This is a genomic window from Vibrio sp. 947, from assembly GCF_033339115.1.
In the GTDB taxonomy this organism is placed as follows: Bacteria; Pseudomonadota; Gammaproteobacteria; order Enterobacterales; family Vibrionaceae; genus Vibrio; species Vibrio alginolyticus.
This window is the reverse complement of record NZ_JAWOTX010000016.1, coordinates 1-52,304: the sequence shown is the minus strand read 5'-3', so window position 1 is coordinate 52,304 and position 52,304 is coordinate 1. Positions and strand designations below refer to the sequence as shown.

The following is a 52,304-nucleotide window of genomic DNA, read 5'->3' as shown; positions in this document are numbered from 1 at the left end:
TGTATAATTAGGTCATTAATAAAGATAAGAGAGGCAGGGGTATTTCCTGCCTAATTATAGAGAACTTCGAATATGACAACTTCAGTAATTTCCCTTGAACATGCTGTTATCAGCAATAATGAATTACGCATTATTGGCGCATCCACCTCATTCGCAGGTGAAAAACGTATCGATATTCCGTCCGTAAAATCGGTTCAGGATAAACTGAAATCTGTCATTCAGCTTGCTCGCACACATGGCGCTAAGTTCAAAGGTCAAAAAGCGATGAAATCTGAGTTAAGCAATCTTGACTCAACTGTTTCCGATTTAACTGTTAAGTATCATGCCTTATTTGATAGTGCTGTCGAATTTTGGAAAGGTAAAGTGGACTTATCCTCAAAAACAATCCCAAATTACAACATTGATGCACTTAATGACGGGTACGAAATCCGAAACAAGATGATGGAGATGTTTCACCATGATCAACCTCTAAGCAAAATTCTTGAGGTCAATAGACGATTAAGCGATATTGAAAACTCAATTATGAGAGCTAAAAACCCTAGTGATATTACCTTCACCCTGTAGATTTAATTATTTACTTTTAGTGTTGCTTGTGTATAATAACTGTGTGGACAATTACTGTGGATAAGATATGCCTGAACATTTGAAAAAAATTGCGGTAGTAACCATTAAATCTGGTGAAATTGCGGGTGCTAATTTGGTTCAGGTATCGCTTGTTCGAAACAATGCAACGCATCAGCTATTAACATTATTTAAGCAGATGATTGAAGATAGCATTGATACGTATCAAATCACTGTAGGCTCTGATTATAGCGCCAGCGGAACTCCTAGCAACGAAACTCTGAATGACGATGTAACTTCCCTGGTTAATGCCATTTGCGGAAAAAAAGATTGCTGGCTTAGCAGTCGTGACAAATACATTGTTAGCCCGATGAAATACTACAAAGCCTAATAGCTTGAGGAAATAATAATGACTCTTACTGAAATCAAAGCAGCAATTCAAGCTGGAAAAAAAGTCTTTTGGAAGAATGAGGGTTACATTGTTCAGAAAGACTTAAATGGTAATTTCCATATTATCTGCCTTTCTAACAACAACTCTATCGCATTGACTTGGGATGACGGTATTACTCTTAACGGCAACGAAGAAGATTTCTTTTTTAACGAAAAACCTAACTATGTTTTTGATGACATGGAGGCTACATTCACTAAGGCTGAAAACGTCTTCAAAATCACGTCACTAGGCTTCAAAGTACACGTTAAAGGCTTTATGCCTAACAAGATTAATGTATTTAACGGCATCATTGATGACAATGGGTACATGACGGATCTGAAGGTTAACCTTACTGGCTCAGATAATGGTCTTAGCACACCAATGTTGGAAGTTCAGGAGTTAAATAAAACTTTGCTTGATTCGATCAATGCAACCTTCAGTCTTGTTGACAAAATCAACAAAAATAAAATGCAGCTTAGACCTGAAAACTTAAAGCATCTTGGTGATTTTGATATCACTGTGACTGAAAAATAAATCTGATTGAAAAGCCGTTTATCGGCTTTTCTTTTTTGAGGATATATGTTTTTTAAGAAGAAGCAGCCCTGCTTTAAATGCGAAACACCTACAAAACTGACTTTTGAGAAAAAACCAACATGTGGAACATGCAAGATTGAAATCTTGACGAGTCGTGAAGATGTTGTTTTATGTCCAACAGATGGTCAAAAAATGGAAAAGGTTGTTTTGGAAGAGTCTGAAATTATCATTGACCGATGCCCTGTATGTAAAGGGGTATGGCTTGACCCTGACGAGCTTGAAATGCTCAAAGACTCATCAACCAATTCTAATTTATCCACAGGCATTTGTTTGGGTATTGCTATCGGTTAAACTAGAACCATAAATAATATTAGGTTTTATACAGTTAAATAGGGCGCTTATGCTTGAAGCAAAATACAAGGCAGTGATTCTTAAAGGCAAGAATGCCTCAAATCAGATTCATGATGTACTAGCCATAAATTTCAAAGAGAAAACTGTTCAACTTTCTGGTTGTCCCGCACAGACATCGTTAAAATCAGTTTCTTTATTACCTTATACCCAAATCAAGGATTCAGATGGGAAAGAGTTGTACTTAGGTGACTTGGTTCGATGCCACCATGACGAGATGATTCGCGAAGTAGATTGGAATTATGAAGACTGTGGTTTCATCTTAAGAGAGTATGGTGAAACTCGTGACAGTAAAGATGAGACCAAAAAGAGATTCATGGATCCTCTATATTTTTCTGACACAAAAGTCACGTTTTACGCCAATAAGCATGATGGCACTACGGATGAAAGAGATTTTGTTCAATACATTTAACAACAAAAAGCCATTACTCAGTAATGGCTTTTTTCTTTATCAATTTTCTAAGATCTGAACCTATTATGTCGCTCATCTTTTTCTGCTTGTTCACACGCGGTACTACAATATCCAGTATAAAACACAGTTGGGTAATAAGTTTTATTACAATAGAAGCAGCGCTCTTCCTCAACTCGCTTAGACTTAGAACTGCTACTTCCACTACTGCTACTACTGGAAGTAGACCCCCCAGAAGAGAACGCAAATAAACAAATCAAGCCTACAACAAACACACCTGTCATGATTGATTCAACGATCTTAAAGGCTGTCATCGCCCATATAATAACACCAATAGTTAGAACTATTAGCAGCCCAATGAGAAGATAATGAAACGCCCACTCATAAAGGTGATCAGTATTTCCTTTTTCATTCCACACAAAGAATATGTGATATGCGCAAAGAGTGATCCACACAGCTATAGAAAAGTATCTGCCTTTCCCATCAAATGCAACAATTGCTATCTCAATAGCGATAGATAACAACAAAGTAAAAAATATCAACTTCTTGTTTAGATGTTGTAGTCCCAACATTCCATTTCCTTATATTCCATACAAAAAAACACCCTTACTGGATATGCAATAAGGGTATTATCACAATAATCAGTGATTATTCAATGACCTTAAAGCTCTTTTGTAGAAAGCACAGAATCATCCATAGCAAAAACCTGCAATTTTCCAGGTGTAATTTCTGCATATGTCATTTCATTTCTAAAACTATCAAAGTCTTTAAGATAAGCTATACCCTTTAGGATTTCTTTAGGCTTTAATCCAGGCACCTTTTCAGACTTACCATCAACAGTGTTAATAACCGCGCTTTTATCACTGGTAATGCCTGGTGACTTCTTAATACTGGTGATTGATTCAATGTTAATTACTGAATCTTCATTAACTATAATGAATTTCATGGTCTAACCTTATTTATTGAATAATTGTTTTTTGATTTGCTTCTAGCAATTCTAACAGAAACTTTTTCATTTCAAAGCTTGAAAGGTTCATACCCTCTAGCAATTCTGCTGATACATCTTCACCTTCGTTCAGAGCATTCATAATCTGACAAATCTTCGAAAAGTCTTTGTTTGTTCGTAGAATCCCGATGAGTCTACGAGCATGGATATTTGCAATATCTTGAATTGAGTCTTGCCCCCACACCCAATCTTCCAAATTTAGTAGAGGAATCGAAACCAGACTGATCCATCGATCTACAGATTGTCGCCCAAACGTCTTGAACGGATGCGTCTGGAACATTGTAGAAATAGGCTTAGTTGAACGAGACAAACACTCTTCAATAGTTGGCAGATCCAAATCTTCGTAATCTCTGATCTGACTCCAGTGATCACCAAACAGAATCTCAACAACCATGTTGTGACAATGAGACATCGCTAAGTGTGAGATCATAATCATGCTTTCATACTCAGACTCATAGTTTTCCTCATCAAGCATATTTGAAAACAGAGCGCGAAGATGTTCTTCGTTCACCTCATCCTCAAGACATACTTCTCGCCCAAACGATGCATGTACAACATTCCCTTTACTGCGAACAGGGAATAAGTCCCAACTCATGATATCTGTAGTAGGTAGACCTGTAGATTTTGTCACAATCACCGTAAAGCCATTCCCTTCAATTTTTGCGACATCATTGTTTTGGTCAATGACCTTAACTGGACGCCCATCTTGAAGCTCTAATTCGGCTTCCCAATCAATTTTTGTATTAACCACATTCAAAGGGATGTTTTTCATTTATTGCACCGTTTATCTATATTTTAAATTTGTAACTTAACCTCACAAGTGAGGAAGGTCGATTAATGTTTTGTCGCTTCTGTGTCTGGAACCCAAGCGTCAGCGCCTGCTTCCACACACTCTTTGATCGTTGCAGAATGCTCGCTAACCGTCTTTACACTTAAATACTGCAAATCCGCTGGTGGTTCGCAATCCCAAGATTCTACAAAGCTCTTAGCTTCAGACTCATTTTTGAATGTTACTGCCGAGACTTGACCTACAGGATCCAAATTAGACCAGAACCCCAACCCAATGAATGAGCCAAGGTAAACACCTTGATCTTTTGAAAACAAGATAATCCCATCAAACAATGCTTTATCCATTATGACACCTCAATGTATCAACTAAACTGGTTGTTTATTAGTTAGTGCAATCCAAGCAATCCAAGCACCCTGTGCCATTTCTTCCTTGTACCAACCCGAATCCCAAACAAACTCCCATTCGAAAGTAAGATCATGATTTGGATGAATTGACGCAAACCAGGATTCGAATTCCTCATGATGCTTGAGGTATAGCTGCTCTGAAGCTGATGGCATAGTCAAATTCCTTTAAACTACTTTTAGATTTCCAATGCGACCTTCTGAGTCGTTAAACAAAAACAGGTTTACTTGAGAAGAATCCGCAGGAGACCAGTTATCTACATTCAACCCACTTAAAATAGTCGTCATGTATTCATTGTTGGTCGCTTTAGCTTCATTAATGGCATTGGTCTTTAACCATTCATTAATGTTTCTTGAATTGCGCTTTTCAGACTTGTAGTTAGTTCTAGGGAATGGAGTGGTAATTCGTCCAGAAACAGTTCTAAAAACATCACCTTCTAAAAGCGGAATACTTTCATTATTTACAGGCATTTCTAGCTCCTTTTTTCATAATTATATGTGTTTAATTATTAAAGTCAATAAAAAAGGGAAGGCAGAGCCTTCCCTAAATAATTCATCAGTTCTAACTGGTTATGCTGTCTGAGCATCGCTTACCGTATTAATAACGATACCTTTTCCTTTATGCGCATTTTCAACCATTTCTTTTAGGTCTTCAATCTTACGCTTGAATTCAGGATCAACCACACCGCTAGCTTTATGCTCTTCAATTCGAGCCTTAACGCGCTGCTTGTATTGAGGAAAGTCAATTTGCTCCCATTGCTCATGATCGACACCATGAAACTTCCAGAAATTATCTACAGCATCGGCTTGGATAACTCGCGGACAACGCTTTTCAGAAATCTTAACTGGAACACCATGAGCAAGAGCCTCAATATCTGGAACCATTACAACAACTTCAGTGATTCGAGCGCAGTCCAGCTTAGGACTCTCTTTCACGCCTTGTCGAGCTTCTTCAAATGACATGAAGTAAGCAACAAACTCACCATTTTCAGCTTGGTAAATTGTGTGTTCTTGAGTTTGTGGCAAGTTTTTACTTGTACGGGTAAAGCAGTGACCAACAAGCAACGCTTCAGGGTATGGAATATCAACGGCAAAGTTCCAAAACATTGCCTTTCGCATTACCTGACCACGATTTCGCAATGTATCAGCAATACCTTTCTCAAGACGGTGTGAGTAATAAGCTACATGTTGAGAAGTGCGAGAACGTAGAACGTGCATTTTCATGGTGGACACCTTTATTCTTTATTTATTCAATTTGTACTTTGATGTTTTTAATTATACATATATAAGTTAGTTGGTAAAGTGTTTTTTGAATAAATTATTAAATTTCAAACCGCGTCCTGGATTGCTAACAAACCGATAAACAGGTAGGATTGTCGAAATTTCAATAAGAAAAAAGAAAGCAGATGAAAGATACAATCGAGAAGATAAACCAAGCGATTGAGAGGTGTGAGCATCAAGAACTAGCTTACCAAGTAGGCAAGATCGCCAGAAAGAAGGGGATGAGTCACCTTGCTGACAAAACAGGGCTTTCTAGAGAAACCCTGTATCGAACATTAAGCAGGAAGGGAAATCCGTGTCTTAAAACCTTGCTAGTCGTTATGAATGAGTTAGGCTTAAAGCTAAGCTGTGATCAATCAAGCTGACCTGAAACGAACAAGGATAAAGAGAATAAGGTCAATATATCATGACAATCATCGTGCGACATCAATTCAAGGCATTCCTTTTTTGTAAATGATTTAACATCCGAAATCGCCTCCCCATATTCCCTACATTCAACACCATCTTTGAGTGATTTTGCAACGAATAGGCTAGTAATTAGACCGTTATCTGGAAACTCTTTAATGATTTGGATATCTTCGGCAATCAAGCCGATTTCTTCTTCCAGCTCTTTATTCACGCACTCAATAGGGGATAGACCTTCAACACCAAAACCTTTCACAATTTCCCATCCCCAGCGCCTTGTATGATGCCTAAAATTCCTCACAAGCATGAGTTTGCCATCCTCATTGATTGGCACCACCATAACACCGTAGGGAGCGTTCCACGACTCGCGAATGTACGTTCCTTTTTGACCATTGGGGAATATGACGAAATCATCATACAAGGTCATGAATCTATTGGAAAATACAGGATTTTCTTTTTCTATTTCGATTTCACCCTTGCGGTGATCTCCAAGATATATGTCACTTTTCATAATATTCTTTGTTGTTATTTATTTAGTAAATTATAAATTATATGCAACAAAAAAGAAACAAGCCCGTCATTGACGGGCTTGTGTGATACATGGGATAGATTAATTTTGGTTTTTTGCTGCGAAGTAATCAGCCTTCTCTTTAGCAAATTTCAAATTTTCTTCAAGTCGCGCTTTCCAAATTTCACTATTGCTGTCTTCGTACTCTTGAAGAGAAGCCACTTTTTTCATTGATTGTAGCGGAGTTACGTGCCAGATTTTGGCTTCTACAGTGCCACATCGGTCACTATCGGTGAAAATATTAGCGTATACCACACAAGGGAACTGATACAGCTCATTATCAATTTCAATATTATCTTCAGTCAAAAGGTATGGCTTTAATCCGAATTTAGCAATTGGCTTTAGCGCTAATTGGTGTTCTTCGAATAGCGGATTCACATCAAAAATAGGTGCGATATACACTTCTTCTTCGATCCGATTTGCTAAGTACAACTCGGTATCTTCAGGATATTCAGGGTCAAATTCAACACCTTGATCGAGCAATTCCTGCTCAGTCATTTGTCGCGTTAAAGCTTTAATCCCCAAATGCTCAACATCTTCAAAATCCGTAATGCCAATCTTATTCAAAAGAGTCACCAGATCAGATTTTGACTCTAGAAGAATATGCTCGCCTTCAGGGTTTCCCCAAATTGTTGTAAAACTCATCGTAGTAAATCCTTAAAGTTGAGCCTGGATCATTGCAGGGTAAGCGACATGCATTGATTTTGATTGCACTTCGAAGCTATGCTCCCAAGTAGCGCCAATTTTGAAAAAGCGAGTGACATGACATTCCTCTGGATTATTGTCAGAGATACTTAATACCGTCACATCTACGTATCGATTTACAACACAAATTGTTGGAACCGTACCTCGATGGCACATTTCAAATTTGTCTACAAAACCTTTAATGCTGTCTTGATTTTCCCCGAGCTGTTTAAGCTTGTGAGATAGCTGGCTTACAGCCAACTCACTCATCGCAATCTCTAAAGACTCCAGGTTTTCAAAACGACTCGAATCGATAGTGGATACGTCGATATTTGTTGAGGCTACAAGGTTACGGTTACAGTTCAAAAGACGAAGCTTTTTAAGAGCATCGTTATTAGTTGATACTGTATTATCACCTTTCAACAGACTATTCTCGATATTGTCATTTTGAATCACTACAAAAGTATTATCTTGCTCATCATTAACAATCATATTCAATTTCATAATGCGTATATCCATTAAAATTTAATGATGGAATCCAAAGGCTAGCATTGCATCTGAATTCCCTTTATTTGTTAGGCTGCGAGCTGACTAAGGTCAGAAACTGTATCTAGTTCCGAACGATAGAAATAAGCGGCACATCCGAATTTATCCATGTAGCTATCATCTTTGCCAAAACATGCTTTCCAACCGTTAATCTCAGGCACCACCATAGATTTGATATTGTGGTCATGACCAGATCCCCAAACGGCATCAAAAAGCGCAATCGCACCGCGTTGGATACGGCATGGCTTTGTCAAATCACGGAAGATAAACTGGTAAGCATCCATATAGCCAAACCAAATTGGTAAACCACCATATCCAGCATTTCTTAGCAGTTCAATCATCCCTTTGGTATTGATAAGTTGTTCGCTTCCTTGGTTAAGCGAATACTCCGAAATGTTAAGAAGGTATTCTTTTTCTTCCTCAGTCAGGTCGCGATCAGCCTGATTAACAAAATCTTCGATTTTGATGTTAGCAAGTGCCATTAAGTACGCTAGTGGCTTGTCGCTCATCGCTGTATCAAGATCGCTTGAAACATTACTCTTATACTTCAAAGAAAACGTTTCATCTTCAGCACTAACGGAATCCAAATCAAAGAACGGATTGAACTGCAACTCGAATCGCGAACCGTAATGCGCAAACAAGTCTTTTGGAGTCGTTTTGTCGGATTGCTCCAGTAGTTCTGATAGTAATGGATTAAGGATATCCTCAATGTCGTCATCAATATCAAGACAGAAATCGATATCGGCATCATCACAAGCTTCAAAGATTTTCGAGCATAGACGATTTAAAATTTCTTGGGATTTAGCTTCATAATATTGAAACTTGGAATGAGATTCTGCACATAATCTCCCCAGGAACTCATCTAGATTATCTAGGTACGCCTTATTCAAATCAAACGCCTCTCCGTTGATTTCAGCGCGTTTCATCTGACCTTTTGCTGTGTTCTCTGCAAGCTTAACGAGTCGCATGACTTCTTTTTTCATCACAAGCGAACCATCTAAAACATTGCCGAGTCGATGGATATTGAAGACTTCACAGTCATGAAAAACAATACCATCTTTTAGTTTCTCAATAATCTTTGTCGCTAGAGATTCATTTGTGTCAGTCTCACTCACACAAACATAGATAGTTTCATCACATAGCGAGAATTGAATTTCGTTATTCATTTTGGCGGTGTCCTTTAATTTATTTATTGTTCGATTATACATTGATTGCATTATCGGTCAATATTTAAATAAATAAAAAAGCGGTGCAAAAACCAGTCTCGCACCGTAATTTTGGACACAATGAAAGGGAACTACACCTCTTCCCAACACCAGTTACTCGTCATAAAGCTGACCACGACAAGTTTCTTGCCATCGACTTCAATCTCGAAGTCATTCATCTCATGGGTGTAGTCATTTTCCAGCTCTTTTAGAGTAAAGCACTTATTCTCATTGTCACGAACACAATGGTAGTAGTCTCCTAACTCTTTATTTACAGCCTCCGCGATATTGCAGGCAACTTGAATCTCGAACACTGGCTTTTCGAATCCGTTCCATAGGTCGCCAGGAATTGCGTAACCTTCAAAGGTGAGGTTCGGATCGTTATCAATAGTAAAAAAGCCTTTCTTGTACGTTTTAGGGATGCCGCTGTCCGCAATCTGGAACCCTTCACGCACTTTCAAGTTACATACACGAGTAACAATACCGCCACCAACAGGAAAAATACATGCGTGACCATCTTGGAGACGCACCTCATAGTAAACATCGTCTTTTACAAGCAGCTTACTCTCTGTAAGAGCCTTATCAAAAATATCCACTTTCACGCCCTTATATCATCTTGAAAAATTAGAATGGAATACAATCATTCAAATTGCAACAAGCTTCTTTTCTAGCTTGTCGCTCAAAAAATCTTACTGATGGCTTGGAGTGATTGTAATTGTACAGATAGGCTTTTCTACTGAACTCAAACAGCTTTTCACCACCAAGCTTTGTCAAAGCATTCATCTCGCTTTCGCTGGTTGTACTATACGAAAACACTGTACTATCTAATCGATCATTCGGAATGACAGATAACTGTTCTCTTGCTGTCTTTAGCGTTAACTCGTTTGCGCTCAAAATCGCATTCCAAACGTCAACTCGCAGAGTAGTAGGGCAATTTGCACCATCTGTATAGTACAAAAACATACAGTGAGGACAGGCATCAAAACGAAAACCGTAACCAGAAGAATCATATTTAGAAAGCGCTGGCTTACCACAATTTGGACATTTCGAGTAATATTCCGAACCTGACATTTCATCACCTAATTTATCGATTAGAAGTTTTCTTGTTCTTTATTATATATAAGTTGGTTGCGTGGTCAAATAAATATTAAATAATTAAATATTGACTTTGGTTCTTGCTTGTGTATAATTGAATAAAACTTAAAGAGGAATAGCGCCATGCACAAGTTCGAATCAATCACTGACCTACCAGGAATCCAAAGACTCATCACTAAAGGTGGAGAGAAAGTAAAAATCTATTACCGTAAAAATAGAGATAATTTAGGCTTAGATTTAGGCATGGGTTTGGACTTTGTGAAAAAGCACCACTCATTACCTGACACCGAAGAATTGCTAAAAACACACTACGGACTGTTCTGTGAAATCCAAACGCAAATTGCAGTAGAAGATCTGTTTTGCTCATTTCAGGGTGAATCATATAGCCCAGAAGGTGAAGCAGCACCTTTCATTAAAGCGCAAGGCTTATTCCATACCAGCATGAGTGTAGGAGACATCATTAAGTACGGTGACACTTACTACTTTGTGGACTCATATGGTATGACAGAGATGTAAACCATTGTTCATCCCCTCCTTAGGGAGGGGTCTATAAACATCAATTTTCCATGATTATCACAATGTAAGATTCAATGAATAAATCTTCAAAAGACAACAGTTCTCATAAAGTGAGCTAAGAAGCAAACAAGTTTGCAGATATCAATCTTCCTCGCTCTTTCTTGTAACGAGTCCGAATTAGAGGGGCGTTTGCATTGCGATTTCTGTGATTGCATTTTGGATAACCACGATACAAAAGAGCTTTACCGCAGTAATAATTGCGCTTAAATATCCTTTTTTAACTATTAAATTATTGACTTTAACATTAATGTCTGTATAATTAGAAACATAGAGATTAAGGAGCAAGCCATGAACAATCTAACTTTAGACGAAATCCAGAAAATCCACGATGAAATTCTTGAACAATGTTCTAAAGCCATTCCGACCAAAAGCTGGAAGTATCAAGTAAACAGCGCGGTACGAGTGGGAACATATCAATCTGCTTTCGCTAAAGCACATGTTGATGGCAATGGTGATATCTATGTAAGCGTTCACCCTCTTTTCCTACAAACACGCTTCGTTAATAAGCTTAAAGCAGTGATGGCACATGAATTTACGCACTTTGTTTTAGGTTTAGATGAAAACCATAATAGCAAATTCAAACGTTTTGAGTCATACCTGCTAGATAACATTGATTGCGATCTAGATGCTGCTAAATCTGAAGCTGACGAGTTTGTAAACAAGATTGATTTCAAATGGACAGTAATCGCTCATCTGGTAGACGGTACAGAGCTATTCATTGGCGGTGTTCACAGAAAGACAAAAACCTATTCAGAATACCCAAGAACAGAGCGTGAAAAGCACACGGTAAGCGTTGGTGAGCACAGAGGTAAAACCGTAGCTCGATACGAATTTATTCAAAACAGATAATTAAGGTAAGCCCCGCCTTCGGGCGGGATTTATAAGGGATTAAGCCATGTCACAAGCAACAAATATTCTATCTGAAACACTATTAAGCATTGATGAACAATCAAACTTAAAGTCTTACTTTGAGCAATCTGAAAAGGCATATTTGATCTATGCTTTTTCAAACCCTGTGGCTGTAGAATATTTCTCAAGCACGTTTATCCAAATCACAAACAAAATTCCACTTTCATACAAGGGTGTAATTAACTATGTTGCTTGTGAATTTGAATCAGCCAAAAAAGCCCAAGAATTCCGCAATAAGTTTGACTCTGTTATTTTTAAGATTAAAGCGACTGATACAATTTTAACAAATGACTACAGTGAAGAGTGGTTCAAAAATACGGTACTTGCAGAAACTAGCGATTTACTTCCCTTATCTGCTTTTGTGACAAGTAGTAGCACACTTAACACTGGCGATGATGAAAAAATCAAGAACGCTCAAAAGACGTATCAGCGTGATTTGAAAACCTTGCAGGTTTTAACAAAAAATGAAACCAAATCTTTTAACCACATTATTGACCGCGTTAAAGACATTTTGGTAAACGGTGGAATGTTTTTAAATCAAGCCGATTGCAATGTTGTAATTGATTACTACGTTTCTTTGATGAAAAGCATCCCATACTTTGCTGGTGGTGTGGATGAATTCATTAGCTCAAAACTCACAAAGTACATTTGCGATAGAAAAATGGCTCTTGCTGAGTCCAGCATGTCCCAGCACGAAATCATGCAGGATGAAGGTTTCAGACCATTAATTGCGTACAACGCTGATTACTCAAGCATTGAAATCACCAAGGAGCAACGTAGCGCTCTCCACGATAAGAAGCTACCAACGGAAGTGAAGAGCATCTTGAGTAGCGTTCAATTGACTGATAAGCAATGGCGCAATATCGCTCAGGAGCTACAAAACGTTTTGACACATTCTTACCTAGATAATAATTTTACTAGCAGCAATGATGTTAATGATAAAGAATATGGTATTAGGCAACTTATCCAAATCGCGTTTCAAACATTTAATACGCAGCTTTTGTACAAGTATTTAAATGACATCTCCAACTCTCTTAACGAGATGAGTATGATCGAAACGGTGGATAAACTTAACTTAATCCATAAAGAAACAGCAAGCCGACTAGTCTCTGTGAGCTAATATGAAACAAAATGCACACAAAGATAAATATCGCTCGCAAGGGGCGATATTTTTATCCTTCCTGTCCGAAAGACTCTATCTAAGTCATGAAGTGATTTAGGTGGAGATGGATAGGATATTTTCGTAATAAGATAAAATTTGAAACACGGTAAAACATGAGTTAAATTAGTCAGATGAGATCAGAAAGAGTGTTAATAAAGCCTAATCATGATGATTATTCTTCTTGCAAGAAAATCGCACGATTAAGCAAGCAAGTCTTTAATCAGGCGTTGTACTACAAGCGTCAGGCTTTCTTTCGCTCTGAATTTCTTTCATTTTCTAATCTCGACCAGCTAATGAAAATTCACCATAAGTCGCTTTACGATTCATTGCCTAATGCTGGTTCTCAAGCAGTGATTAAAAAGCTGAGTGGTGACTTTGATAATTTCTGGAAAGCCTTAAATGATTGGAAAGCACATCCAGAAAAATACACTGAAAAACCACAAATACCGAAGTATAAAAAACAGGGTCAATTAAAGACTTTTCTTTTACCTGCAAAGCCGATTTCAGTAAAAGAATCACATATTCTTTTGCCAAAGAAAATGAATATTTCCCCTGTCATTAGCCGATTTGCAGAAGATAAAAAGGCTAATTCAAGCTGTGATATTTTCAAGGAAATTCGCATTGTCCCTCACGGGAGTTGTTTTTGGATTGAAATCGTTTATGACGAAACCCAATCCAAAAATCACTTTAAACAAAATGTAAAACTCAACCCTGATAATAAGTTAGCTATTGATATTGGCATTAATGTTCTGATGGCAGTAACAAGCAATCAAGCCAATTTTAAGCCTGTCTTGATCAACGGCAAGCCAATCAAGAGTATTAATCAATATTTCAATAAACAGAAAGCTAAACTCATGAGTCAGAGCAAGAAACGCAAGATTAATAAGCTTTCGATAAAACGCTACAACCAGATAAGAGATTACTTCCACAAGTGCTCAAATTACATTCTCCAGCTTTGTTTAAAACACGATGTTGGCGAGGTCATTATCGGTAAAAATAAAAACTGGAAACAGGCGGTCAACATCGGCAAAGTAAATAATCAGAAGTTCGTTTCTATACCTCATTTCCAGCTAATTGGTCAGCTTAAATATAAGCTCGAAGCCTACGGCATCCTAGTTCGAGAGCGCGAGGAAAGTTACACCTCTAAAGCGGACTCCTTAGCTTGTGACAAGCTTCCTGCATATAAAAAAGGAGCTTCACACATCTTTGGCGGAAAACGGGTTAAGCGTGGCTTATATCGCTCATCAACAGGTAAAACCATCCACGCTGACGTGAATGGCTCCTTGAACATATTAAGAAAAGCATCGAATGATGACTTCATTGAAGGTCTAATTCGTAGTGGCTGCGTCTTTCAGCCGAGCTACTGGACACCGAATGGTTCAGTGGTTAAAAAATCAAAACCGTTAGACTGTTTCTCTGACGGGGCTGATTTTAAGCTCCATCTAAATAGCATCGCTATTTAGGTGGAGTTATTGACTGCACTACCTAACTCTAATATAACTGCAAAAGTATCATTCAACGATAGCAATAAAAACACAATTAATGGAATTAGCACTACCGCAACAGAGGTGAAGTTTAAGCATTCCTTTAAATACGATACTGATACCGAACAGAGAGTGGTATTTAAAGGACTGCTGGCTAGCGAAACCGCAAAATTTGAAGTTTTTGATGAGGAAAATGCACTGGTATTCACTGAATTTGTGGATTTATCTAAGAGCAAACAAAGAATTTTAAAGGTGGCAAACTTATGCGCACCAGCATCCAATGAACAGTAATCCTTAGACATAAATCAATTATTTTATTAATTAAAATTTGACTCATTACCTTGTTTGTGTATAATGGTAAACATCAAGAGAGAACATCTCCTTCACAAACAAGGATATCATGATGAATCAAGTCGAATTCAACACTTTTCTAAGAAATCAAAGTAAAGCAACGGAAGTCCATGCAGATCTATTCAGTGATGGTTCTCTTATGTGTGGTCACTACGACAATAACACTGTCCACGTTTACCGTGAAGATGGTCTTCTCCACCGTCTTGATTACAGCGGTGATACCATTGTTAAGCATGATGCAAAGGTTGTATGGAACATCTATGAGCTTTGCTCTGCAAGTAAGCACTTTGCAAAAACCACGGACTACGACTTTGCTACCGTAATTTCAGGCATGTCTGATTTCACATTCAACTTTTCACCTCGTGAAGTAATCGATGGCGAGGCTAGCTCTCTACCTAAGCATGAAGAGTTAAAAATTTCTGTTGCCAACCAGGACGCATTAGCGAAAATTCGCGGTGAATTTCATAATGTGATTGAACTCATTGCAGATCAGAATCTTGAGATTCAATTCCTTATTGAAGACTCACTTGCGAAGAATAAGACCAAAACTGAAATTGCGTTTAACGGTGATAAAGTTCCTCATTACGAAGTATGCGCACTTCGCTCGCACGTAATGACAGCCTTTGAAGAGGACGACCCAAACTACAAGTTTGCAGATCTAGCTCTTGAATTAAAAACCGCATTCTGGTGTTTAGAGCACACATACTTAAACGCTTCTAAGCGAGACTTCATCGAAGGGAAATTTGATGAAAGCCCTGAAATTTTCTACTCAAAAGAGAATTTTGCTAAGCTTTTAGATGAGTGCCGTAGAAAATCTCATGAGCATAATGAAAGCTGCTCATTATCTACTGAGTTTATCGACCAGGTATTCGACACAATTGAAGAAATGGCTGATACCTTTATGACCGCCTGTTAATCTCAGAACAATTGATATTCTTATAAAGAGGGCTAAGCCCTCTTTCTTGTTTGTCAGAGAAAATTTAATTGTTTTAATTATATATCATTGCGATTCCAGAGTTATGATGATATGATAGAGTCATAAATCGAGAACGAGGAACCGCCATGAATTCTAAACAACTTTTTAAGACTGAATACGAAGTGTCATTTGATGACAATGAAAGTTTTCAAGTTCGTCTAAACCTATACAAACCAAATCCTGAAAAGCCAGGATTGCTGACTTTAGATCGCGTTCTCACAAATGCGGAAGTTGAAGAGCAAATCTTGAATGCGCTTCGCCAGATTAAACTAACCAACAAAAACAATGAAGTTATGGATGCGTACCAATGTGCTGAGTACGTTATGTATGATAAGTATCAAGATGAATTCAAAGCTGATGCATTATTCCCTTATCATAACTCTCATATTGTTGTTTCTTGTGGTCACGGACACAATGAAGGGCAGCAAATCTCAATCTTAGCAAGAGACACTAAATCGGGTGACTACAAGCATTTTTGTAGCATCAAATACTTTATCGGCTTACAAGATGTATCAAGAATCTCACTAGCTCTTAATGAAGCATTCCATAATGGACTGTTCAACTAACACATAACTATTTGAAATAATTATGAGGCGTAAATATCTATGATGTTTACGCCTTTTTTAATTATTAAATATTGACATTAAAGCTTATTAATATATAATCAGGAATATAAACAATGTAAACCAAATCAATTAAGGATTACCTATGCTTTGCAATGAGATCGCTTACAATCGTATCAATGAAATGGCTCTTAAAGGTGAAACCTTCACTCCAGCTCAAAGCGCTTATTTGAACAAGATCACTGAATTATCAAACGGTACATTCACCACTTTATGCAAGCAAGTGAAAGCTTTGAATGTGGAAAGTAAAACGAGCTATGACTTTGTAATGGTAGTACGAATTCTTTTCAAAAACTTTGTAGCCAATCAGTTGATTGATAACGGAATCCATTATTCTGATTATTGTGTAGCATGGAATGCTTTTGCTGATGCCATGCCTGAAGTAGAAGAACAGTACATTTTAAAATCAGATTTTGTTGAACTGAATGCCTCAGATACCGATAAAACGTTTTTCGCAATTGCATTTACAAAATTCCCAAACCCTGATTTTTCAGGCAGCAGCGTGAGCGAAGAGGAAATGGCTGAGCTTGAAGCATATGCATTATCGATTCCTCAAGATGAGCGTAACCAGGATGCCATCAGCAGTGTTAAGCAGGCATTCGGAAAGCTTGAAGAGCAGGGTGGTTTTGATTTCTCTGATGTGCTTTATGCTGTTCAACTTCCTCGTGAAACAGCATCTAAACTGCAATCAGCAGTTCACACATACAACTGCACAAGCGTAGATTGTTTGAGTGACCATATGACTTTAAACGTCCACTGGTAATACTGGCTAATCCTGTATCTAGCGCATTTTTAAAAGTGCGCTAGTGATAGAGGATACGATCAGCTTAAGCCGCTCAATCAAGCAAAATTAAGTATTGACTCTTAACTTAATTCATGTATTATTATAAACATTAAGGCGTGTGTAGCGCTCAATTAAAGAATACGAAAGAAGGAACAAACTATGGCGAAATCTAAGAAGGCAATCGGTACGGCCTCAGCAACTGCTACAGGGGTCGCTCTAGCTACAAACCAAACTCTACGCAAGATTAGCAATGAAGGTAATGTTGACGTTAAGCGTATCAATGGCTTTAAAGCTGACCCGCGTCTTCTGTGGATCGAAGAGGGTTACAACGTCCGCGAAATCTGTCCAGATCACGTCGAAGGTTTTGTTCGTTCTTACACTGACGGTAAGTATGTTCCGCCAATTGAAGTAGTTGTCGTAGAAGTTGACGGTGTTCAACGCCTTAAGGTTATCGAAGGGCATCACCGCACAATCGCACTTCAAAAGCTGATGTCTATGGGCGCAAACGTAGAAGAAATCCAAGTTATTGAAGTCCAGGGAGATGAGATCGCTCAACTTTCTCGAATGATTAAATCATCAGAAGGGCGCGAGCTAACACCAATGGAAACTGCTGGTGCATACCACCGCATGAAGCAATTGGGTATGACTCAAACCGAAGTCGCTGAAGAATTGGGAACAACCCCTGCTCAGGTATCTAACTACCTTCAACTGCTTAAAGCCCCTGTAGAGCTACAAGCAATGATTCAGTCTGGTGAATACTCAGCAACAAGTGCCTGGTGTAACATCCGTAAATGTGGCTCTGAAGCAGCTCTGGCGATTGCTAAAGAAGAGGTTCGCGCCAAAGCAGAAAAGCAGGCTGCTAAAACACAAGGCAAAAAAGTACCTAAAACTAAAACCACTTCTAAGCTTAAGAAGCTACGACTTGCCCCTAAAAAAGTAGATAAAATGAGTAACATCGTAACATCTTTGGCGGATCAAGTTACTCCAGAAGCAATTGAAAACAATCAAGGAGTTGAGCTAACAATGGATGTTTCTGTTGCGCAACTTATTCTTTCTCTAGCTGGTGAAGTGAGCGAGATTAACTCTCACAATGCTGAAGCTGAGCAAAACCTAAAGCAAATCGCCGCTTTAAAAGATTATGAAGCACCAGAAAACTCTGGAGCCTATGAAGAAGCAGAAGAAATCGCTGCTTAAACCGCAAATAGTTATTTCTATTTGCAATCAAAAAACGAGTAAATAGCAACTTAAAGGATGTGCTTAATGAAAAAAACTCTGTCTGCAATCGTACTGGTATTGGCTACGGCTTCAGCTTCTGTCTCTGCGTCAGAACTATGGGGATACATGCACCAAGCATCTGACACAGGCATCTCAAGCCATGACCACATTACCAGCGACTCAACGCCAGAATTTGTTTTTGAAACCCAGCGTTTTGAGTGTGTCGATTACACAGTAATTAATACAGAAAGCGGATCCGAGCAATCCGACCAACATTGTCACCGCCGTGGTTATGATGGTCGTCAAATGCAAACAGTGACCCTACCTCATTTGGAAGATGGTCATTATGTGATGAAATACTTAAGCAATAAGCGTGGCACCGAACAAAAGGAAATCAAGTTCGAGATCGATACTGTTGCAAAGTATCAGCGTGGAGGCTCGCCACGATTTAACCAGGATACTGGTCTATTTGAAGGTGGATTAAAACTTGAGCCAAACACACCATTTACTGTGACTATCACTAAAAGTGGCGAGCTAGGCTCTGCCGTACAAGACCACAAACTAGCGGTTAACGGAATTGCTGACCAGTACGGCATTGCTAGATTTGAAATCGAACCTCACCGTGGTGAAGGCTCATACGTCTTCTGGATTAACAGTGAAGATGTTGCAGGCAACAAGCAAGCTATCAAGTTGCTCTCAACCTACACAGTAAAACAATAAGTAAGCACCTAACACTAAAACCCTGCAACAGTTGCAGGGTTTTTTATTTGTTTAATTATTTACTCTTAACCAAAAAACGATATAATTACAATAAATTAAATTAACAGGCAAATGAGATGGATAAGACTCAAGCAGAATTTTTATCGGAACTTTTTAGTGAAAACAAAAAACTGAAAACCGATCTCTTCACACCAAACATTACTGTTGCTGTGGCTATTGGCAAAAACACAAATGACATCATTCACCTATACACCGATACCAGAGGGATGATGTATCGCATCACCCTGAGTGAAGATGATGAAATCAAAGAATGCACTGCATTTAAAAAACTGCTTGAGCATGATAATGCCTTTGGTCAACGATGCACTGTTATTCCTGAGCTTTCGGATATGGATTCTATCATCAAGTTCAAAGCCATTTATAGCGATTTAGAAATGGCGAAGTATGGTGCAACCAATCATAAAAACATTCGAATCCTGAGAGAAAATGATTTGCTTATGGCAAAAGACTTACCATTAACTCTCGAACACAAAGAGTTCCTGGCAGCTCATGAATTTCATGCTTTTGTACTGGTATCTACCGACCATATTTTAGATAGCTCTGTGAAGCAACTGCTCTTACACTCTCTAAATGAGTATTCTGACAGAGACAATTTCCAAGTTGGATGCCTTCGGATTAAGACCCGAATGCAAGATATTCATACACTCAAAGACAGCATCAAGCTTCTTGAGGAACTAAAGACCCTAGATCCTGAGCTGTATGATATTCTAGTCACTTTAGAATACTCATTACTTGATCTTCTCTATGCTGAAAACCTATCGCCAGAGCAGGGCATTGAACTAGCTAAAAAGCATATGGAAACAATGTTCCCAGATGAAATGAAAAAAGGTTGTGGTCATAAACTTCGAGAGAATGCTGCATTTAACATTGACCGTTTTGCACAAGTCATTTTTAAGCAGACGAACAAAGATCGATAAAAGGCGCACCAATCACTATGGTGCGCCTTTTTATGCTTAAATAGCGGAAGCTACAAATTAGCATACTGGCAATAGCTACTGGATTACTTTAATATAGAACTATAAAACAATAAATAATATTGAGATTAAATAAATGCTGAACAATGGAGCGCAACTTAAAATTGCAATAAAGCAAGGTGGACTAAAGATACACAATGAAAAAGGTGAGCTTATTGAGCAAGGGACCAAGGATTGCTACACGGTTGTCATTTATGATATGAACAATAATTTTTTAGCGCGTGGCTCTATGGTTCAGGTTGAAAATAACCTCTATGGAACATGCGGTAGTGTGGCTAGGAAAGGCTTTGGCAATCTTTTATACAACACTATGGCAATGGTCGCTGAAATGAAAGAAATTTACATCTGTATTGATAGGTATGCAGCATTCGTTGATGCAATAGATGACATTTATAGTCGAATTCATAGTAATAAATTTGCTAAATCAATCGCTATTGATGACAAGCATAGTGAAGATTATTTCAATTTAGACAGAAAAGATGACTTCCCCCATCTATTTCATGGATATCAGCTTCCACAAACTACGATATTTAAAAAATCCATTGTTACTTATAGTAAATTAATTGACAAGATGCTCGATGACACTAAAACATACTTTTACCGCTCTTATGAGATTGAGAGCGGCAACGAGTGGATAGATAAAGAGCTACCAATTATCTATAAAGTTGACAGAGCTAGGAGTAATGAGCTTTCTGTTTGAGAAGATTCACATCAATGATTACTTTAAATAGATAATCAAAGATCGATAAAAGGCGCACCATTCACTATGGTGCGCCTTTTTATGCTTTATTCACTTTAACCCATCTTTGATGGGAAAAACGATTAGGCTTGGTTTTCGTATATCTGTCCCGTGAATTGACCATTTCTTCTCACGGTTTCCTGGAATGACTTCAATCGCTCTCGTAATTGGCTTGTTAGCTTATCTTCAACGTAGTCACTGGCTCTCTCTACCATGTAACTTCCACTATAATCTTTAACCGCAGGTAGGGCGTTATACTCAGCTCCAATCTTCAGCTTTTCGATCATGTTACTGGCTTGCGTGTAGCCATTAGCCGCGATATAAGGCACTGTTCTACTTTTAAGCCCAACAAGGCATCCTGACTCATCAAGAAATCCATACTCCTGCTGAAACGCTCCAGACTTCCTTACAAGCACAATTGTAAATTTAGTGTTCTCTGTCACTTCTTTCTTCGTGTAGTAATTGGCTTCAGTCATTAGAAATACCCTGCTTTGCTTTTCATTATTATACATAAATTAGCATAAAAGTAAAAATTAAACAATTTATTAAAGCGAGGCTTTTTAATTATTTAATTATTGACTGTGAGCGTTAATGATGTATAATTAAATCAAAGCTTGGAAATGCCAAGTAAAGAATAAACCAATTCAAAAAAGGATTCTGTATGCAATATGTAGCTGTTACCCCTGACTTTGAGAGCATCACTCTTACGGATTTCTCGAATATTAGCAACAAAGCCAACGGTTCAGTGCTAGTTATTACAACTGAGCCAAAAGCAATCCATCATGCTCCAGCATACTCAAATTCTGAGCTTGAAGTTCCAATCTCGAACCAAACACTTGTCTCTATCCAAGAGCTTGAAAATCTACCGAATGTAGAAAAAGCTGTTTCTCTCAAACTTACAGTAGAGCAACACAAGCAGGCTAAGGAATGGTATGTAAAAGGCTTTGGCTTGTCGAACATTGCTGAGCATTTCGGTTTGAACAGTGATGAGATGCGTCACGAACTAAACAATCACTATTGATTATTTCCACCCTCGGTATCGAGGGTGGTTAATCTCGCGAGAGTGTGGAATGAAAATTATCGAAATTAAGCCGAACATGGTGAAGGTTGTTATCGGGGTAGACCTAAAGGATTTTGACGAAATCAAACAGATCCTTATCGCTTCCCCTGGTTGTGACCATGCGTACAGCAATACAAAAGGTGATTATCTTATTGATGGATGTTTTTTCAGAAAAGATAGTGACCCAATCACTCAAAAAGAAGCCGAGAAAGTGCTTAGCCTCATCGAAGCTGAGAAGCTGGCTTTAACCAAAATGATTGAAGATGGTCACATTAGTATGTTGAAAATTATCTGTTTAAGTTAGATAATTGATAAATAAATTATTTATTAAGATATATAAATGTCTAACTCAAAATCAACTTCGAGAAGTGTAGGGGAAACTCTACTAAAAAATTTCTTGGAGCCAATGAACATAAAAATCGCTGACCTATCTAACGCTATTAATGTTCATAGAAATACTGTGAGCAATCTCATTAATGGTAAAACCTCATTAACTGTTGAGTTAGCGAGTAAGCTCGCCATAGCTCTTAACACTACTCCTGAGTATTGGCTTAACATCCAGCATCAAATAGATTTGGATTCCTCCAGAAAGCTAATGGCAGAGCTGGAAGATAGCGTTATCACAATTGACAACCGCTATGGAGCTTCTTGTGAACAAAATTAACCCTTTTACTTTTATCGTTATTTCTATTACTTTCGTCGCTTACTTAATGTTTTTTGGTGAGTCTGTTCGCTTTAGCCAAGACATTGGAGCCTCTTACTATTGGTGGCTGGTGGCGCTTGGTATAGGCAGTATTTTATTGATCTCTAAAACTAGGAAAAGGCTAGGGTACAAGTATGAACTTAATGAGTTAGTGCTATCACTAACCATTGGATTGTTTATGCCAATCGCATTACCATTCACATTCTTATTCCTGGATTTAAGCGTTTCACAGGTTAAGCACCAGAATCTAGGTCACATCGTTTCAGGTCTTACTTTCATAGGGATTTCTTCCCTTGGCTTTATCGGAAGTAAAGATGCAAATAACGCCCACTGAGGGCGTTATTTTTTATCTCTTTAAAATGATTTCGGTTTGCTCTATTCAGAATTCTGCTTTTCTTGCTTAAGCTTTTCTTCAAGCGCATTTACCAATTGAATTGGGATCGCATAGATGCAGACAAAGATATTATCCTCATAGTACCCATTAATGTGCGTAAACGGCACATACTCATCGCCAGTCTTTAGCCTCAACTTAAACAGTTCAGGTTTCGAGGTAACAATCTTAATCGGATAGCAAAGACTCATAAAATCCTTTAGCTTGTCGATGTCCTCATCTAGATAAAAGCCAAACTCATAGTAACTTTGAACTTCATTATGGGACATATGGCAAGTGATTGAGTCAAGATACTCTTTCGGTAAATGGGATAGGTCAACGCCAGCATGTTCTAAAAGCCGCTGAGCCTTCTTTTTGGGGTGTTTTCTTTTAATTGTTGTCATGAACTGATTGATCCTAAATTTATCAAATTACTACCTAAACCTCATACTTGAAGCCCAAATTGCTCTCAAAATACTCAATAACCCCATCTGTCAACACTTCTTCGTATTCTTCTTCAGAGACTATCATCATATAAATGATCGACTTACCAATCTCAGATTTAGTTTTTGGAGGTTTTTTTCCTTTGCTGGTGAATTATCTAAAACATATTCTTTTTGTTCTTCATCTAGAGAATAAAAGCTCAATGCAGCTTGCTTAATATTTTTCAAGGCTTAATCCACCCCAAATTAATTGCTTCACAGCTTAAAACAAAGAGAGATTTTAGATTAACTGGTTTATTTTTGTTTTTGGCGTTGTAAAGCTTCACATCGAATTCACTTAGATGTAAGCAACCCAAACCGCGAACACCACCATTAATGATTCCTTCCTTCATCTCTAGCTGACAAACGTCACGATGAACGTATTCGCTCGCTGTGAACTGCTTATTGTAAAAACCCGCGATAGTTTCACCAGCTTCTAGCCGTTCAAACAGATCTTCGAAATCCACACTCAACTGATAGGGAATGTTTTTCTCTACTCGCATGAATCCTCATCCTTTTTGAGATAATACATTCGCTCTTGAGTACTGGAAAACACAAAAGAACCTACCTTTTTACTGTTTTCCCCAACTCTTCGTAAGTGAGCAATTCGAGCACCGTTACCAGGTTGGGACTTAGACATGCAGTTATCCCAAATCTTGTTTGCCATATCCCAAGCACCAACGTTACTACCATTCGCCTCATTGAGAACTGCAATCATTTTCTGTTCAAGCGTCATAATCACCTCAATACCGAAAGACCCCTTAAGGGGTCATTCGCTGTGTCCAGTTTCCAGTTTCAAGTGCTTCTTCCGCCTTGCTCTGATTATCGAAATATTCAGCCGACTCGCGACTAAACGGCATTCCATCTTCACTTGTTCCAATGTAATAGCCAGCAGCAGAACGCATTACTTCAAGAGGAAGTCTTTCGCCACAATCTTGAGCCAGTTTACCATATTTCATAATCATAATTCCTTATTTGTTTTTAATTATTATACATAAGCAGGGTTAAAGGTCAATAATTGACTTGTAATCTGTATTAAGTTTGAAGGGAGGTAAATCTTTCAAAATACTTTTACCATAATTCTTCGTAGCAATTCGATCATCAAGGATAATGCATCGACCTTTATCTCGCTTGGTTCGAATTAAACGACCAACTGACTGAATCATCTTTCTTGATGCCTCTGGGACTGAGATCTCCATAAACGGATTACCACCGCGTGTAGATACCAATTCCGCATAAGCTTCATCAATTGGCTCAGTAGGAACAGAAAAAGGAATTTTAGTCACTACAAGTTGAGTAAGGTACTTACCCTTTAAATCAAGACCCTCTGAGAATCCTTGTGTACCAAAAAGGATAGAGCGACCACCTTTATCAATGGCTTCTTTATGCTTGCTAATGATACGATTACGAGCGCCTTTGCCCTGAATACCAAATGTGATTTTGCTAGATTCAATCTTTTCCTTTAATTGATCAGCAACTTCGTTCATCTGCTTGTACGACGAGAAAAGAACCAAGTGAGAGTCGTAATTTTCGTCAAATAAGTACTCATTTAACTTTTCAATCAATTCATTAGTGAATTCTCTTGAGCTTGGATTAACGTTCATTTGCGGAATGAGTAGTTCAGCGTTATTAGGGTAATCAAAAGGACTACTTAAACGAATAAACTTACTCTCATCTGGCACACCAGAAAGCAACTTAAAGTATTCAAAATTACCAAGAGTAGATAAGGTTGCCGATGTCATTACAACGGCATGAGCAGCATCAAGAAGCGACGATTTAATGGTTTCACTTGCATCCAACAGGGATGAGTGAACGCTAACACGGTTATCCTCGGTAATCGTCAACCATTTCGCAAGCGGTGTCTCATCATTATTGAGAAATTGATTTGTTACATCATGGATGTTTTCTAATCGATAATAATGGAAATTGATATCGCTATTAAACTGATCGTAGTCTGCTGACGAAAAGCTTTCCTCGTTTTCTTCAAGGTAAGTCCTTACACGTCCAATACGTTTTCTTAGCTTTTTCAATGCGCTTTTTAGGTCATTGAATTTTTCATAATCACTGCTTGAGATCTCACCGTTTTTAAAGCGGAATACCTTATCAGTAAAGGGGCATTGCTTAAAGACATTCTCCATCTCATCGAGCGTAATAGAGAAGTCATCACGCACAATAGCCAACTCTTGAAGTTCCTCGGAGCTAACGTTTAGCACCGATGCATGACGCTCAATGTACGTGTACAAATTCATGACCCAAGTCGTTGAACCTGACAAGCTAAATGAACCTGCATGAGCATCACGAATAATGTTTGGAAGATGATGAGCCTCATCAAAGACGTAGATAGTGTTATCTTGCTCAGGAAGGATAATGCCACCGCCAAGTGATAAATCCGCTGCTACAAGCGCATGGTTAGCAACAATTACATTTGCCTTAGAAAGCTCACGTCTAGCGATATGAAATGGACACATTACATGACGTTTACCTTTACAAGTATGTGCGCCACTTGCAATCACGTTCCACAATTTATCTTCAATAGGTTTTTTTAGAGAGTCGCGATCACCTTTCCATTCACCAGACTTCAAATCCGCAAACAGGTTCTTGTAAACCTCTCTATCTTCATGTGTTGGTTTGAAATCAAAGGTAACGTCACCGTTACCAGTGACAATGCCTTGTAGTCTCTCCACACAACAATAGCGCCCCTTACCTTTAGCGATATCGAAATCAATATGTTCGATATGATCTCGGTAAAATGGTAGGTCTTTATCGATTAACTGCTCTTGTAACGCTACGGTTGCTGTAGATACAACAACATGCTTGCCTAAGTGCTTAGCAACAGGAATAGCAGCCATGAGATACCCCAGAGACTTACCCGTCCCTGTACCTGCCTCGGCAACGATAATATTGTTTTCATTATCGCCAGAAATCGCCTTAGTTACTTCGCCTACCAGATAATTTTGGTGCGAACGAGGCTCGAAGTCAGGTAGTGATTCTCTTAGCGATTTGTACGCTTGCTGTACTGACTTCACAATGGCTTCTGATGGCATGTTTTTATTCCTGTTATTAAGCTATTCATTACTACGGAAGCATGATCAAGGCTATCATCGTTCCGTGTTTTATTACTTTTACCCCATAAATGGGGAATATCCAATTTTTTTCTTCACTATGGGAGAAGGGGCTAAACCCCTAATCCTGGCATTCTGTTGCTGTGTATTGAACTGTAACCAGCTTATCCATCTCTTTCAAGGTTAGTGGATTCATCATTTCACGGTCAGCTACGTAGAAATTAAGACCTGCTTTAAGCTCAATACCGCTGCATTCAATCGCCTTTTTAACAGCCATTGATACATCTTCGTTAGACGGCTTTTTCTTGCTTTCTAACGGGATCATAAACCATTTTAGAGAAGCATGTTCCATAACATTGATGTTTGCATTTTCAGAGATATGAACCCAAAGAGCATTAACTTTGCGGAACTTGCTTAAGTCTTGATTGAATTTGATATCTACGTTTTTCATGGCGGTGTCCTTTATTAACTTTATGCACTAATTATACATTTAATGGTTTAAAAGTCAATTCAAATACCTTTAATTTTTAATAATTAAATTATTGACTCGGTAGCTTATTGGTGTATACTTGTAAACAAGAAAGACCACTAGGTCTTGTAACTAAAGAGGACGCACCATGACTACTAATCAAGCATTCAAAAACAACATCGCTCGTTTCAATAAACTTCAAGCAGCTCTTTCTGAGCATGGCTTAAGCATTTCTGGCGGTGTGGTAGTTGATGACACATTACCAGTAGCTATGCACAAGGTAGTTTGTTCAGTTGAGTACCGCAACATTGATCTTGATAGCGAAATTAATCTTGAGGATTTCGAAGAAATTCACGCTTACATCAATGGTGGTCGCGCCAAGCGCATTGAAAAACACGAAAACGAACAAGTGAAAATTCGCGAGTTTTTCGATCAACGCAACTAAATTTAATGGCTGGTGAGTGTTAAGCTCGCCAGCCATATAGCCTTATATTACATTGTTTTTTAATAATTAAAACATTGACCTTTAAAATTATTTATGTATAATTTAACCCAAACATAAAAAAGAAGATGACAGCAAAATAGGGGTCAATTCATGAAATTCTTAGTTATTGATAGCGCAGGGCGTTTCTTATCAAGAAATCAACGTTTTGATACTTATCATCATAATGCCGCTTTTGATTTTAAATCGTTCGATGAAGCTGAAAACTTTGTTAAGAGCCAAGTGGTTTATTGCGAAGTATCTACGCTGTAACTCGCATAACGGGACAATCAACCCTTAATTGACCTCGACTCTTATATATCTGTAATTATAAATAATAATTTTTTCGGAGGCTCTATGGCTAACATTAAGTTCGAAAAATCAGGCAGTAAATCTAACAGAATGTACGTTCCAGCACTAACTAAAGTTGTAAACCTGGTCGTTGGAAAATTACTTCCTGAACATGAAAAACTTACGTTAACCATTGGCTTTAAAAAGCTTCCTAAAAATCAAAACGCGGTTTTGAAGGTTAAAAATGGTAACACCAAAAATTTTGCCATTCATCTTAACAAAGAATCAAGCTTCACTATCTGGGTCATCTACCTTTGCCATGAATTAGTTCATGCCAAGCAGGTTTATACAGGTCAATTGTCTTTTGGAACCAATAACGATCAATTTATTTGGAATAACGGGTCTGAAAGAGTAGAGCTAAGCGTTGCGTCCTCAATTCAACGTGAATCTGACTTTGATTTATACAAAGATCAACCTTGGGAACGGGAAGCTTATTCTCTACAGGATGAGCTATATGATTTTTGCAAAAAAGAGCTTGCCAGTGAAAAGCTTGATTTGGGCGCTGGCTTCCTGATCCCTCTATTTTAATTTAACACATAAAAGAGCACACACCATGACAACCACAGTATTTACGCTTACTCAAGCATATGCATCAGAGCAAAACGGCAATATTCCTCACATTCCGCCAGTGCGTGTATTCTCAACCGAATCTGGCGCATACGATTATCTAGTTGTATTTGCTAAGAATCGCATTCTGGATGCATTTCAAGACTGTTTACGAGACACTTTAGAAGGTGAAGGTTACGACATTGAAGATCTGAATACCGATGAAGGACTAATCGAACAATTCGATCATTTCATTGACCATAAGAGCAATGTTGATATCGTTAACTTGCTGGTTGAATTCGAAGGCGGTGATTTTAACTTCGACATTAGTGAGCACCCAACTCAAAGCCTGGTTGAAATGCTTGAAAATGCTGATTTGGTTGAGATTAACGGTATCAAATTCTCATCGTTTACAATCGATCTTAATGACGAAGAATGCGCGATTTCTTGTGAAACCATTCTGCCAAACCATACGGTTAAAGAATGCAATATTGGCTATACAGCCTTGACTGATGCTGTTTGGAACTCATCAACAAAATATTGGTTTGTTACTGACGATCATGAATCCTATCATGTTCGAACATTCAACTTAGTTCAGCAATAAGTCACGCCGATCCTACAGGAGATTTTTCAATGCCGAATGCCGTAGAAAGTCACCATGACTTGTATCTAAAAGGTAAGCATCACAAGGGTTATCAACCTATGGAAGATGTTTTTCCTGATAACCTCCACTCATGGGAGGTGTACGGATCATTAACTAATGGGATGGAAGCCCACCCTGAAATCCCTCGCGAAAAGTGGCTAGAATTTGACTTTTCTGATGATAATGAACCCATCGAAGATCCTCAGTTTATCGATTAACTGGTAATTGAACTTTTTATTAAGCCCCGTTATGGGGCTTTTTAGTGTATAACCTTATTTTTTAATAATTAAATAATTGACCTAGCCTTTTATTTATGTATAATAGAAACATAAACAAAAGGAGCACACCATGAAACCTTCAATTGAAAACAAACTTTGCTTAGACTACATCTCACTGCCATTTACTGTGCCTGCATCTAAGCTATCACTACCATTTGGAAATTTCACAAGTGATGTAGTTGTTCCCGTTGCGGTAAATAAAAAGTTTGTCATTCTTGATGGCAATACTGCTATCGAACTTCCAGATTACACACCTGTCCAGCAGTTATTTGAAACTATTCGAACAACTGAGCGCGGATATTGGTTTAGTGTTCCTGGTGTGTTTTATGTAGAAGTTTACACAACGGACGAAGGTATTGTTTGTGACATCTGGAACAAAAACCAGACCGTTGTTACTGACTCATCCTACATTTACTTTAGCGAACTGATCGAAGTTAATGAAGACTTTGTAATCAATGAAGGCGACAAGCTAAAGTTAAGCGAAACTTTTGTAAATCTTTCTGAAATGGAAGGGTTTAATTTCGCTTCTCAATTCCACACTATTGCTAGTATTGCAAACGTCGATATCGATGTAGAAAATGATGGCGTTCAAGCATTACTAGTCGATCAAAGCACAAATGAACGCTTTATTGGCATGGATAAAATTAAAGCACACATCGAGAAAAAGGGTGTGTCAATGCTTGAAGTAATTGAAGCCAGTCGTAGCGAAAAGGCTGAACTGCCTCAAAACCTTCTTTTTGACCCTGTACTAAACTTCACTTTGACCACTAACGATCAGGATTATGACACAGTATTCCACCGACTCTACCAAGAAGAACTAGTGATCGAACCTAACGCATTACTATCTGAAGCATATGCGGTTCTAGCAAGCGAGCTGTTCGTTTAAGACCATTAAAGCCCCTAACACCCCAAATAGAGGTTTTTCTTACACGTAAGGCACTTAGATTAAGTGCCTTATTATTTGGTGCAAAGGATCACTTATGATCACTAAAAAAATCAAAGAATCAATCGAGAACTGTAAGCGTATTCATGGAACGCTTAAGAAAAAGGTTTTCCCATGTTATGAGCGAGTTTGGCGGAAAGATGAGTTTGTTTATGTTTGGTCAGTGAGGATTGCAAGCCAACCCTTTAGTAATATGGGAGTTCACGCTGGTTCATATCGAACCACGTCAGCATATCAAACAACCAATAAAGAAAAATTTTGTAAAATGGTCGAAGCTCTTAACGCAGAACACGAACCAGACATTTTTGACTTTGGTAATTGGGATGATTTCGACTGTAAGAGTGCAGATCCCACCATGTTCAACCTTTCAACCAATAAATAGACGCTTTAAAGACCGTTTATATTAAAGACTGCAAGCAGTCAAAACCAATTGCTTTTTTCTCTCTATTTTTTATTTGTTTAAATATTTTGTTGACCGATAACCCTTACTATGTATAATTACTGAACATCTTAGGGATTCCTAAGTAATTAAAAAATAAAGATTCACCAAGGAACATACCAATGAAATTTAAGACTTACGCGCTAATCGCAACAATCGCAGCTACAGCATCAATGGTAAGCACCACTGCTAGCGCTAAATTCCGTTCAAGCCCGATCAGAATCAGCGCACCTGCTTTTAAGCCTGCTCCAGCGCCTAAGCCTGTTAAAATCAGTAAAGCGGCTACACCAGGAAATAAAGTCAAACCTGAAAAAACAGTTACGAACACTTCAGGTTCTAGTGTTACTAAAAATGCAATGTACGGAGCAACTGGTCTAGCGACTGGTTTAATGTTAGGCAATGCAATGGCATCAAGTCGAATTGAACAGATTGAGTCAACTCAATTAATGGAAGCGGAATCGGCGTCAAAATCATCACAAACGACTATGCCGTACACCACAGATACAGATGCGGTTGCATACCCAAAGCTAACACTTGCAGATCTTGCAGAGATTGAATACAAAATGACCCGTTATAAGGTCACAGGTCAACGCTTTACAGATCTTGAAAATCCAACTCTACTAGATAAGATTGCGTTTATTAACATTATTCTTTCTGATACTACCGATAACCTTGTTGATCAATATACCAATTTGACTACAGGATCAGATTTTTCGGAAGACACAGTTGAAAAAGAAAAATCAAACCTGAAAATGCTTGTAGCTCAAGCGTTTATCAATAGCATCACAGAGTCTTACTCATATCAGATTGCGTCTGAAAACGCTGTGAAGCGTCAACAAGAACTGCTTGATGGCGCTATGCAGTATGAAAAAGCCAAAGACAGCGCAAGCCAATAAGCGGTAAAAGGAAACATCAAGCCCTTCATTCGTGAAGGGCTTTTTTATTTCCATCTTCATTTTTAATAATTAAATATATTGACTCTCTGATTTGAGTGTGTATAATTAAAAACATCAAGATAACTTGTAATTAAGGACACCACCATGACTAGCAACTTTGTTAAACTGCACGACGAAACAATCTCTGTTATCCACCCAGAACTAGCGGCTGTAATGAACGGCGAAACGCTTCCTAGCAGCGTGTACGATGCTGTAAGCAACATCAATGAATACGTCCTGGTTGATACAGTAAACCAAAAATCGTTTATTGATAACAAAGAGCACATGCCTCAAGTGGTATCAGTGGCATTACACCGAATTCGCACCTCAACTCCTGCCAAGTTCATGCTAAAGCTTATTGAACTTTATCATCTTGACCAATGTTTTGAACTAGATGAAACAATCAAAGAGCTTCAAACTGAAATTGAAGCCGCATAGGAAATGAAATAAATGGTCGTCTTAGCTAAGGCGACCATTTATTCTTCAAATGATATCTGACCAGCTATTTTTTACTTGCTTAACCTGAATTTATTCAATATTATTTCTCTCGTGCATTATTTAATTGAATAAAAAACAAAGGATTAAGAAATGGCTAATTTAAAAGAACGTGCTATCAAGATTGTTGTTGAGCAACTTGGCGTTGACGAAAGCGAAGTTACTGAAACAGCACATATCAATGACGATCTAGGCGCGGATTCTTTAGATCAAGTGGAACTTATCATGGCTCTTGAAGAAGAGTTTGACGTAGAAATCCCTGATGAAGATGCTGAGAAGCTAGTGACAATTGGCTCTCTACTGAGCTACTTCGAAGGCAAAGTCGAAGAATAATCCTGCGATTATTAGAGGAAAGGAGCGTTAGCTCCTTTTTTCGATCATAACAACGTATTAAATTGAGAGTTCAAAATGAAGTATCACCAACCAACCAAAAGCTTCGTCATCAGCCCTGAATCTATCGAGCAAGTTGCAGATGCTCTTATGCACTCTTTAAAGTGTGTCAGATTGGCTGGTGGCAAGCCGCTCACGCCATATGAGGTTCTTGGTATGGATGACATCGACCATGCACAGGCAGGCATTGTAGAAGCCGCTACAGCGCTTAATATCGATTTGGGTCATAAGCGCTATAACAAAATCGACCTATCGAAAGTTTAATAGAGATCTTAAATCAAGCTACGCTAGATAGGGCAATCAAGTCTTTCTTCCAAGATTTAACAATCTGCCCATTTGTATGGGCTTTGTAAGATTGATCTGCGCCAGGGTTGAGAATAATATCGTGGCGCTTAATCACGCATCCCCGATATTCCATACCTTCAATTTCATTGAATAAAACCATCTTTTTAACAGGTAGCGAGTCAAGATAAGGCACAGACTGCATTTTCTCTGTCCAATCGTTACAAACTGTCAGAGTTGAAAATTTTAAGTGAGCATACTCGCGGTACTTATCAATGAAAGAATCAAGTTTCTCTCTGGTGTTGAGTTGCTTACGATGGATGATTGCATGAATAGTCAAATCAGAAACAAAATCACTCTGCTTAGGCAACTCTCTTTGCGAGTAGAACGAGATGTTGAAGCAGTCAACAATACCGTCAAGGGCTTTAACAACATCGGGCTTTGTGTAATTCGTGGTAAGGATAACCCTAAATCCGTATGATTTAGTCAACTTTGCAATCTCTACAATCTGTGGGTGCAATGTAGGTTCACCACCAATCAGCAAAATGTCTTTAACATTCTTCTTTTTGGCAAACTTAAGAGCTTTTTCGACATGCTCAAGGGATACAAAAACATCTTCGTTGCGATATTCGTCAATGCAGAATGCACATTTCATGTTACAAGCATGAGTAACAATGATATTTAGGTAATCAGCTACGGATTGTTTAACGTCGAACATATCTTTATTCACTTTTATATTTTATTTCACTCATTATACAAAAGTTGGATATTAAGTCAATTTAATAATTAAATTAATAAACCCCGAATAAAATAGGGAAGCTCACGCCTCCCCATTGCAATTACCAGCCTCGAATCCGCTTTCTTGCTTTCTTTCCACCTTTTCCAGAGCTTTGTAGCGCAAGCTGCTCAAAGTACGAGGATGGACGATATGAGCCTTTGTAGTAGGCTTTCACTGCCAATGTAACGAACGTCTGCTTACCATAATCTATATGTCCAATCGTACCTACATTAACATGCGGTTTACGCGTCATATGCTTAGCACCAGAAATAGGGGCTGAAATACCTACTGAATGTCCAATTAAACCTACTCGCATAGAGAGACCCCACATCGAAGATTGCATACGAAGTATGCTGTTATTAATTAATTTATTCAACGAATTGCTCATGGTATGATTTAAAAAAAATAGGATCACACCATGCTTAAACTCATACCAATTCTAAGTGTTAGCGCACTACTGTCAGGGTGCATTTACTATCATGGACGTGATTCTCCCCGCCCTATCGGGCGAGGCTTCTTGAATCGTTTGCCGCAACCTAATTCTTGATTAGGATTTACGCAGGCATCATCAAGCAGAAGCGGTCAATCCAGCCGCTTTTAATTCAATTACACCTGCATTACGCAGGTTTTTGCCTGAGTTGGTATCTCGGCAGTGTACTTCATTACAACTCGGGCAAGTCCATACTCTGATATGGAGCGGCATTTTATCCATCTTGTAGCCGCAACAAGAGCAGGTCTTCGAAGAGGGTAGCCACTGATCGCACTTAATCAACCACTTACCGTACATATCAGCTTTATATGCCAGCTTAGAAATAAATGCTCCCCAAGCCGCATCAGCAATGTGTTTCGCAAGTCGTTTGTTTTTTAGCATGTTGGATGATTTTAGCGTTTCAACAATTATCGCTTGGTTTTCGTCAATAATTCGTTTTGAAAGCTGGTGCTGAAAATCATTCCGAGCGTTAGCCACACGCTCATGTGCTTTAGCAAGCAATAGCCTTGCTTTCGCTCTATTTTTAGAGCTTTTTTTACATCGACTCAGGGCTTTTTGTTTCCTTCTTAGGTTTTTATATGCATTAATTAAAAACCGAGGATTAGCAACCTTATCACCTTTATCGCTAATGAGGTAATCCGTCAGCCCCAAATCGTAACCTGATAGTTTGGTGATATGTTTTGGTTTGGTAGGTGCCTCATTACCGCAATCAACCAGAATTGAAGCATAAAATTTACCTGTGCTGGATTTAGAGATGGTAATGCTTTTTAGCGCCCCGCTTATCTCTCGGTGGATCTTAGCTTTGATTGGCTTGCATTTCGGGATCTTGATTGCGTTTTCAAGGATTTTTAGACCAGTGCAATGGTAACTACTCTGATAACCATGTTTACGCTTAAACTTGGGAAATTTAGCTTTTAGCTTTGGATTGAAAAAGTTCGAGAAAGCTTTATCAAGATTGATGATCGATTGCTGCAAAGAAATGGAATCGAAATGACTTAACCATGAGTACTTTCTTGATTTCTTTCCAAGAGATAACAGTGGCTTTATCTCTTTTTTAAGGTTTAATGAAATGCTTTTCTTTTTGTAAAAGTGAGTCTTTATGTGCAGAGCTTTATTATACGCAAAACGAACCGCGCCAAACTGAGATTCAAGAAACTCAGCTTGTTCTATCGTTGGATAAATACGTATCTTCGTTGCTCGTAACATTTCAATAAAACACTATGAATTTATTGAATAATATCTTATAAACAACTAGAAATGTCAATAATTATCTCTGTCGAGATAACCGCCTTATATCCCCGCCCTGATCGGGCGAGTGTTTACGGCGGAGTTGCTAATTATCGAAGTTTAGACTACAGCAAACCCGATGCCACACTTTCATGGGATAGCTTCAGAACAAATGAGCACCCTCAAAGATACAAGCTACACCTAAGCCGATTGTACGACATTCGTAATGACCGAAAAGTCAGAAATACAAGGTTTGACGATTTCAGTATTACCTTGGAAGCCCACAACCCTAAAGACGGGGAGGATGGCATTCCTGATTTTGATCCCAATCGCAGTTATCAGTGGCGAGAGGATAAGAATTTCAAAATCGAAGGTCATCACAAGTTTGACCCAGAAACATGCACCCTTACATTAGAAAACAAATGGAAGGATTTCTCAATAAGGCTGCAAGGTAGAATGCTTGATGCTAACTATAATCGCTACCTGAATTACCCTATGGAGTTTAAGGTCATTGAGACGACTGATAACCAATTCAAAGATGCCAAGTTCTACGGCGACACAAGCGAATATACATGCGCTGTGTTATCGATTATGGACGCTACTACTTTTGAAAGGCAACCGCCTTTGTGGTGATCTCCTTAAAGCCTTCAATGATTCTGATTTGGATTGTTTTGAGGGCTTTACCCTTTGAGTGATGTACTCAAAGGTTTCGAAATCCCTGTTCTTAGCTGCTTTAACTGCCAGCTTAATCTCGTCCTGGCTTAAAAATCGACTCAGAACGATGGATAATGAACGCTCAAATCCAAATCTTGTATTGCATAAGCGACCAATCATTTCTGATTTATCGTTCAGTTGTTGCTCAGTCAATCTAGGCATAAGTAATCACTAAACCCTTTCCAAGTCATCTGAATGAATTCCAAACAGAGTGAATGTTTTTACAAGATCCGTTAGCTGAATAAATGAGTTCAAATCTTTTCTAATCGAGCGGTCATTAGATACCATGTTTAAGTATTTTTCGTTTAGCCTCTCATCTTCTGCTGCGGTTAACGGAACAAAAGAAACTGCGTAAAGGGGAGTGCCATCACAATCACGAATATGCTGAACGACATAAAAGGGTAGTCCCGCTTTTACTGCATTTTGAATAACTTCACTTTCACGCGATAACCATGAATCTGACTCACAAGAGACAACTTTTACCTGAGACATGATCGGAAACTCATGTTTTAGTGAAAAGTTGTTTTCTTTGATTGTTTTACCGTTAGATTCAACAATATCACCGATAAAAACCGCATCTGTCATCTTTATACCCTTATTAAAATTAGTAGTTAGGAAGCATGTATTTAGAAGAGCCAGGCTTCATTTTTGTTCTAAATGAAACAGCATAGGTATTCTTTAGCGATCCATCCTCATAGGTCTTTTGACCACAAACCCCTGTAAAAACACTTCCGTATTTTTCATTAGGAACTTGATGCTTCCCCATTTTGAGAGAGACAATTTTACCATTAACCAAAAACTTGGCTGTACCGTACTTGTGTGGCTTGTCGTAGCCAATCAGCTTGAATTCACATGAGCTAGAAACTTCTTTAACCACATCTTTTCCACAACCACTAATAAACAGTGCAGAGGTCAATAATAATGCATACTTAAGCATCTTAATCTTCCACCTTGACGCTGATAAGCTTTTCTTCTCCAGCACCATCACTAATGAGAAGCTTAGCATCCCCGTAATGGAAATCACTCGATGCTGAATCATCAAACGTTGCGAACACTTCAAATGACAGCTTATTTAAGTCATCTAGATCACCGCTAAGCAGTGTTGACTCTTCAATCTCATTAGACATAGGGCAAACTACGCTGCGAGTTTCTAAGTCAAGCATGTACGTTTGCGTGTCTACTAGCGCCTGTCTTCCGCTTTCGTGCTTAATCGTTACATAACCGATATCAAGCTTACCTTTTAAATCAAGGAACTGGTCGTTTGACGCTAGTGGGTAAGATGGGATTTCAATTGATACAGATAAAAATTTCATGGTGGTTTCCTTTTTAGGCGCTTAAGCGCCACTCTCAATCTTGAATTTGATTAGGTGATTCTCGATATCATCTTTAACTTGGGATGAAAGAATCTCAAGAGCGCTTTCCTGACCTTCTAGGCAAGACTTGGCAAAGCCGATTAGCTCACCTTCACATGCAGAGATATCGATCTTTTGAAGATAATCGTTAATGACCGCGAATGAAATAAAAATGCATTGCTCACACTCTTCATAAACACAGCCAAACACAGTCATATGGATGTGATCTAGATAGTTGTATTCACTAGTTGCATTAAATAACGCATAGAACTTTTGGTTGCCATTATCATCAAACTTAAGCGGTTCCGATTGGCGTTTATACCCATTAAGCGATTCGACTAGCTCACTGATTTTATTAGTGCTATCTTTTTCAACCTTAGCCAAGTACATATAAATACATCCATAATTTAATATGTTTTCAATTATACACTATGGAGTGTCTAGGTCAAGATATTTAATTATTAAAAAATAAGCCTTGTTTGATTGACTTTTGGCGTGATAAATATATAATTAATACACTAACTAAGAACAAGTAAAGGTTTAAGATGAACACTACAGATACTAAAGCAAAAATTCTTTGGATCGAACTAATCAAGTGCGGTCATGGATATTCTTTACCACGCGATGACAATGACGAACCATATGCTTTTGAAAGTCACGCGGAAGCTCTTGAAAATCATCTTACAGACAAAAAGCACCATGAAGAAGAAGTTAAAATGGGTGAGCGAGATAGCGATGATGAGTATGATTGGGAGCTAACACCTGTACACATCAAAGGCGATATGATGGAAATCCTCGACCCTGATAACGACTTTAGCGTAATCACTTCATTCAATTGGAAATTGAGCTAAGAAATATGAAAAAAGTGTTGATTGAAACAAAACATTTTGCTCACATTTCAATCATCACTTCAGATATGAAGCATTATGACGAAGCCAAAGATGAAATCGAAGGCTTCGTCAAAACAATCCTCGCTAAATATCCTGATGTGATGGAAGATCCTGAGTTCCGATGCAATTGCTTAACCGAAGTAGGGTTAATCAGTGAAAACCTAGAACAAATTCAAAGTGCGGCAAACGAAATTGCTACATGGGCTGACGAGAACCCACTAACGAAATTTGTCGGGTAGAACCCATAAAATTAAAGGCTGATTGAAATCAGCCTTTTTTATTGTGCAAATAAAATAAGGGGCAAATATATCGCCCCTATCAAATCAGTAATTCACTTCTTCTTTGTCAGTATCAAAGATTTTAACGGCATAGAACTTACTTAAATTATCCGCCTTAATCTTTTTCGCTAAATCATAGTAGCCTTCCCCGCCTAAGAAAGTGCCTCTTCGCTCGGCAACTTCTTCTTCGTTTTCGTAGCCCATTACCATGAATCGCTCATCTTCGCTGATTAGGCTGAACACTTCACAATCGCGGAATTCATGATTTGTGTGAACCACTTTACGGCATTTTTCGATAACGCTTAATGCTTCCTGATCCAGCACTAACGAATCTCCCTGAAACTGAACTTTCATCGGGATTTCTTTAATCAGTTGGACACAGTATCCATTATCCAGAAAACGGTCACGCTTAGTGATTGCGTGTACATTCTTATTTGAGCCTAGCGTGATTTCGGTCAGGGTAGGGTATTTTGAAGGTAAAATGTATTTGCTCATGATACTTATCTCTCTATGGTGGCGTTAGGTGAGGTCTTATTTGATTAAACCTTTTGAAGTAAGAAATTCAATCTGTTCTTCTTTGTTATTGAAGATCCAGGCTACGTGCTTTCCATCAACAAACACATCGTAATCACCATGAAGTCGAGAAGGCTTTACTGTAGCGCCTTGCGCTTCAAAGAACGCTTTCGTTGCTTTACCGTCATTCGTCCATGTATTGTTTCTTGCTACTGAAAATGCCATCTTAACCTCACTTAAACCAAGCTGTTTCCTTATTTTTCAATTATACATAATTAAGACTAATAGTCAATAATTTAATAATTAAAAAGTGAAATTTGATTTCGATAACACTTTTTCGCGCATAAAAGTGCGTAATACCAACACTTTTTGGCGCATAAAAGTGCGTAATGCCAACACTTTTTGGCGCATAAAAGCGTTCACCATCTAACAAAAAGCCCTACAGCGGCGCTAGTAGGGCATTAAATTGATTATCAGTGAGACTATATTTTCTGTTTATACCAAACATGGTCAGCATATTTTATGTACGAACCGCATTTTCCACTTAGATTGCAGGCAAAATTCCTGATGTATTTTCCATCATTAGATTGCGCCTTTTTCACTCTAATGTACTCATCATTCTCACCGATATGCCTACCTGAAACTAAATATTCTGTACCGTCGATAGTAATCAACTGACGAGGATTTCTTCCCTTTGAAGCATCTTTGACATCACTAATCTTTACAAGCGATCCAACACCACTTTCTTTGGTCGGCTCAAGTGAATCAGTTACGAATAAAAGCCCAAGAGGGATAACAATCCACGAATAAAAAAGCAAAATACCGAATTGAAGACCCTCTTCGTTTATCATATCTCTCGGTTTTGCTTTTTCATCCCGAACGAAAAACAGATCCCCTAGACCAATAAAATCTGCGAATATAAACACAAAGACAATCAGTACATGGATTAAAGCCGTATCAAAGGCTAAATAAACAACGCTGTCATTACCTAAAGCCCATTGCCCACCTAGATATAGTGAGTATAAAACAGATGCATAAAGTGCTATGTATGAAGGGCATCTTAATAATTTTTTAACTATATTTATCATTTATCAATCCTGTTATTTTTTAAAAATGATAAATAATAATCAATACATATTCAAATTAAAAAGAGGGCTTTAGCCCTCCTATTAAAAAATCATTAGTTTTGTATCATTAATTTCTAGATTCATTTCCATTAATGAAAAACACAGAGTCATATTCATTCTATCTGAGGCGATTTCAGCAAACTCTAAATCGTGAATATTATCCTCAAAAGCGTTTACTTGAAGATTGATTCGACCAAATCTTTCATGTAATGCTGCATAGTTGTTTTTATTGCTATCAAACGCACCATTTAGCATGGAGCGAATACCCAATCCTAGCAGTTTGCTTACTTCCACATCTTCATATTCTGGCAACACAAATGAGCATACAAGGTTCAATGATAGTTTTGGAAGGTTAGCATCGCTTTTCTTTTTGTTCTTGTTGAAGGTGCTGCAACCTTCTGAAATTTGCAGATGAACTTCTGCAAAAGAAATAGGCTTTCCTGTTTCGCAATCATGCAAAAACAGCATAAACACTTTATGATCTACAGGGGTGTTACCAGAAATTGCTTGCGACCAATCATAATCAACACACGGCAGTTCTTTGCCTAGCGTTTTTGCTTGTTCTTTTAATTGACTCATCGCAATATCAGCAGCCTGACTAAAAGCGGGGGCTACAGTTACTTTATAGACACCCGTTTCACCATTACTAAAATCAGCAGTCACAGTATCTACGGTATCTTCGAATTTAATGAGCTTTACCAGATCAACGGATTCGGAATCTAACAGTCGAAAAGGAGTTAACGCTACAGAGTCTTCAACCAACTCACCTTTATTGAATTGAAACGCCTTGGTGTATACGCCGTTAGTCATTTCCATTAGCGCACAGTTCTGTTTTTTACTTACCAGCGTGTCGTCAGAATTTTGCTCAAGTGATTTCTTAGCTGATTCGAAATCGGAAAAAACAGTCTCTCCAGAAACTGAACCGATTAATTGGTATTGGCGCGTGATGTAGTTCATTTTGTAACTCATTAATTTATTATGGATTTTTCCAGTTCTTGTTTCTCATTATATCCATATTGATTTGTGAGTCAACTTTTTTAATTATTAAATTTATTGTATTTATAATGGTAATTTCTTCAGGATTTAAATTGTTTACTGCTATGTGATCATTGTCACGATAGAGCTTTTTTTGCTTTATTTTATTATCTCAATCAACCATTGACAGATGCAATGATAAAGACTTATTATGCCTTTGATTTATTAAGAGGAATAAAAAATGGAACAAGGTTTTTTTGAAAAGCTTGAGCAGTCGCTAGAGGAAGCAGTATCGATTTCTCGCGGTGAAATGGAGCCTTCACGAGTATCTGTGGTTGAATCGGATATTGAAGAATAATCCAGATTTAAAAAACTAAGGGCTTTTAACAAGCCCTTACTTTTTTATCGGTCAGAAAAGCTGTCTATGACAGATTCAAGTTCTACCGCTTTTGCCTGAACATTGTTAATCTTGGCATTTGTTTGCGTCATCAACTCAAACGATTCGGAACATTGTTCATTGATCATTTGAATGTTCTGATTTATCTCTTTGGCTACAACTGACTGCTCTTCAATTGCGACAGCCATTTGCTCCCCAGCCTCAAGAACATCGCCAATCAAATTACCGATTTGAGCTATCTTCTCAGATGTAGAGGTAATCCTTTCTACGCAATTATCAGAATGAGACTTACCATTATTTAAGCTTAGCACCAGATTGCTTATATTCGATTGTAGGGCATCAACAACAGACTGAACCTCAGCAGTTGATAACTGTGTTCGCTCCGCGAGCACTTTTACTTCACTTGCAACAACCGCAAATCCTCGACCTGCTTCACCAGCTCTAGCCGCTTCAATGGCAGCATTTAGCGCAAGTAAATTGGTTTGATCGGCTACGCCATGAATCACATCGACAACCTTACCAATTTGAGAGCTTTGCTGACTTAGCGTATCAAGCATTCCAGCAATCTCATTTAACTCATTCGACAGATTCACAATTGCATTGGTAGAGTCTTCAACCGATTTATGACCAGATTCCATTGCAGCTTTTGCCTCACTATTTGAAAGTGAGGTTTTTTGAGCGCTGCTTGAGATTTCTAGGGAGGAAGCCTGCATTTGACTCATTGCTGTAGCCACCTGCTCTATCTCGCCCTTTTGGTCATTCAGGTTCTTTGTAACTTCATCACCATACTTACTCAAATCACCCATGCTAGAAACCGTGTCCTTGCAGTTCTCCATTACAGTAACACTCATTCGCCCCAGAATAGATTCCGTATGAGAGCTTTGCATTTTCATAGCTAGCTCTATTTCTGAAAAGTCAGAAACATCGCCTGTATAGATGTATTCCATCAATGGATTATTAAACACCTCTTTAGAGCGCTTACACAGCTTTTCAAGGGGTCTTGTGAGAATATAGACTGATAGGACACATAAACCGAAAAAGCCAAGCAGAGCCGCTTCTGGAGTCATCAGTGTGAGCAATTGATATGCTGCAAGCAAATTGACAGCAAAAACCATTAAGCAACGTTGCCAAAGCCTAGTTTTAGGAAGTTTAAGCTTTAATGGTTTACTGTTATTCCTGATTTTCTTGTAGGCTTTCTCAGCGCGATCAACATACTCACGCTTTGGACTCAATCGAACAGATTGATACTCAACAACCTTGCCATTCTTCATAATAGGGGAGGTGAACGCGTCTACCCAGTAATATCCGCCATCACGCTTTTTGTTTTTCACCATTCCCATCCAATGGCGACCTGATTGAATGTGAGTCCATAAGTCCTTAAACGCTGCTTTTGGCATGTCTGGATGCCTAATCACATTATGAGGCTGACCTAGCAATTCTCCCTCATCATAACCAGCAACTTCGTTGAAGTGAGGGCTTGAGTATTTGATTATGCTGCTAGGGTCGGTTATCGACACTATTTTGTAGTCACTTGGGTAGGTAAATTCTTGTTCGCTTGCCAACTTCTTTCTCCAATACTTTCATTATTTAAACGATATTTTTCGCTTTTAAATAAACTAAATCACCCAAAAGAGTGACCTTAAGGGTGATTGTTGAGCTGTATTATTAATATTGAAATAAAGGTTAAGAATGTTCAATTCGCCAAGATGGGGCGCTTCCATTAATCTTATCCGTTACATAAGCCCAGATAGTCTCATTACCTTTGCAATGACCACCAGGGATTTTATATGAAACGGTAACTTGAGCATCATTAAACACTTTAATCAGTTCATTAAATTGTTCTGTACTGTAACCTTTTTGTAGCATTTTTTCCTTGATCTTCGCCACATACTCAGCTTTAGGCTCGGCATGTTCATTACTAATCAACAAATAGTCGTGCAGAAGAGGGAAGTCATTAAGCGGGATTTGCTTGGTTACAAATCGTTTAACATTGAATGGGGTCAGGGTTTTCATCAGCAATATTCCTTTTTAAATTCAGCATAAATGCTGAACAATATCAATCTTCGTCTTTAAGCTTCGATGGGTATGGCAAGTACAGTTTTGGCTTTGCGTTTCCGTTTGGCACTTCTACCAACAAAGTGACTTTTCTAGAGTCCAGATTACCGTCGAACATCTTTGCATGATTAGGGAAATTCGCTTTAGCGTAAGCGCTTGATGCAATACCCACTGGCTTGATCGCCACTACTACACCTGACTTTTTAGTAACGGCACCGCGAGCTTGGGAAGACCAAGATACTTTCTGACCCACTTTGAAGTCTTCTGCTTTTCTTTTTGTTTTCATTTGAAAATCCTTCTACTTAGGGCGGATTTTCCGCCCTAACATGTTATTGGTTATACTGACAAAATTCCTGACTTAGTCCATTTTGCACCCATATCTAGAAGCTTTTCAACCTTTTCTAGGAAAGTTGGGCTGTTTTGTTTTGACCACGTATTGTATTCAAGCTTATCACGGAATGAAGGAATTTGAGCTAGGAGAGCTTTCATCACTTCTTTTTGAATATGCTCACCAGGCTCTTTGTATTTAGCCTCGTGCGCCATAAACTGTTTAAAGGTTAGAGTGGTTACAAAACCCTCTTCATCTTCAACGCCAAATTGGTATTTAGCTTTGCGTTCACCCATACGTTTCTTTTGCGTTTCAGTGTAGATAGTTTTCATGGCGAGTTCCTTTATTGATTTACTTTATGTTTTTAATTATACACTAATGCTAGTTAAGGTCAATGTTTTTTAATTATTAAAATTCGCACATTTTTAAATTATTAAATATTGACTTTTGGTGTTATAACTGTATAATTGAATCAAATGTTAGCCATTTAATGCTAACCTGATAAAAGGGATACACCATGCAAGATCAGAACATTGAGAAGTCCGCTCTTACAGCTCAAAAAATGTATGAGCTTTTTTCGGTAAAAAGTGTAAAAACTGGATTTTTAAACGACCCGACAACCGCACAATGCAGTGTCTACTACAAAGGTAAGATTATTGCTTCATTTTACGATCCAGGTTGCGGTGGTGGTGTAGCAGAAGTTAACTTTAAGACGGATAAAGCCGAGCAAGAATTCAATAATTTCTGCAATGAATATGATGCTCAAAGCTTCTTTAACCGTGAAGATATGAACAACCACGATGTGTTCATTTACATTGTTAATGACCTGATTAATAAGGCGAACGAACAAAAAAACCTTGCTAAGATCGAGAAGCGCTGCAAGAAGTCGATTGTTTACGGAACCCCTTTACGCTTCCATGAGGTAGGCTTTACAGGGATTAAAGACCTTGCTGAAATGCTGGAGTATGAAGATGGTCTTAAATCATTGCAGGAAATCTACGACCATGCAAAAGCGAAGTTAGGCGAGGGCGAGAAGATTTATAACCCTACCGAGCAGCTAACGAAATTAGGTATTAAGCCTTAATCCCTTATACTGACTCCTTGTCTGGAGTCAGTATTTTTTGCATCCAATATGGAAAGAGTTATGGTTAAGCATCAGCAAACTGAAAAACTTCTAGGGCTATGTGAGCGCATTTTTAAAGAAACCAAGCAACCTTACTGGCTTATCTATTCGACATTTCGTCCAGAACTCATTGACCCTTTAGGCGAGTCACTTGAAGCGGAAATGCTTAATACGATGGATGCGGTCAAGTCGTACCTGAATAAGCGCTTAGAGCATTACAACCCCGAACATGGGATCTTTGTCGATATTGCTTGCCAGCATACTGGAAGTCGAGAAACTGAAGGCATTGAATGGGTTCATGTTGGATTTGAACATGATTCAACTGACTTGGTTATCCAAAGAGAAGAACACCTTACAGATGACAAGTATCGTATCTGCGATTACACGCCCGATAAGTTCCATGAGGTCGTTGCACTATTGTCTAATGATTGCTTTCCGTACAAAGAGAAATTCTCTTCCTGGCATGAGGGCGGTATTCATTACAAACCAACAGACATCATCTTAAGTCTCTTTTCCAAGCCAGAAGAAGTAGAGCCAAAGTTCCTAGCCTTTTTGTTACACATGCTGGAATTTTGTAAAAGCAATCAGCCTATTCATGCGAAACATAATGGTGACTACAACTTGTGGAGCCGCGCTATCATTGGCGAAACTTTGAATGTGCTGCTAGAAAATGGATTTATGATTGGTGATCAATCGTCTATCGATGGAAATTCTCTGCTGACTGCCGTTTGGAATATCCAAGACATTGCTGCTGAAATCGTAACTAAAGAGGCGGAAAAGCGAAACGAAACAGGTCATATCGCACATCCCAATGATCTTAACAATGAATTCCTTGGTCAGCTAAGACTAATTTATAATCACCTTGTTATTTAATCATTTATAAAGATAAGGGGTTCATCAGAACCCCTTTAATATTACTTACAAATTTTATTGTTCAATTTCAAAATCTTCTTGAAGATGAATAGATAAAAGCTTAATTAGCGCCCTGATGATTGAAAGTGAATTCGACTGAATATAAATCGAGACTTGCAACGGCTCATTGTCACCGACACCTGATTTTACAATAAAATCAACACTTTCTACTCTTGAGTATTTGGCTTCAAACATCCACTTCATGATGTTTTTGCAGTCCACTTCTTTTGGCTTTATGTCCAAATTTAACTCAAAACCAACGCAATGTATCAATGATTGCATTTGTATTCTTAAGTTTTTATTTCCAGCCAAAAGACTGTGTCTGTGAGTACTTCCAGAAATGTATCCATCTAGAGTTTTTTGAAACGCTACTCTTTTTCCAAAACAACTAAGACTATTCGCAAAATGTGACAAACACATATAATGCTCAGTCAGTTTGCTAATATTCTTCTTCACAGGTGAACCTATCAATGAAAGAGTTATTTACTATCAAGAACGAATGTTAGATCCGCAGGCTTGTAGTAAATAGATTTCATTACCTTACCTTTTTTCAGTGGCGATCCCTTGTAGTCGTCACAGTCTTCTGCACACTTGATGATGAATAGACCGTCTTTCTCTTCGGCTTCCACCTTCACGCCTTGTTCTGCATAGTAGCGTTCGTTTTCAAGGTACTCTTCCATGCTCTTAGCAGCTTTTGACATGTTAGATGCGTGTACTTCATCCCATAGACGCACAAAATCAAGTTGGTAGCTTTTCGCAACGTGCAGCAAGACTTCAACGCTGTATTCTACAGCTTCCGTCCACTTGCCAAGCTGAACAGCGCGACCAGTTAGCACATAAACTTGATCTGTTACACTGTCACTGATTTCAACAAGATCTTTAGCCTCAGCCAACTCTTTCAACTCTTCAACGTGAAGTGAGGTATGCAGAGAATCATGATCCTTTTGAAGCTCATCTTTGATTTCAATAGGCAGACCATTCATGTTACGAAATTCTTTGATGTCAGCGTAAAGTTTATCTTTAAGCTCTTGAGTTAAAAGTGTTAGACGTGGTTTAGTCATTGTCTTTATTTCCATTTTGTTTATTTAATTTATCGATTATAAAATAAGGTGTTGAATAAAACAACCTATCACATTATAGGCTTGCGTAAACAGTTACGTTATCAGGAATTTCTTCAAAATCTCGCTTGGGTTTTGAGCCGTCTTTAGGTCGGTTAGGGGAGGTAAACACTCCCACCTCACACGCAGCCATCATAGCTTTTAATCTTGTAGTCGTTTCACTATCTTTGGAACCAGAACCCTGCACATCAGGGGTGATTAAATCTTGCTTACTTGTATCTTTCATCATCGACTTTTTCTTTTTAATTGGTTATTTTTGATTGACTTTACGAGTTTACATAAATCATTGAGTTGACGCAATATTATGATAGAATCAAGCAATTAATAAATATTAATCAATAAAAAGCGGAACGGTAATGAATATCAAAAAACCATACTTCTTTGGTGCAATTATATCCTCGATAATCGCTTCTTCTGCGTTTACAGCAGTAGTTGTTTACAAAGGAATGACAAACCCAGAACTTGAAATTCAATCTGATACGATAATACAATCTAGCGCAAACCAAGAAAGTTTTGAATCAGCATTAAAAAACGAACCACCACTAGAAATCGATCCTCAATTTCACTTGGTCTCATCTGAACCAAATCAGATTACCAAAGCTCGAATGCTGTTCACTGGCATCGATCACTCACAGCAGAGTTATAGCTTTGATGAAAAGATTGAATTGAAGTCTCAGTGTGACTCTATACAGGTTCGACGCGCTCAACTGGATGGAACTTACTCACTTGAACAATACCCGATTGACGTTATTTGCAAATTTAATGATAATTACGTCACGGTTACAGTTCTTGATAAAAGCGCAATACATTCTGGTAATGGATCAGCAGGATATTACTCAAATAATGAATCAATCATTGAGCAAGACAAGTTTTTTGATTATGCAATGACGCTTGACTCATTAAACGTGAATCGATGCGGTGATAATAAATATTGTGTTGACGCATATTTTCCTGGTGATAGCGAAATTCTGACCTCAGTTACGCCAGAAGAATTTATTCAAGAATCAAAATCTTTCTTGATGAAAGCAGACAATATTATTATCAACCGCGCCCAAAAAATTAAAGAAGAAAATCGTATCAGAGATGCATGGGAAGATATCCGCATTAAAGACGAAATAAGCAAAGAAGAAAGTGAAAATGAATAACCCAGACCAACCATCAAAGAAAACCCAAGTTGTAATTGGTGCAATGATTGTATTAATGCTTCTCTCAGCATTTGCACCTGTCTTGCAAAACATGTTGTAAAAAGTCAGCCCTGAGATTGAATGTCTCAGGGCTTGTTATTTTATTGATAGCAACATGGCACTTTCTCAATACCTTCCTTATTGCAATAGGGGATTGCCTTTGAAGCATCACTTATCAAAGGTTTTACATTATCTTCTGACGCATCAAACTCAAATCCAGCATTCTTATTGACTTCATAACAAACTGATTGCTTCAAATCCTCGCTACCACTTATCTTTGTTCCAAGCAGTCCAGGGTATATATCCCATCCAATGGGGATTTCCTTCAAATACCCTTGCTCTTTTAGCTCTGACGTTTCGAAGCTTGGAGTTATTACCTTACCATCAGCTTTATATGCAATGTAAGCGGCGTTGACCTGTTGAGCTTGATTTATGTATTTTGCGCTTTCCGCTGATATCTTTTGTTCCTTGTATATGTCTCCGCCGTAAAAATACATAGCGCCACTAACAAGAGCTAGAATTGCTATAGATATCACTACTATAACTAAGTTACTCATGATGTTACCTAACCTTTTATTATTATTTATTTATTGATATTAGTGTGATCGATGTCATAATAATATTTATAACACAAATAAAAATTAATTAAATTAAAAATAATACGTATTGGTTGGGAAATAATATGATTACGAATATGCCAGCCCACAAAAGGCTACTCGCAATTGCGATCCTATCAACTCTTAATTCTCATGCGATTGCAAGTGAGGAAAGCGGGGTAGGGGATGGTGATTACTTCATAAAGATTCACGTAGCTGAGACCCTTAGCTATTGGGATGACGGTGGCACTCGGGCTACAACTTGGAAAAAGTATGGCGAGCCATACAATTGCAATGATTGGTCTTCATTTGATTCTTCTGCTGAACCTGGCACCTCTTATTTACAGCAAGCGACTTGCTCTCAAGATGAAACGCGCACAGTTACTTACATATCTCAAGATAGGTTTTCTGACGTTGTAATGGAGCAGGAAGAGATCGAAAGAAGAACGATTGACGTGACACTATCAAGAAGCGTTAACGTTGTTTCTGATGGCTTTGAGGACGTTTCAGCTCCGTATGACTGCTCAGACTGGGAATCCGACTCATCAAAATCATTTAGCAAAACGGAATACCACAGAATCCAGCAATGCAGCGTGAATCAGTCAGCAACATTTAAACATATAATTAATGGTCTAGAGGCGTTCTCTGTCGCTCAGGAACAGGTAGCGATTAAAGACATGCAAGAGACACTAGCAAGAGATAATCGCTCATGCTTGACCCTGCTAGAGCAGGATCCCAGCCTTAAAAACGATGTGTATCCGCTTAAGGGTTCAAATTACCAGTGTGATATGGCTGGTGGAGGATGGACTCTTGTTAATTACACGGATCTAAGTAGCGGCAATTATGGAGATTTCAGCAAAACCTCTCTTGGTGGTAAGACTGCACTTTGGGCTATCTTCCACAGCAACGCCAATGGCTCATACCAAGATCGCAAGTTCTTTACCAACACCGATAATTTACCGTGGAGCCAAGCGAAAATCACTTTCAAAGCTGAACTATTCAGCTCAGTAGACAGCTACAGCAATACGCATGGTGGCGCGGTAAATCGAGACGATGTTATAAACGGGATGTTCTTTGACGGTTTAAGCATTACCACAGACAGCGGCAAGCTTGTTCATGCTGTCACAAAGTACGATAACGCCGCAAGACGTAGCCAGCTTGGGATTCCTGATAGCAAGTCATTTATAGGCTCGGGAACTCATTCATTCACCTTTGATAATGGCTCGATTACAACGGATAGGTTGAAGCTTAGAGGCATTGCCGATCAATACTACAGTGATGAGGCAGTAGGATTTAGTCAATACGTAGTATGGCTAAAATAGAAAACACAGAATGCCTAGCAGCCCCGCTAGGCATTTATTTTATGCGCTTTTTAAATTACTTTTCGGGTCACTTGAAACTCTAAGTGCTCGTACAAACAAGCGTTAAAGAAATTCCCATCTGCAATATCCTCGATAGAAAATGTCTCAAACACCCAATTCATCGCTTGCTCGAAAGTGAATTGGTAAACCTTTTTTTCTAACTCGCCAACCGCGAAATATGCTGCGGAACCTTGTTCTTCTTGAAAGCGAAGAAACTGGAAGTAATCCTGAATAGCCTCAACATGGTGAAAACTTTGGCTAAAAAGGTTCGATTTATATTTCTCTTGGAAGTATCGAAGAACAACCTTCTTAAGCTCTTCCTTTGCCTCTTTTTCGTTACCATGCACAGTTGCAAAGCTATCATCATAAAAGACAAAGTCCTCGCCTGACAGAGATGTACTACCAATCACATTCACTTGCAGGAGGATGACCTCACGCTGTAGTGAATTCTCATCAGTGATGAAGAATTTATCCAGAGTATGATCATTATGACCTGAAGCTTCGTCGCCATGAAGCATAATGACAGCCATGCGATTAACGACATTCTGCCCCTTTCTTCCCAGCTTGGAGCCAGAAACCGCTTCATAAGCAGTCTTAATTCGGTTTAGAAAGTCATTTTTTGAAATGTTGGTGATCTGTAGCATTGCGATTCCCTCTTTGCTGAACCCATATTCATGTCTACTCAATTCCATAAAATTCAGCATTAAAGAAAAAGCTAAATCTATGATTTATTTATATGCAGAATTCCGCCACACCTTATTACTAGGCTGAGTAGTGCGAGGCTCTGAAACCTCAGCTAGCAACCTTCACTGCTTAGGTGATAACCACTCGTTAAAGTCAATATACCAAAATCACAGGAAATATACAAGAATTATTGACTTTAAAAGCGCACAAACATATAATTACTTATAATTTAAGCCATTGAGATTTAGACACCATGCAGACTTCACCATTAATGAAATCATTCGGACTCGTTCAATTGGCTGTGAGTCAACTCGATAGGAACACCTTTGACGAAGAGGAACTGAAAGATCTTCCAAGCGTAAAAGAGCAGCTTATCGCGCTTACAATGCAGTATTCATCAGACAAGACAATTGAAAATCAGATCCGTGATTGTTTAACTGGTAACTATTTGTTCGCAATTAACAACAAGCTGTCAGAAATTCTTGAGGTCGATAACCCCCTTGATGTCGAAGGTTTTGCGCCTGTATTTGCCGTAGCATCACACACTGGCGATAGCTACTTTGAGCCTCGCGAGTTCTTGAAATTCTCAACCGATTATTTCATGGAGGGGGATGGTATTAACTTTGATGAGTTCATCTTTAATCACTTCGAGAACAAGCTTCTAAAACATGCTTCTTCATCTGATTCCGATACCGTAATTGGGCTTTTGGAGTACTCATCATCTGGCGCTAGAGTCATTGGCGAACCGATGAATGGCTATCTCGAATCGTAGTGTACATAAAAAAGATTGCTGCGTTTCATCGCAGCAATCTTTAAAACCCTCTCACCGATTAAAACTCTTATTCAAACACTCTTTTGAGATCTGATCGGTAGGGCAAAGCCATTCATTATTGATAACAAATACGTCTTGTTTCATGTTTGGTACTTTCCTTTGACCAATTTCGAAACGATACACGCCTTGCTTTGCAATTACATTTAGTACTGGTTTTTCGTTGTGAGGGCTGGCTTGTCTATGCTCAATTTGTTTATCAATATCAATCCTGAAGCTATAGACATCAAGCTTTTCCACCTTCTTGTTAGGATCGTTATTCATGTCATCATAGCTAGTAAGATCCACTGACGACAGAGCAAACAAAAGAAGCAACATCCCTAATAACATCAAGTCACTCAATATACCTAGATCTTCTTTTTGTTTAGATCCGTTCTTTTTCTTTTTCATAATCTATTTCAAAATCAATTTAGTTTGATTTTGTCCCGCTTTGTTTTTCATTACTGTTCTCTTCGCTTTTTCATTACTGACTTCTACCCAAAAGCGCCAAGTGCTCCATCTAAATCTAATGAGCCTAAGCGAAATTAATTTAGGTGGTGGTGAAAGGC

At 38.4% G+C, this 52,304-nt stretch carries 82 protein-coding genes; 41 read left to right on the top strand and 41 right to left on the bottom strand.

Annotated features, from left to right (window positions below; all coding sequences use genetic code 11):
• Positions 1-72: 72 nt before the first annotated feature.
• From R7Q39_RS18880 to R7Q39_RS18860, 5 genes are all read left to right on the top strand, one after another.
• Positions 73-564, top strand: coding sequence for a hypothetical protein (locus tag R7Q39_RS18880; RefSeq protein ID WP_318076578.1), 492 nt, complete (start codon positions 73-75; stop codon positions 562-564).
• Between the two features lie 67 nt (positions 565-631).
• Complete coding sequence (locus R7Q39_RS18875) at positions 632-952, top strand: hypothetical protein (protein ID WP_318076577.1); 321 nt, start codon at positions 632-634, stop codon at positions 950-952.
• Between the two features lie 18 nt (positions 953-970).
• Positions 971-1,525 carry a hypothetical protein gene (locus R7Q39_RS18870; protein ID WP_318076576.1) on the top strand — a complete coding sequence of 185 codons (555 nt, stop codon included), beginning with the start codon at positions 971-973 and terminating at the stop codon, positions 1,523-1,525.
• Positions 1,526-1,570: 45 nt separating this feature from the next.
• A complete protein-coding gene (locus tag R7Q39_RS18865) occupies positions 1,571-1,876 on the top strand; it encodes a zf-TFIIB domain-containing protein (RefSeq protein WP_318076575.1) in 306 nt (101 codons plus the stop codon).
• 49 nt (positions 1,877-1,925) lie between these two features.
• Positions 1,926-2,345 (top strand): YopX family protein, encoded by a 420-nt coding sequence (locus R7Q39_RS18860; RefSeq protein ID WP_053314177.1) that lies wholly within the window; start codon positions 1,926-1,928, stop codon positions 2,343-2,345.
• 47 nt (positions 2,346-2,392) lie between these two features.
• On the opposite strand, the gene R7Q39_RS18855 is transcribed toward R7Q39_RS18860, so the two are convergent.
• From R7Q39_RS18855 to R7Q39_RS18825, 7 genes are all read right to left on the bottom strand, one after another.
• A complete protein-coding gene (locus tag R7Q39_RS18855) occupies positions 2,393-2,914 on the bottom strand; it encodes a hypothetical protein (protein ID WP_318076574.1) in 522 nt (173 codons plus the stop codon).
• A gap of 89 nt (positions 2,915-3,003) precedes the next feature.
• Positions 3,004-3,288, bottom strand: a complete 285-nt coding sequence (locus R7Q39_RS18850) for a hypothetical protein (protein ID WP_318076573.1) — start codon at positions 3,286-3,288, stop codon at positions 3,004-3,006.
• 13 nt (positions 3,289-3,301) lie between these two features.
• Positions 3,302-4,120 carry a hypothetical protein gene (locus R7Q39_RS18845; RefSeq protein WP_318076572.1) on the bottom strand — a complete coding sequence of 273 codons (819 nt, stop codon included), beginning with the start codon at positions 4,118-4,120 and terminating at the stop codon, positions 3,302-3,304.
• Positions 4,121-4,182: 62 nt separating this feature from the next.
• On the bottom strand, positions 4,183-4,482 hold the full coding sequence (locus R7Q39_RS18840) for a hypothetical protein (RefSeq protein ID WP_021486150.1): 300 nt from the start codon (positions 4,480-4,482) through the stop codon (positions 4,183-4,185).
• Between the two features lie 21 nt (positions 4,483-4,503).
• A complete protein-coding gene (locus tag R7Q39_RS18835) occupies positions 4,504-4,695 on the bottom strand; it encodes a hypothetical protein (protein WP_053314173.1) in 192 nt (63 codons plus the stop codon).
• A gap of 12 nt (positions 4,696-4,707) precedes the next feature.
• Positions 4,708-5,010 (bottom strand): hypothetical protein, encoded by a 303-nt coding sequence (locus R7Q39_RS18830; RefSeq protein WP_045592270.1) that lies wholly within the window; start codon positions 5,008-5,010, stop codon positions 4,708-4,710.
• Between the two features lie 99 nt (positions 5,011-5,109).
• A complete protein-coding gene (locus R7Q39_RS18825; RefSeq protein WP_094131918.1) occupies positions 5,110-5,763 on the bottom strand; it encodes a hypothetical protein in 654 nt (217 codons plus the stop codon).
• A gap of 182 nt (positions 5,764-5,945) precedes the next feature.
• Between R7Q39_RS18825 and R7Q39_RS18820 the strand changes: the two genes are divergently transcribed.
• Positions 5,946-6,185 carry an addiction module antidote protein gene (locus R7Q39_RS18820; RefSeq protein ID WP_318076571.1) on the top strand — a complete coding sequence of 80 codons (240 nt, stop codon included), beginning with the start codon at positions 5,946-5,948 and terminating at the stop codon, positions 6,183-6,185.
• Here R7Q39_RS18820 and R7Q39_RS18815 read toward each other — a convergent pair.
• From R7Q39_RS18815 to R7Q39_RS18790, 6 genes are all read right to left on the bottom strand, one after another.
• On the bottom strand, positions 6,173-6,736 hold the full coding sequence (locus R7Q39_RS18815) for an NUDIX hydrolase (RefSeq protein ID WP_053314169.1): 564 nt from the start codon (positions 6,734-6,736) through the stop codon (positions 6,173-6,175). The two genes, R7Q39_RS18820 and R7Q39_RS18815, sit on opposite strands and share 13 nt — an antisense overlap.
• 99 nt (positions 6,737-6,835) lie before the next feature.
• Positions 6,836-7,438, bottom strand: coding sequence for a hypothetical protein (locus R7Q39_RS18810; RefSeq protein ID WP_318076570.1), 603 nt, complete (start codon positions 7,436-7,438; stop codon positions 6,836-6,838).
• Positions 7,439-7,450: 12 nt separating this feature from the next.
• A complete protein-coding gene (locus R7Q39_RS18805; RefSeq protein WP_318076569.1) occupies positions 7,451-7,981 on the bottom strand; it encodes a hypothetical protein in 531 nt (176 codons plus the stop codon).
• A 71-nt stretch (positions 7,982-8,052) separates the two neighbouring features.
• A complete protein-coding gene (locus R7Q39_RS18800) occupies positions 8,053-9,189 on the bottom strand; it encodes a hypothetical protein (RefSeq protein WP_318076568.1) in 1,137 nt (378 codons plus the stop codon).
• A 131-nt stretch (positions 9,190-9,320) separates the two neighbouring features.
• A complete protein-coding gene (locus tag R7Q39_RS18795; protein ID WP_318076567.1) occupies positions 9,321-9,824 on the bottom strand; it encodes a hypothetical protein in 504 nt (167 codons plus the stop codon).
• A gap of 28 nt (positions 9,825-9,852) precedes the next feature.
• A complete protein-coding gene (locus R7Q39_RS18790; protein WP_021485990.1) occupies positions 9,853-10,299 on the bottom strand; it encodes a hypothetical protein in 447 nt (148 codons plus the stop codon).
• A 147-nt stretch (positions 10,300-10,446) separates the two neighbouring features.
• Here R7Q39_RS18790 and R7Q39_RS18785 point away from each other — a divergent pair, with 147 nt between their 5' ends.
• The 12 genes from R7Q39_RS18785 (at position 10,447) to R7Q39_RS18730 (ending at position 20,857) form a co-directional block, all read left to right on the top strand.
• On the top strand, positions 10,447-10,839 hold the full coding sequence (locus R7Q39_RS18785; protein ID WP_318076566.1) for a hypothetical protein: 393 nt from the start codon (positions 10,447-10,449) through the stop codon (positions 10,837-10,839).
• Between the two features lie 348 nt (positions 10,840-11,187).
• Positions 11,188-11,748 (top strand): hypothetical protein, encoded by a 561-nt coding sequence (locus R7Q39_RS18780; RefSeq protein WP_318076565.1) that lies wholly within the window; start codon positions 11,188-11,190, stop codon positions 11,746-11,748.
• Positions 11,749-11,794: 46 nt separating this feature from the next.
• Positions 11,795-12,928, top strand: a complete 1,134-nt coding sequence (locus R7Q39_RS18775; RefSeq protein ID WP_318076564.1) for a hypothetical protein — start codon at positions 11,795-11,797, stop codon at positions 12,926-12,928.
• Between the two features lie 173 nt (positions 12,929-13,101).
• The gene (locus R7Q39_RS18770) at positions 13,102-14,433 is read left to right on the top strand and encodes a transposase (protein ID WP_318076563.1); all 1,332 of its coding nucleotides are present in this window, start codon (positions 13,102-13,104) and stop codon (positions 14,431-14,433) included.
• 9 nt (positions 14,434-14,442) lie between these two features.
• A complete protein-coding gene (locus tag R7Q39_RS18765; protein ID WP_318076562.1) occupies positions 14,443-14,745 on the top strand; it encodes a hypothetical protein in 303 nt (100 codons plus the stop codon).
• A 109-nt stretch (positions 14,746-14,854) separates the two neighbouring features.
• Entirely contained in the window at positions 14,855-15,721 is an 867-nt protein-coding gene (locus tag R7Q39_RS18760) for a hypothetical protein (protein ID WP_318076561.1), read from the top strand.
• Between the two features lie 146 nt (positions 15,722-15,867).
• Positions 15,868-16,347: a hypothetical protein gene (locus R7Q39_RS18755; RefSeq protein ID WP_318076560.1), complete on the top strand. Its 480-nt coding sequence runs from the start codon at positions 15,868-15,870 to the stop codon at positions 16,345-16,347.
• Between the two features lie 181 nt (positions 16,348-16,528).
• On the top strand, positions 16,529-17,167 hold the full coding sequence (locus R7Q39_RS18750; RefSeq protein WP_318076559.1) for a hypothetical protein: 639 nt from the start codon (positions 16,529-16,531) through the stop codon (positions 17,165-17,167).
• A 180-nt stretch (positions 17,168-17,347) separates the two neighbouring features.
• Positions 17,348-18,382: a ParB/RepB/Spo0J family partition protein gene (locus tag R7Q39_RS18745; protein ID WP_318076558.1), complete on the top strand. Its 1,035-nt coding sequence runs from the start codon at positions 17,348-17,350 to the stop codon at positions 18,380-18,382.
• Positions 18,383-18,448: 66 nt separating this feature from the next.
• Complete coding sequence (locus R7Q39_RS18740) at positions 18,449-19,123, top strand: Ig-like domain-containing protein (protein WP_318076557.1); 675 nt, start codon at positions 18,449-18,451, stop codon at positions 19,121-19,123.
• 116 nt (positions 19,124-19,239) lie between these two features.
• Positions 19,240-20,100 carry a hypothetical protein gene (locus R7Q39_RS18735; RefSeq protein ID WP_318076556.1) on the top strand — a complete coding sequence of 287 codons (861 nt, stop codon included), beginning with the start codon at positions 19,240-19,242 and terminating at the stop codon, positions 20,098-20,100.
• Positions 20,101-20,233: 133 nt separating this feature from the next.
• Positions 20,234-20,857 (top strand): hypothetical protein, encoded by a 624-nt coding sequence (locus R7Q39_RS18730; RefSeq protein ID WP_318076555.1) that lies wholly within the window; start codon positions 20,234-20,236, stop codon positions 20,855-20,857.
• Between the two features lie 122 nt (positions 20,858-20,979).
• Here R7Q39_RS18730 and R7Q39_RS18725 read toward each other — a convergent pair whose 3' ends face one another.
• Positions 20,980-21,372, bottom strand: coding sequence for a hypothetical protein (locus R7Q39_RS18725; protein ID WP_318076554.1), 393 nt, complete (start codon positions 21,370-21,372; stop codon positions 20,980-20,982).
• A gap of 185 nt (positions 21,373-21,557) precedes the next feature.
• Here R7Q39_RS18725 and R7Q39_RS18720 point away from each other — a divergent pair, with 185 nt between their 5' ends.
• From R7Q39_RS18720 to R7Q39_RS18705, 4 genes are read left to right on the top strand one after another with little or no spacing between them, the layout of a single operon-like run.
• On the top strand, positions 21,558-21,917 hold the full coding sequence (locus tag R7Q39_RS18720) for a hypothetical protein (RefSeq protein WP_318076553.1): 360 nt from the start codon (positions 21,558-21,560) through the stop codon (positions 21,915-21,917).
• A 49-nt stretch (positions 21,918-21,966) separates the two neighbouring features.
• On the top strand, positions 21,967-22,260 hold the full coding sequence (locus R7Q39_RS18715) for a hypothetical protein (RefSeq protein ID WP_318076552.1): 294 nt from the start codon (positions 21,967-21,969) through the stop codon (positions 22,258-22,260).
• Between the two features lie 36 nt (positions 22,261-22,296).
• Positions 22,297-22,620, top strand: coding sequence for a HigA family addiction module antitoxin (locus R7Q39_RS18710; protein ID WP_318076551.1), 324 nt, complete (start codon positions 22,297-22,299; stop codon positions 22,618-22,620).
• The gene (locus tag R7Q39_RS18705) at positions 22,607-22,993 is read left to right on the top strand and encodes a hypothetical protein (RefSeq protein WP_318076550.1); all 387 of its coding nucleotides are present in this window, start codon (positions 22,607-22,609) and stop codon (positions 22,991-22,993) included. The genes R7Q39_RS18710 and R7Q39_RS18705 overlap by 14 nt, the downstream gene beginning before the upstream one ends.
• Positions 22,994-23,034: 41 nt before the next feature.
• Here the strand turns inward: R7Q39_RS18705 and R7Q39_RS18700 are convergent, their stop codons facing one another.
• From R7Q39_RS18700 to R7Q39_RS18675, 6 genes are all read right to left on the bottom strand, one after another.
• Entirely contained in the window at positions 23,035-23,433 is a 399-nt protein-coding gene (locus R7Q39_RS18700; RefSeq protein ID WP_318076549.1) for a hypothetical protein, read from the bottom strand.
• A gap of 263 nt (positions 23,434-23,696) precedes the next feature.
• Complete coding sequence (locus R7Q39_RS18695) at positions 23,697-24,014, bottom strand: hypothetical protein (protein WP_318076548.1); 318 nt, start codon at positions 24,012-24,014, stop codon at positions 23,697-23,699.
• Positions 24,005-24,247, bottom strand: a complete 243-nt coding sequence (locus tag R7Q39_RS18690) for a hypothetical protein (RefSeq protein WP_318076547.1) — start codon at positions 24,245-24,247, stop codon at positions 24,005-24,007. Before R7Q39_RS18690 ends, R7Q39_RS18695 begins: the two co-directional genes overlap by 10 nt.
• Before the next feature lie 25 nt (positions 24,248-24,272).
• A complete protein-coding gene (locus R7Q39_RS18685) occupies positions 24,273-24,470 on the bottom strand; it encodes a hypothetical protein (protein ID WP_045592300.1) in 198 nt (65 codons plus the stop codon).
• 45 nt (positions 24,471-24,515) lie between these two features.
• Positions 24,516-26,555, bottom strand: a complete 2,040-nt coding sequence (gene dinG, locus R7Q39_RS18680; protein ID WP_318076546.1) for an ATP-dependent DNA helicase DinG — start codon at positions 26,553-26,555, stop codon at positions 24,516-24,518.
• 139 nt (positions 26,556-26,694) lie between these two features.
• Positions 26,695-27,024, bottom strand: coding sequence for a hypothetical protein (locus tag R7Q39_RS18675; protein WP_318076545.1), 330 nt, complete (start codon positions 27,022-27,024; stop codon positions 26,695-26,697).
• Positions 27,025-27,190: 166 nt separating this feature from the next.
• Here R7Q39_RS18675 and R7Q39_RS18670 point away from each other — a divergent pair, with 166 nt between their 5' ends.
• The 11 genes from R7Q39_RS18670 to R7Q39_RS18620 all read left to right on the top strand — a co-directional run bounded on the left by R7Q39_RS18670 (position 27,191) and on the right by R7Q39_RS18620 (position 32,807).
• A complete protein-coding gene (locus R7Q39_RS18670; RefSeq protein WP_318076544.1) occupies positions 27,191-27,487 on the top strand; it encodes a hypothetical protein in 297 nt (98 codons plus the stop codon).
• A 150-nt stretch (positions 27,488-27,637) separates the two neighbouring features.
• Positions 27,638-27,796, top strand: a complete 159-nt coding sequence (locus R7Q39_RS18665; RefSeq protein WP_155399605.1) for a hypothetical protein — start codon at positions 27,638-27,640, stop codon at positions 27,794-27,796.
• 84 nt (positions 27,797-27,880) lie between these two features.
• A complete protein-coding gene (locus R7Q39_RS18660; protein WP_038128497.1) occupies positions 27,881-28,402 on the top strand; it encodes a hypothetical protein in 522 nt (173 codons plus the stop codon).
• A 25-nt stretch (positions 28,403-28,427) separates the two neighbouring features.
• Positions 28,428-29,024: a hypothetical protein gene (locus tag R7Q39_RS18655; protein WP_318076543.1), complete on the top strand. Its 597-nt coding sequence runs from the start codon at positions 28,428-28,430 to the stop codon at positions 29,022-29,024.
• Positions 29,025-29,053: 29 nt separating this feature from the next.
• Positions 29,054-29,281 carry a hypothetical protein gene (locus R7Q39_RS18650; RefSeq protein ID WP_020330765.1) on the top strand — a complete coding sequence of 76 codons (228 nt, stop codon included), beginning with the start codon at positions 29,054-29,056 and terminating at the stop codon, positions 29,279-29,281.
• A gap of 130 nt (positions 29,282-29,411) precedes the next feature.
• Positions 29,412-30,227, top strand: a complete 816-nt coding sequence (locus R7Q39_RS18645; protein ID WP_085762218.1) for a hypothetical protein — start codon at positions 29,412-29,414, stop codon at positions 30,225-30,227.
• 94 nt (positions 30,228-30,321) lie between these two features.
• A complete protein-coding gene (locus R7Q39_RS18640; protein WP_045592306.1) occupies positions 30,322-30,666 on the top strand; it encodes a hypothetical protein in 345 nt (114 codons plus the stop codon).
• A gap of 179 nt (positions 30,667-30,845) precedes the next feature.
• The gene (locus R7Q39_RS18635; protein ID WP_318076542.1) at positions 30,846-31,619 is read left to right on the top strand and encodes a hypothetical protein; all 774 of its coding nucleotides are present in this window, start codon (positions 30,846-30,848) and stop codon (positions 31,617-31,619) included.
• Between the two features lie 144 nt (positions 31,620-31,763).
• Entirely contained in the window at positions 31,764-32,096 is a 333-nt protein-coding gene (locus R7Q39_RS18630) for a hypothetical protein (RefSeq protein WP_021485883.1), read from the top strand.
• 150 nt (positions 32,097-32,246) lie between these two features.
• A complete protein-coding gene (locus R7Q39_RS18625; RefSeq protein WP_021485435.1) occupies positions 32,247-32,486 on the top strand; it encodes an acyl carrier protein in 240 nt (79 codons plus the stop codon).
• 75 nt (positions 32,487-32,561) lie between these two features.
• Complete coding sequence (locus R7Q39_RS18620) at positions 32,562-32,807, top strand: hypothetical protein (protein ID WP_021486259.1); 246 nt, start codon at positions 32,562-32,564, stop codon at positions 32,805-32,807.
• A gap of 13 nt (positions 32,808-32,820) precedes the next feature.
• On the opposite strand, the gene R7Q39_RS18615 is transcribed toward R7Q39_RS18620, so the two are convergent.
• The 3 genes from R7Q39_RS18615 to R7Q39_RS18605 form a co-directional block, all read right to left on the bottom strand.
• Positions 32,821-33,543 carry a radical SAM protein gene (locus R7Q39_RS18615; protein ID WP_318076541.1) on the bottom strand — a complete coding sequence of 241 codons (723 nt, stop codon included), beginning with the start codon at positions 33,541-33,543 and terminating at the stop codon, positions 32,821-32,823.
• Positions 33,544-33,664: 121 nt separating this feature from the next.
• The gene (locus R7Q39_RS29300; RefSeq protein ID WP_155399608.1) at positions 33,665-33,919 is read right to left on the bottom strand and encodes a hypothetical protein; all 255 of its coding nucleotides are present in this window, start codon (positions 33,917-33,919) and stop codon (positions 33,665-33,667) included.
• 252 nt (positions 33,920-34,171) lie between these two features.
• Entirely contained in the window at positions 34,172-35,299 is a 1,128-nt protein-coding gene (locus tag R7Q39_RS18605) for an RNA-guided endonuclease TnpB family protein (RefSeq protein ID WP_318076540.1), read from the bottom strand.
• A 51-nt stretch (positions 35,300-35,350) separates the two neighbouring features.
• On the opposite strand from R7Q39_RS18605, the gene R7Q39_RS18600 reads away from it, so the two are divergent.
• On the top strand, positions 35,351-35,953 hold the full coding sequence (locus R7Q39_RS18600) for a hypothetical protein (RefSeq protein ID WP_318076539.1): 603 nt from the start codon (positions 35,351-35,353) through the stop codon (positions 35,951-35,953).
• 252 nt (positions 35,954-36,205) lie between these two features.
• Here the strand turns inward: R7Q39_RS18600 and R7Q39_RS18595 are convergent, their stop codons facing one another.
• The 4 genes from R7Q39_RS18595 to R7Q39_RS18580 are packed head-to-tail and all read right to left on the bottom strand — an operon-like array spanning position 36,206 to position 37,776.
• Positions 36,206-36,619, bottom strand: a complete 414-nt coding sequence (locus tag R7Q39_RS18595; protein WP_318076538.1) for a hypothetical protein — start codon at positions 36,617-36,619, stop codon at positions 36,206-36,208.
• Between the two features lie 19 nt (positions 36,620-36,638).
• A complete protein-coding gene (locus tag R7Q39_RS18590) occupies positions 36,639-36,971 on the bottom strand; it encodes a hypothetical protein (protein WP_021485762.1) in 333 nt (110 codons plus the stop codon).
• A 1-nt stretch (position 36,972) separates the two neighbouring features.
• Positions 36,973-37,347 (bottom strand): hypothetical protein, encoded by a 375-nt coding sequence (locus R7Q39_RS18585; RefSeq protein WP_318076537.1) that lies wholly within the window; start codon positions 37,345-37,347, stop codon positions 36,973-36,975.
• 21 nt (positions 37,348-37,368) lie between these two features.
• Positions 37,369-37,776 carry a hypothetical protein gene (locus R7Q39_RS18580; protein ID WP_021485516.1) on the bottom strand — a complete coding sequence of 136 codons (408 nt, stop codon included), beginning with the start codon at positions 37,774-37,776 and terminating at the stop codon, positions 37,369-37,371.
• 155 nt (positions 37,777-37,931) lie between these two features.
• On the opposite strand from R7Q39_RS18580, the gene R7Q39_RS18575 reads away from it, so the two are divergent.
• Complete coding sequence (locus R7Q39_RS18575) at positions 37,932-38,237, top strand: hypothetical protein (RefSeq protein ID WP_021486413.1); 306 nt, start codon at positions 37,932-37,934, stop codon at positions 38,235-38,237.
• A 5-nt stretch (positions 38,238-38,242) separates the two neighbouring features.
• A complete protein-coding gene (locus tag R7Q39_RS18570) occupies positions 38,243-38,515 on the top strand; it encodes a hypothetical protein (RefSeq protein WP_021485554.1) in 273 nt (90 codons plus the stop codon).
• An 84-nt stretch (positions 38,516-38,599) separates the two neighbouring features.
• Here R7Q39_RS18570 and R7Q39_RS18565 read toward each other — a convergent pair whose 3' ends face one another.
• From R7Q39_RS18565 to R7Q39_RS18530, 8 genes are all read right to left on the bottom strand, one after another.
• On the bottom strand, positions 38,600-39,049 hold the full coding sequence (locus tag R7Q39_RS18565; RefSeq protein ID WP_318076536.1) for a hypothetical protein: 450 nt from the start codon (positions 39,047-39,049) through the stop codon (positions 38,600-38,602).
• Between the two features lie 36 nt (positions 39,050-39,085).
• On the bottom strand, positions 39,086-39,292 hold the full coding sequence (locus R7Q39_RS18560) for a hypothetical protein (RefSeq protein ID WP_318076535.1): 207 nt from the start codon (positions 39,290-39,292) through the stop codon (positions 39,086-39,088).
• 257 nt (positions 39,293-39,549) lie between these two features.
• Positions 39,550-40,155, bottom strand: coding sequence for a hypothetical protein (locus R7Q39_RS18555; RefSeq protein WP_038128477.1), 606 nt, complete (start codon positions 40,153-40,155; stop codon positions 39,550-39,552).
• Between the two features lie 81 nt (positions 40,156-40,236).
• Complete coding sequence (locus R7Q39_RS18550) at positions 40,237-41,151, bottom strand: hypothetical protein (protein WP_318076534.1); 915 nt, start codon at positions 41,149-41,151, stop codon at positions 40,237-40,239.
• 420 nt (positions 41,152-41,571) lie between these two features.
• Positions 41,572-43,128: a PAS domain-containing methyl-accepting chemotaxis protein gene (locus tag R7Q39_RS18545; protein ID WP_318076533.1), complete on the bottom strand. Its 1,557-nt coding sequence runs from the start codon at positions 43,126-43,128 to the stop codon at positions 41,572-41,574.
• 121 nt (positions 43,129-43,249) lie between these two features.
• Positions 43,250-43,579 (bottom strand): hypothetical protein, encoded by a 330-nt coding sequence (locus tag R7Q39_RS18540; protein WP_318076532.1) that lies wholly within the window; start codon positions 43,577-43,579, stop codon positions 43,250-43,252.
• Between the two features lie 43 nt (positions 43,580-43,622).
• The gene (locus tag R7Q39_RS18535; protein ID WP_258667757.1) at positions 43,623-43,907 is read right to left on the bottom strand and encodes a hypothetical protein; all 285 of its coding nucleotides are present in this window, start codon (positions 43,905-43,907) and stop codon (positions 43,623-43,625) included.
• A gap of 50 nt (positions 43,908-43,957) precedes the next feature.
• Entirely contained in the window at positions 43,958-44,281 is a 324-nt protein-coding gene (locus tag R7Q39_RS18530; protein WP_318076531.1) for a hypothetical protein, read from the bottom strand.
• A 185-nt stretch (positions 44,282-44,466) separates the two neighbouring features.
• On the opposite strand from R7Q39_RS18530, the gene R7Q39_RS18525 reads away from it, so the two are divergent.
• Positions 44,467-45,033, top strand: a complete 567-nt coding sequence (locus R7Q39_RS18525; RefSeq protein WP_318076530.1) for a hypothetical protein — start codon at positions 44,467-44,469, stop codon at positions 45,031-45,033.
• Between the two features lie 60 nt (positions 45,034-45,093).
• Complete coding sequence (locus R7Q39_RS18520) at positions 45,094-45,945, top strand: hypothetical protein (protein WP_318076529.1); 852 nt, start codon at positions 45,094-45,096, stop codon at positions 45,943-45,945.
• A 54-nt stretch (positions 45,946-45,999) separates the two neighbouring features.
• Here the strand turns inward: R7Q39_RS18520 and R7Q39_RS18515 are convergent, their stop codons facing one another.
• From R7Q39_RS18515 to R7Q39_RS18505, 3 genes are all read right to left on the bottom strand, one after another.
• Positions 46,000-46,440, bottom strand: coding sequence for a hypothetical protein (locus R7Q39_RS18515; protein ID WP_318076528.1), 441 nt, complete (start codon positions 46,438-46,440; stop codon positions 46,000-46,002).
• Between the two features lie 23 nt (positions 46,441-46,463).
• Entirely contained in the window at positions 46,464-47,045 is a 582-nt protein-coding gene (locus R7Q39_RS18510; RefSeq protein WP_053318614.1) for a nucleoside triphosphate pyrophosphohydrolase family protein, read from the bottom strand.
• A gap of 73 nt (positions 47,046-47,118) precedes the next feature.
• Positions 47,119-47,331 (bottom strand): hypothetical protein, encoded by a 213-nt coding sequence (locus R7Q39_RS18505; protein ID WP_318076527.1) that lies wholly within the window; start codon positions 47,329-47,331, stop codon positions 47,119-47,121.
• A gap of 127 nt (positions 47,332-47,458) precedes the next feature.
• Here R7Q39_RS18505 and R7Q39_RS18500 point away from each other — a divergent pair, with 127 nt between their 5' ends.
• Positions 47,459-48,247, top strand: a complete 789-nt coding sequence (locus R7Q39_RS18500; RefSeq protein ID WP_318076526.1) for a hypothetical protein — start codon at positions 47,459-47,461, stop codon at positions 48,245-48,247.
• Positions 48,248-48,387: 140 nt separating this feature from the next.
• Here R7Q39_RS18500 and R7Q39_RS18495 read toward each other — a convergent pair whose 3' ends face one another.
• A complete protein-coding gene (locus tag R7Q39_RS18495; RefSeq protein WP_038128469.1) occupies positions 48,388-48,843 on the bottom strand; it encodes a hypothetical protein in 456 nt (151 codons plus the stop codon).
• Positions 48,844-48,968: 125 nt separating this feature from the next.
• Here R7Q39_RS18495 and R7Q39_RS18490 point away from each other — a divergent pair, with 125 nt between their 5' ends.
• Positions 48,969-50,204: a hypothetical protein gene (locus R7Q39_RS18490; RefSeq protein WP_318076525.1), complete on the top strand. Its 1,236-nt coding sequence runs from the start codon at positions 48,969-48,971 to the stop codon at positions 50,202-50,204.
• A gap of 50 nt (positions 50,205-50,254) precedes the next feature.
• On the opposite strand, the gene R7Q39_RS18485 is transcribed toward R7Q39_RS18490, so the two are convergent.
• Complete coding sequence (locus R7Q39_RS18485; protein WP_229623912.1) at positions 50,255-50,887, bottom strand: hypothetical protein; 633 nt, start codon at positions 50,885-50,887, stop codon at positions 50,255-50,257.
• Between the two features lie 293 nt (positions 50,888-51,180).
• On the opposite strand from R7Q39_RS18485, the gene R7Q39_RS18480 reads away from it, so the two are divergent.
• Positions 51,181-51,699, top strand: a complete 519-nt coding sequence (locus tag R7Q39_RS18480) for a hypothetical protein (protein ID WP_318076524.1) — start codon at positions 51,181-51,183, stop codon at positions 51,697-51,699.
• Between the two features lie 51 nt (positions 51,700-51,750).
• Here the strand turns inward: R7Q39_RS18480 and R7Q39_RS18475 are convergent, their stop codons facing one another.
• A complete protein-coding gene (locus R7Q39_RS18475) occupies positions 51,751-52,146 on the bottom strand; it encodes a hypothetical protein (protein WP_318076523.1) in 396 nt (131 codons plus the stop codon).
• Positions 52,147-52,304: the final 158 nt, after the last annotated feature.

What these genes read in the sequence shown, in the direction of transcription:
- R7Q39_RS18805 (WP_318076569.1), bottom strand. Translation starts at nt 7,981, where the DNA reads ATGAAATTGAATATGATTGTTAATGATGAGCAAGATAATACTTTTGTA.
- R7Q39_RS18845 (WP_318076572.1), bottom strand. Translation starts at nt 4,120, where the DNA reads ATGAAAAACATCCCTTTGAATGTGGTTAATACAAAAATTGATTGGGAA.
- R7Q39_RS18850 (WP_318076573.1), bottom strand. Translation starts at nt 3,288, where the DNA reads ATGAAATTCATTATAGTTAATGAAGATTCAGTAATTAACATTGAATCA.
- R7Q39_RS18760 (WP_318076561.1), top strand. Translation starts at nt 14,855, where the DNA reads ATGATGAATCAAGTCGAATTCAACACTTTTCTAAGAAATCAAAGTAAA.
- R7Q39_RS18710 (WP_318076551.1), top strand. Translation starts at nt 22,297, where the DNA reads ATGTCTAACTCAAAATCAACTTCGAGAAGTGTAGGGGAAACTCTACTA.
- R7Q39_RS18505 (WP_318076527.1), bottom strand. Translation starts at nt 47,331, where the DNA reads ATGATGAAAGATACAAGTAAGCAAGATTTAATCACCCCTGATGTGCAG.
- R7Q39_RS18650 (WP_020330765.1), top strand. Translation starts at nt 29,054, where the DNA reads ATGCCGAATGCCGTAGAAAGTCACCATGACTTGTATCTAAAAGGTAAG.
- R7Q39_RS18690 (WP_318076547.1), bottom strand. Translation starts at nt 24,247, where the DNA reads ATGACGCTTGAACAGAAAATGATTGCAGTTCTCAATGAGGCGAATGGT.
- R7Q39_RS18740 (WP_318076557.1), top strand. Translation starts at nt 18,449, where the DNA reads ATGAAAAAAACTCTGTCTGCAATCGTACTGGTATTGGCTACGGCTTCA.
- R7Q39_RS18625 (WP_021485435.1), top strand. Translation starts at nt 32,247, where the DNA reads ATGGCTAATTTAAAAGAACGTGCTATCAAGATTGTTGTTGAGCAACTT.
- R7Q39_RS18675 (WP_318076545.1), bottom strand. Translation starts at nt 27,024, where the DNA reads ATGAAAAACGTAGATATCAAATTCAATCAAGACTTAAGCAAGTTCCGC.
- R7Q39_RS18555 (WP_038128477.1), bottom strand. Translation starts at nt 40,155, where the DNA reads ATGATAAATATAGTTAAAAAATTATTAAGATGCCCTTCATACATAGCA.
- R7Q39_RS18700 (WP_318076549.1), bottom strand. Translation starts at nt 23,433, where the DNA reads ATGACAACAATTAAAAGAAAACACCCCAAAAAGAAGGCTCAGCGGCTT.
- R7Q39_RS18860 (WP_053314177.1), top strand. Translation starts at nt 1,926, where the DNA reads ATGCTTGAAGCAAAATACAAGGCAGTGATTCTTAAAGGCAAGAATGCC.
- R7Q39_RS18595 (WP_318076538.1), bottom strand. Translation starts at nt 36,619, where the DNA reads ATGACAGATGCGGTTTTTATCGGTGATATTGTTGAATCTAACGGTAAA.
- R7Q39_RS18605 (WP_318076540.1), bottom strand. Translation starts at nt 35,299, where the DNA reads ATGTTACGAGCAACGAAGATACGTATTTATCCAACGATAGAACAAGCT.
- R7Q39_RS18620 (WP_021486259.1), top strand. Translation starts at nt 32,562, where the DNA reads ATGAAGTATCACCAACCAACCAAAAGCTTCGTCATCAGCCCTGAATCT.
- R7Q39_RS18785 (WP_318076566.1), top strand. Translation starts at nt 10,447, where the DNA reads ATGCACAAGTTCGAATCAATCACTGACCTACCAGGAATCCAAAGACTC.
- R7Q39_RS18825 (WP_094131918.1), bottom strand. Translation starts at nt 5,763, where the DNA reads ATGAAAATGCACGTTCTACGTTCTCGCACTTCTCAACATGTAGCTTAT.
- R7Q39_RS18530 (WP_318076531.1), bottom strand. Translation starts at nt 44,281, where the DNA reads ATGAAAACTATCTACACTGAAACGCAAAAGAAACGTATGGGTGAACGC.
- R7Q39_RS18525 (WP_318076530.1), top strand. Translation starts at nt 44,467, where the DNA reads ATGCAAGATCAGAACATTGAGAAGTCCGCTCTTACAGCTCAAAAAATG.
- R7Q39_RS18875 (WP_318076577.1), top strand. Translation starts at nt 632, where the DNA reads ATGCCTGAACATTTGAAAAAAATTGCGGTAGTAACCATTAAATCTGGT.
- R7Q39_RS18540 (WP_318076532.1), bottom strand. Translation starts at nt 43,579, where the DNA reads ATGAAAACCCTGACCCCATTCAATGTTAAACGATTTGTAACCAAGCAA.
- R7Q39_RS18820 (WP_318076571.1), top strand. Translation starts at nt 5,946, where the DNA reads ATGAAAGATACAATCGAGAAGATAAACCAAGCGATTGAGAGGTGTGAG.
- R7Q39_RS18480 (WP_318076524.1), top strand. Translation starts at nt 51,181, where the DNA reads ATGCAGACTTCACCATTAATGAAATCATTCGGACTCGTTCAATTGGCT.
- R7Q39_RS18815 (WP_053314169.1), bottom strand. Translation starts at nt 6,736, where the DNA reads ATGAAAAGTGACATATATCTTGGAGATCACCGCAAGGGTGAAATCGAA.
- R7Q39_RS18865 (WP_318076575.1), top strand. Translation starts at nt 1,571, where the DNA reads ATGTTTTTTAAGAAGAAGCAGCCCTGCTTTAAATGCGAAACACCTACA.
- R7Q39_RS18645 (WP_085762218.1), top strand. Translation starts at nt 29,412, where the DNA reads ATGAAACCTTCAATTGAAAACAAACTTTGCTTAGACTACATCTCACTG.
- R7Q39_RS18695 (WP_318076548.1), bottom strand. Translation starts at nt 24,014, where the DNA reads ATGCGAGTAGAGAAAAACATTCCCTATCAGTTGAGTGTGGATTTCGAA.
- R7Q39_RS18635 (WP_318076542.1), top strand. Translation starts at nt 30,846, where the DNA reads ATGAAATTTAAGACTTACGCGCTAATCGCAACAATCGCAGCTACAGCA.
- R7Q39_RS18500 (WP_318076526.1), top strand. Translation starts at nt 47,459, where the DNA reads ATGAATATCAAAAAACCATACTTCTTTGGTGCAATTATATCCTCGATA.
- R7Q39_RS18855 (WP_318076574.1), bottom strand. Translation starts at nt 2,914, where the DNA reads ATGTTGGGACTACAACATCTAAACAAGAAGTTGATATTTTTTACTTTG.
- R7Q39_RS18665 (WP_155399605.1), top strand. Translation starts at nt 27,638, where the DNA reads ATGAAATTCTTAGTTATTGATAGCGCAGGGCGTTTCTTATCAAGAAAT.
- R7Q39_RS18790 (WP_021485990.1), bottom strand. Translation starts at nt 10,299, where the DNA reads ATGTCAGGTTCGGAATATTACTCGAAATGTCCAAATTGTGGTAAGCCA.
- R7Q39_RS18685 (WP_045592300.1), bottom strand. Translation starts at nt 24,470, where the DNA reads ATGAAATATGGTAAACTGGCTCAAGATTGTGGCGAAAGACTTCCTCTT.
- dinG (WP_318076546.1), bottom strand. Translation starts at nt 26,555, where the DNA reads ATGCCATCAGAAGCCATTGTGAAGTCAGTACAGCAAGCGTACAAATCG.
- R7Q39_RS18580 (WP_021485516.1), bottom strand. Translation starts at nt 37,776, where the DNA reads ATGTACTTGGCTAAGGTTGAAAAAGATAGCACTAATAAAATCAGTGAG.
- R7Q39_RS18725 (WP_318076554.1), bottom strand. Translation starts at nt 21,372, where the DNA reads ATGACTGAAGCCAATTACTACACGAAGAAAGAAGTGACAGAGAACACT.
- R7Q39_RS18830 (WP_045592270.1), bottom strand. Translation starts at nt 5,010, where the DNA reads ATGCCTGTAAATAATGAAAGTATTCCGCTTTTAGAAGGTGATGTTTTT.
- R7Q39_RS18670 (WP_318076544.1), top strand. Translation starts at nt 27,191, where the DNA reads ATGACTACTAATCAAGCATTCAAAAACAACATCGCTCGTTTCAATAAA.
- R7Q39_RS18485 (WP_229623912.1), bottom strand. Translation starts at nt 50,887, where the DNA reads ATGCTACAGATCACCAACATTTCAAAAAATGACTTTCTAAACCGAATT.
- R7Q39_RS18495 (WP_038128469.1), bottom strand. Translation starts at nt 48,843, where the DNA reads ATGAGTAACTTAGTTATAGTAGTGATATCTATAGCAATTCTAGCTCTT.
- R7Q39_RS18730 (WP_318076555.1), top strand. Translation starts at nt 20,234, where the DNA reads ATGCTGAACAATGGAGCGCAACTTAAAATTGCAATAAAGCAAGGTGGA.
- R7Q39_RS18535 (WP_258667757.1), bottom strand. Translation starts at nt 43,907, where the DNA reads ATGAAAACAAAAAGAAAAGCAGAAGACTTCAAAGTGGGTCAGAAAGTA.
- R7Q39_RS18520 (WP_318076529.1), top strand. Translation starts at nt 45,094, where the DNA reads ATGGTTAAGCATCAGCAAACTGAAAAACTTCTAGGGCTATGTGAGCGC.
- R7Q39_RS18870 (WP_318076576.1), top strand. Translation starts at nt 971, where the DNA reads ATGACTCTTACTGAAATCAAAGCAGCAATTCAAGCTGGAAAAAAAGTC.
- R7Q39_RS18800 (WP_318076568.1), bottom strand. Translation starts at nt 9,189, where the DNA reads ATGAATAACGAAATTCAATTCTCGCTATGTGATGAAACTATCTATGTT.
- R7Q39_RS18745 (WP_318076558.1), top strand. Translation starts at nt 17,348, where the DNA reads ATGGCGAAATCTAAGAAGGCAATCGGTACGGCCTCAGCAACTGCTACA.
- R7Q39_RS18630 (WP_021485883.1), top strand. Translation starts at nt 31,764, where the DNA reads ATGACTAGCAACTTTGTTAAACTGCACGACGAAACAATCTCTGTTATC.
- R7Q39_RS18640 (WP_045592306.1), top strand. Translation starts at nt 30,322, where the DNA reads ATGATCACTAAAAAAATCAAAGAATCAATCGAGAACTGTAAGCGTATT.
- R7Q39_RS18475 (WP_318076523.1), bottom strand. Translation starts at nt 52,146, where the DNA reads ATGAAAAAGAAAAAGAACGGATCTAAACAAAAAGAAGATCTAGGTATA.
- R7Q39_RS18655 (WP_318076543.1), top strand. Translation starts at nt 28,428, where the DNA reads ATGACAACCACAGTATTTACGCTTACTCAAGCATATGCATCAGAGCAA.
- R7Q39_RS18490 (WP_318076525.1), top strand. Translation starts at nt 48,969, where the DNA reads ATGATTACGAATATGCCAGCCCACAAAAGGCTACTCGCAATTGCGATC.
- R7Q39_RS18585 (WP_318076537.1), bottom strand. Translation starts at nt 37,347, where the DNA reads ATGAAATTTTTATCTGTATCAATTGAAATCCCATCTTACCCACTAGCG.
- R7Q39_RS29300 (WP_155399608.1), bottom strand. Translation starts at nt 33,919, where the DNA reads ATGCGAGTAGGTTTAATTGGACATTCAGTAGGTATTTCAGCCCCTATT.
- R7Q39_RS18660 (WP_038128497.1), top strand. Translation starts at nt 27,881, where the DNA reads ATGGCTAACATTAAGTTCGAAAAATCAGGCAGTAAATCTAACAGAATG.
- R7Q39_RS18575 (WP_021486413.1), top strand. Translation starts at nt 37,932, where the DNA reads ATGAACACTACAGATACTAAAGCAAAAATTCTTTGGATCGAACTAATC.
- R7Q39_RS18770 (WP_318076563.1), top strand. Translation starts at nt 13,102, where the DNA reads ATGAGATCAGAAAGAGTGTTAATAAAGCCTAATCATGATGATTATTCT.
- R7Q39_RS18835 (WP_053314173.1), bottom strand. Translation starts at nt 4,695, where the DNA reads ATGCCATCAGCTTCAGAGCAGCTATACCTCAAGCATCATGAGGAATTC.
- R7Q39_RS18550 (WP_318076534.1), bottom strand. Translation starts at nt 41,151, where the DNA reads ATGAACTACATCACGCGCCAATACCAATTAATCGGTTCAGTTTCTGGA.
- R7Q39_RS18615 (WP_318076541.1), bottom strand. Translation starts at nt 33,543, where the DNA reads ATGTTCGACGTTAAACAATCCGTAGCTGATTACCTAAATATCATTGTT.
- R7Q39_RS18840 (WP_021486150.1), bottom strand. Translation starts at nt 4,482, where the DNA reads ATGGATAAAGCATTGTTTGATGGGATTATCTTGTTTTCAAAAGATCAA.
- R7Q39_RS18600 (WP_318076539.1), top strand. Translation starts at nt 35,351, where the DNA reads ATGTCAATAATTATCTCTGTCGAGATAACCGCCTTATATCCCCGCCCT.
- R7Q39_RS18755 (WP_318076560.1), top strand. Translation starts at nt 15,868, where the DNA reads ATGAATTCTAAACAACTTTTTAAGACTGAATACGAAGTGTCATTTGAT.
- R7Q39_RS18750 (WP_318076559.1), top strand. Translation starts at nt 16,529, where the DNA reads ATGGCTCTTAAAGGTGAAACCTTCACTCCAGCTCAAAGCGCTTATTTG.
- R7Q39_RS18735 (WP_318076556.1), top strand. Translation starts at nt 19,240, where the DNA reads ATGGATAAGACTCAAGCAGAATTTTTATCGGAACTTTTTAGTGAAAAC.
- R7Q39_RS18720 (WP_318076553.1), top strand. Translation starts at nt 21,558, where the DNA reads ATGCAATATGTAGCTGTTACCCCTGACTTTGAGAGCATCACTCTTACG.
- R7Q39_RS18780 (WP_318076565.1), top strand. Translation starts at nt 11,188, where the DNA reads ATGAACAATCTAACTTTAGACGAAATCCAGAAAATCCACGATGAAATT.
- R7Q39_RS18565 (WP_318076536.1), bottom strand. Translation starts at nt 39,049, where the DNA reads ATGAGCAAATACATTTTACCTTCAAAATACCCTACCCTGACCGAAATC.
- R7Q39_RS18880 (WP_318076578.1), top strand. Translation starts at nt 73, where the DNA reads ATGACAACTTCAGTAATTTCCCTTGAACATGCTGTTATCAGCAATAAT.
- R7Q39_RS18570 (WP_021485554.1), top strand. Translation starts at nt 38,243, where the DNA reads ATGAAAAAAGTGTTGATTGAAACAAAACATTTTGCTCACATTTCAATC.
- R7Q39_RS18810 (WP_318076570.1), bottom strand. Translation starts at nt 7,438, where the DNA reads ATGAGTTTTACAACAATTTGGGGAAACCCTGAAGGCGAGCATATTCTT.
- R7Q39_RS18560 (WP_318076535.1), bottom strand. Translation starts at nt 39,292, where the DNA reads ATGGCATTTTCAGTAGCAAGAAACAATACATGGACGAATGACGGTAAA.
- R7Q39_RS18510 (WP_053318614.1), bottom strand. Translation starts at nt 47,045, where the DNA reads ATGACTAAACCACGTCTAACACTTTTAACTCAAGAGCTTAAAGATAAA.
- R7Q39_RS18715 (WP_318076552.1), top strand. Translation starts at nt 21,967, where the DNA reads ATGAAAATTATCGAAATTAAGCCGAACATGGTGAAGGTTGTTATCGGG.
- R7Q39_RS18775 (WP_318076564.1), top strand. Translation starts at nt 11,795, where the DNA reads ATGTCACAAGCAACAAATATTCTATCTGAAACACTATTAAGCATTGAT.
- R7Q39_RS18590 (WP_021485762.1), bottom strand. Translation starts at nt 36,971, where the DNA reads ATGCTTAAGTATGCATTATTATTGACCTCTGCACTGTTTATTAGTGGT.